The 57,671-nt window shown below is 64.6% G+C and carries 45 protein-coding genes and 2 pseudogenes (1 of these 47 running past the window's edge); 33 read left to right on the top strand and 14 right to left on the bottom strand.

Annotation, left to right across the window (positions count from 1 at the left end; translation table 11 throughout):
- The 5 genes from J2X01_RS17005 to J2X01_RS16985 form a co-directional block, all read left to right on the top strand.
- Positions 1-92 carry the final stretch of a VOC family protein gene (locus tag J2X01_RS17005; protein ID WP_310060071.1) on the top strand. The gene continues 616 nt to the left of window position 1, outside the view, so only the last 92 of its 708 coding nucleotides appear in the window; its start codon lies off the left edge, out of view; it ends in the stop codon at positions 90-92.
- Positions 93-357: 265 nt separating this feature from the next.
- Positions 358-1,881: a carotenoid oxygenase family protein gene (locus J2X01_RS17000; RefSeq protein ID WP_310060068.1), complete on the top strand. Its 1,524-nt coding sequence runs from the start codon at positions 358-360 to the stop codon at positions 1,879-1,881.
- Positions 1,882-1,964: 83 nt separating this feature from the next.
- A complete protein-coding gene (locus tag J2X01_RS16995; protein WP_310060065.1) occupies positions 1,965-2,438 on the top strand; it encodes a histidinol dehydrogenase in 474 nt (157 codons plus the stop codon).
- Positions 2,439-2,441: 3 nt separating this feature from the next.
- Positions 2,442-2,639, top strand: a complete 198-nt coding sequence (locus tag J2X01_RS16990) for an SDR family NAD(P)-dependent oxidoreductase (RefSeq protein WP_310060060.1) — start codon at positions 2,442-2,444, stop codon at positions 2,637-2,639.
- Complete coding sequence (locus tag J2X01_RS16985; RefSeq protein ID WP_310060056.1) at positions 2,554-3,192, top strand: SDR family NAD(P)-dependent oxidoreductase; 639 nt, start codon at positions 2,554-2,556, stop codon at positions 3,190-3,192. The genes J2X01_RS16990 and J2X01_RS16985 overlap by 86 nt, the downstream gene beginning before the upstream one ends.
- Positions 3,193-3,325: 133 nt before the next feature.
- On the opposite strand, the gene J2X01_RS16980 is transcribed toward J2X01_RS16985, so the two are convergent.
- Complete coding sequence (locus J2X01_RS16980; RefSeq protein ID WP_310060053.1) at positions 3,326-4,759, bottom strand: aldehyde dehydrogenase family protein; 1,434 nt, start codon at positions 4,757-4,759, stop codon at positions 3,326-3,328.
- Positions 4,759-5,556 (bottom strand): SDR family NAD(P)-dependent oxidoreductase, encoded by a 798-nt coding sequence (locus J2X01_RS16975; protein ID WP_310060051.1) that lies wholly within the window; start codon positions 5,554-5,556, stop codon positions 4,759-4,761. Before J2X01_RS16975 ends, J2X01_RS16980 begins: the two co-directional genes overlap by 1 nt.
- A gap of 312 nt (positions 5,557-5,868) precedes the next feature.
- Between J2X01_RS16975 and J2X01_RS16970 the strand changes: the two genes are divergently transcribed.
- The 7 genes from J2X01_RS16970 (at position 5,869) to J2X01_RS16940 (ending at position 13,770) form a co-directional block, all read left to right on the top strand.
- Positions 5,869-6,570, top strand: coding sequence for a FadR/GntR family transcriptional regulator (locus J2X01_RS16970; RefSeq protein WP_310060048.1), 702 nt, complete (start codon positions 5,869-5,871; stop codon positions 6,568-6,570).
- Positions 6,571-6,604: 34 nt separating this feature from the next.
- Entirely contained in the window at positions 6,605-7,318 is a 714-nt protein-coding gene (locus tag J2X01_RS16965; RefSeq protein ID WP_310060045.1) for an alpha/beta fold hydrolase, read from the top strand.
- 108 nt (positions 7,319-7,426) lie between these two features.
- Positions 7,427-8,218: an alpha/beta fold hydrolase gene (locus J2X01_RS16960; RefSeq protein WP_310060042.1), complete on the top strand. Its 792-nt coding sequence runs from the start codon at positions 7,427-7,429 to the stop codon at positions 8,216-8,218.
- A gap of 55 nt (positions 8,219-8,273) precedes the next feature.
- A complete protein-coding gene (locus tag J2X01_RS16955; protein WP_310060037.1) occupies positions 8,274-9,494 on the top strand; it encodes a cytochrome P450 in 1,221 nt (406 codons plus the stop codon).
- A gap of 40 nt (positions 9,495-9,534) precedes the next feature.
- Positions 9,535-9,729: a ferredoxin gene (locus J2X01_RS16950; RefSeq protein ID WP_310060034.1), complete on the top strand. Its 195-nt coding sequence runs from the start codon at positions 9,535-9,537 to the stop codon at positions 9,727-9,729.
- A 26-nt stretch (positions 9,730-9,755) separates the two neighbouring features.
- Positions 9,756-11,012 carry an NAD(P)/FAD-dependent oxidoreductase gene (locus J2X01_RS16945; RefSeq protein WP_310060031.1) on the top strand — a complete coding sequence of 419 codons (1,257 nt, stop codon included), beginning with the start codon at positions 9,756-9,758 and terminating at the stop codon, positions 11,010-11,012.
- Between the two features lie 2,173 nt (positions 11,013-13,185).
- Entirely contained in the window at positions 13,186-13,770 is a 585-nt protein-coding gene (locus tag J2X01_RS16940; protein ID WP_310060028.1) for a TetR/AcrR family transcriptional regulator, read from the top strand.
- A 60-nt stretch (positions 13,771-13,830) separates the two neighbouring features.
- Here J2X01_RS16940 and J2X01_RS16935 read toward each other — a convergent pair whose 3' ends face one another.
- The gene (locus tag J2X01_RS16935; protein WP_310060126.1) at positions 13,831-14,265 is read right to left on the bottom strand and encodes a transposase; all 435 of its coding nucleotides are present in this window, start codon (positions 14,263-14,265) and stop codon (positions 13,831-13,833) included.
- Positions 14,266-14,293: 28 nt separating this feature from the next.
- Between J2X01_RS16935 and J2X01_RS16930 the strand changes: the two are divergent.
- A pseudogene (locus tag J2X01_RS16930) lies at positions 14,294-14,416 on the top strand (IS1595 family transposase); the annotation flags it as partial.
- Between the two features lie 187 nt (positions 14,417-14,603).
- Here the strand turns inward: J2X01_RS16930 and J2X01_RS16925 are convergent.
- Positions 14,604-17,684, bottom strand: a complete 3,081-nt coding sequence (locus J2X01_RS16925) for an AAA family ATPase (protein ID WP_310060025.1) — start codon at positions 17,682-17,684, stop codon at positions 14,604-14,606.
- A gap of 1,774 nt (positions 17,685-19,458) precedes the next feature.
- Between J2X01_RS16925 and J2X01_RS16920 the strand changes: the two genes are divergently transcribed.
- Positions 19,459-19,809, top strand: a complete 351-nt coding sequence (locus J2X01_RS16920; RefSeq protein ID WP_310060022.1) for a hypothetical protein — start codon at positions 19,459-19,461, stop codon at positions 19,807-19,809.
- Positions 19,810-21,136: 1,327 nt separating this feature from the next.
- On the opposite strand, the gene J2X01_RS16915 is transcribed toward J2X01_RS16920, so the two are convergent.
- Entirely contained in the window at positions 21,137-21,829 is a 693-nt protein-coding gene (locus J2X01_RS16915) for a GntR family transcriptional regulator (protein ID WP_310060019.1), read from the bottom strand.
- Positions 21,830-21,936: 107 nt separating this feature from the next.
- Here J2X01_RS16915 and J2X01_RS16910 point away from each other — a divergent pair, with 107 nt between their 5' ends.
- The 4 genes from J2X01_RS16910 (at position 21,937) to J2X01_RS16895 (ending at position 27,611) form a co-directional block, all read left to right on the top strand.
- Positions 21,937-22,695 (top strand): LamB/YcsF family protein, encoded by a 759-nt coding sequence (locus tag J2X01_RS16910; RefSeq protein ID WP_310060016.1) that lies wholly within the window; start codon positions 21,937-21,939, stop codon positions 22,693-22,695.
- A 92-nt stretch (positions 22,696-22,787) separates the two neighbouring features.
- Complete coding sequence (locus J2X01_RS16905) at positions 22,788-24,128, top strand: MFS transporter (protein WP_310060012.1); 1,341 nt, start codon at positions 22,788-22,790, stop codon at positions 24,126-24,128.
- Positions 24,129-24,174: 46 nt separating this feature from the next.
- Positions 24,175-25,851, top strand: coding sequence for a 5-oxoprolinase subunit B/C family protein (locus J2X01_RS16900; protein WP_310060010.1), 1,677 nt, complete (start codon positions 24,175-24,177; stop codon positions 25,849-25,851).
- The gene (locus J2X01_RS16895; RefSeq protein ID WP_310060007.1) at positions 25,851-27,611 is read left to right on the top strand and encodes an acetyl/propionyl/methylcrotonyl-CoA carboxylase subunit alpha; all 1,761 of its coding nucleotides are present in this window, start codon (positions 25,851-25,853) and stop codon (positions 27,609-27,611) included. Before J2X01_RS16900 ends, J2X01_RS16895 begins: the two co-directional genes overlap by 1 nt.
- On the opposite strand, the gene J2X01_RS16890 is transcribed toward J2X01_RS16895, so the two are convergent.
- Positions 27,577-28,500: a helix-turn-helix transcriptional regulator gene (locus J2X01_RS16890; RefSeq protein ID WP_310060005.1), complete on the bottom strand. Its 924-nt coding sequence runs from the start codon at positions 28,498-28,500 to the stop codon at positions 27,577-27,579. The two genes, J2X01_RS16895 and J2X01_RS16890, sit on opposite strands and share 35 nt — an antisense overlap.
- Positions 28,501-28,696: 196 nt before the next feature.
- On the opposite strand from J2X01_RS16890, the gene J2X01_RS16885 reads away from it, so the two are divergent.
- The 4 genes from J2X01_RS16885 to J2X01_RS16870 all read left to right on the top strand — a co-directional run bounded on the left by J2X01_RS16885 (position 28,697) and on the right by J2X01_RS16870 (position 34,277).
- On the top strand, positions 28,697-29,740 hold the full coding sequence (locus tag J2X01_RS16885) for an NAD(P)-dependent alcohol dehydrogenase (RefSeq protein WP_310060003.1): 1,044 nt from the start codon (positions 28,697-28,699) through the stop codon (positions 29,738-29,740).
- A 597-nt stretch (positions 29,741-30,337) separates the two neighbouring features.
- Positions 30,338-31,231, top strand: coding sequence for a VOC family protein (locus J2X01_RS16880; RefSeq protein ID WP_310060001.1), 894 nt, complete (start codon positions 30,338-30,340; stop codon positions 31,229-31,231).
- Positions 31,232-31,466: 235 nt separating this feature from the next.
- The gene (locus tag J2X01_RS16875; protein ID WP_310059999.1) at positions 31,467-32,789 is read left to right on the top strand and encodes an MFS transporter; all 1,323 of its coding nucleotides are present in this window, start codon (positions 31,467-31,469) and stop codon (positions 32,787-32,789) included.
- Positions 32,790-32,969: 180 nt separating this feature from the next.
- The gene (locus J2X01_RS16870; protein WP_310059997.1) at positions 32,970-34,277 is read left to right on the top strand and encodes an LLM class flavin-dependent oxidoreductase; all 1,308 of its coding nucleotides are present in this window, start codon (positions 32,970-32,972) and stop codon (positions 34,275-34,277) included.
- Between the two features lie 6 nt (positions 34,278-34,283).
- Here J2X01_RS16870 and J2X01_RS16865 read toward each other — a convergent pair whose 3' ends face one another.
- On the bottom strand, positions 34,284-35,237 hold the full coding sequence (locus tag J2X01_RS16865) for a LysR family transcriptional regulator (protein ID WP_310059995.1): 954 nt from the start codon (positions 35,235-35,237) through the stop codon (positions 34,284-34,286).
- 150 nt (positions 35,238-35,387) lie between these two features.
- On the opposite strand from J2X01_RS16865, the gene J2X01_RS16860 reads away from it, so the two are divergent.
- Positions 35,388-36,980: an FAD-binding oxidoreductase gene (locus J2X01_RS16860; protein ID WP_310059991.1), complete on the top strand. Its 1,593-nt coding sequence runs from the start codon at positions 35,388-35,390 to the stop codon at positions 36,978-36,980.
- Positions 36,981-37,077: 97 nt separating this feature from the next.
- Here J2X01_RS16860 and J2X01_RS16855 read toward each other — a convergent pair whose 3' ends face one another.
- Complete coding sequence (locus J2X01_RS16855) at positions 37,078-38,583, bottom strand: aldehyde dehydrogenase family protein (protein WP_310059988.1); 1,506 nt, start codon at positions 38,581-38,583, stop codon at positions 37,078-37,080.
- Positions 38,584-38,720: 137 nt separating this feature from the next.
- Between J2X01_RS16855 and J2X01_RS16850 the strand changes: the two genes are divergently transcribed.
- The 4 genes from J2X01_RS16850 to J2X01_RS16835 are packed head-to-tail and all read left to right on the top strand — an operon-like array spanning position 38,721 to position 42,246.
- Positions 38,721-39,743, top strand: a complete 1,023-nt coding sequence (locus J2X01_RS16850; protein WP_310059985.1) for an ABC transporter substrate-binding protein — start codon at positions 38,721-38,723, stop codon at positions 39,741-39,743.
- A 37-nt stretch (positions 39,744-39,780) separates the two neighbouring features.
- Positions 39,781-40,560 carry an ABC transporter permease gene (locus tag J2X01_RS16845; protein ID WP_310059983.1) on the top strand — a complete coding sequence of 260 codons (780 nt, stop codon included), beginning with the start codon at positions 39,781-39,783 and terminating at the stop codon, positions 40,558-40,560.
- Positions 40,553-41,404: an ABC transporter permease gene (locus J2X01_RS16840; protein WP_310059981.1), complete on the top strand. Its 852-nt coding sequence runs from the start codon at positions 40,553-40,555 to the stop codon at positions 41,402-41,404. The genes J2X01_RS16845 and J2X01_RS16840 overlap by 8 nt, the downstream gene beginning before the upstream one ends.
- Positions 41,405-41,439: 35 nt before the next feature.
- The gene (locus J2X01_RS16835; protein ID WP_310059978.1) at positions 41,440-42,246 is read left to right on the top strand and encodes an ABC transporter ATP-binding protein; all 807 of its coding nucleotides are present in this window, start codon (positions 41,440-41,442) and stop codon (positions 42,244-42,246) included.
- Positions 42,247-42,340: 94 nt separating this feature from the next.
- On the opposite strand, the gene J2X01_RS16830 is transcribed toward J2X01_RS16835, so the two are convergent.
- Positions 42,341-43,054, bottom strand: coding sequence for a GntR family transcriptional regulator (locus tag J2X01_RS16830; protein ID WP_310059975.1), 714 nt, complete (start codon positions 43,052-43,054; stop codon positions 42,341-42,343).
- A 129-nt stretch (positions 43,055-43,183) separates the two neighbouring features.
- On the opposite strand from J2X01_RS16830, the gene J2X01_RS16825 reads away from it, so the two are divergent.
- Positions 43,184-45,175: a flavin-containing monooxygenase gene (locus J2X01_RS16825; RefSeq protein ID WP_310059973.1), complete on the top strand. Its 1,992-nt coding sequence runs from the start codon at positions 43,184-43,186 to the stop codon at positions 45,173-45,175.
- Positions 45,172-46,656, top strand: coding sequence for a carboxylesterase family protein (locus tag J2X01_RS16820; RefSeq protein ID WP_310059971.1), 1,485 nt, complete (start codon positions 45,172-45,174; stop codon positions 46,654-46,656). Before J2X01_RS16825 ends, J2X01_RS16820 begins: the two co-directional genes overlap by 4 nt.
- A gap of 95 nt (positions 46,657-46,751) precedes the next feature.
- Here the strand turns inward: J2X01_RS16820 and J2X01_RS16815 are convergent, their stop codons facing one another.
- Positions 46,752-47,843, bottom strand: coding sequence for a Zn-dependent alcohol dehydrogenase (locus J2X01_RS16815; RefSeq protein ID WP_310059969.1), 1,092 nt, complete (start codon positions 47,841-47,843; stop codon positions 46,752-46,754).
- Between the two features lie 158 nt (positions 47,844-48,001).
- On the opposite strand from J2X01_RS16815, the gene J2X01_RS16810 reads away from it, so the two are divergent.
- From J2X01_RS16810 to J2X01_RS16795, 4 genes are all read left to right on the top strand, one after another.
- The gene (locus J2X01_RS16810; RefSeq protein WP_310059967.1) at positions 48,002-49,087 is read left to right on the top strand and encodes a zinc-binding dehydrogenase; all 1,086 of its coding nucleotides are present in this window, start codon (positions 48,002-48,004) and stop codon (positions 49,085-49,087) included.
- Positions 49,088-49,227: 140 nt separating this feature from the next.
- On the top strand, positions 49,228-50,751 hold the full coding sequence (locus tag J2X01_RS16805; RefSeq protein WP_310059964.1) for a 4-hydroxyphenylacetate 3-hydroxylase N-terminal domain-containing protein: 1,524 nt from the start codon (positions 49,228-49,230) through the stop codon (positions 50,749-50,751).
- A gap of 8 nt (positions 50,752-50,759) precedes the next feature.
- Positions 50,760-52,193: an MmgE/PrpD family protein gene (locus J2X01_RS16800; RefSeq protein WP_310059962.1), complete on the top strand. Its 1,434-nt coding sequence runs from the start codon at positions 50,760-50,762 to the stop codon at positions 52,191-52,193.
- Between the two features lie 16 nt (positions 52,194-52,209).
- Complete coding sequence (locus J2X01_RS16795; RefSeq protein ID WP_310059960.1) at positions 52,210-53,361, top strand: flavin reductase; 1,152 nt, start codon at positions 52,210-52,212, stop codon at positions 53,359-53,361.
- Positions 53,362-53,526: 165 nt separating this feature from the next.
- Here the strand turns inward: J2X01_RS16795 and J2X01_RS16790 are convergent, their stop codons facing one another.
- The 4 genes and pseudogenes from J2X01_RS16790 to J2X01_RS16775 all read right to left on the bottom strand — a co-directional run bounded on the left by J2X01_RS16790 (position 53,527) and on the right by J2X01_RS16775 (position 57,506).
- Positions 53,527-55,137, bottom strand: coding sequence for an FAD-dependent monooxygenase (locus tag J2X01_RS16790; protein ID WP_310059957.1), 1,611 nt, complete (start codon positions 55,135-55,137; stop codon positions 53,527-53,529).
- 58 nt (positions 55,138-55,195) lie between these two features.
- Positions 55,196-56,047, bottom strand: a complete 852-nt coding sequence (locus tag J2X01_RS16785; RefSeq protein ID WP_310059953.1) for a fumarylacetoacetate hydrolase family protein — start codon at positions 56,045-56,047, stop codon at positions 55,196-55,198.
- 495 nt (positions 56,048-56,542) lie between these two features.
- Positions 56,543-56,821: a hypothetical protein gene (locus tag J2X01_RS16780; RefSeq protein WP_310059950.1), complete on the bottom strand. Its 279-nt coding sequence runs from the start codon at positions 56,819-56,821 to the stop codon at positions 56,543-56,545.
- A gap of 58 nt (positions 56,822-56,879) precedes the next feature.
- Positions 56,880-57,506 (bottom strand): annotated as a pseudogene (locus tag J2X01_RS16775) (transposase family protein).
- Between the last annotated feature and the right edge of the window lie 165 nt (positions 57,507-57,671).

Raw genomic sequence — 57,671 nt, 5'->3', positions numbered from 1 at the left:
GCGGCGTGTATGCGGTGGACTGCCGCGCGGCGGATCCCAACCGGGTGGGCGAAACCGTCCGACTTAGCGGAGTGGACTTCGTCTTCGTGTGACCGGTCGACCGAACAGACCAGGTCGGGGCAGGGATTTCCTCAACAGGTATTCCCGGCCCCGACCTGCTTTTAACCCTTCGATCCGTGCTCCACGGTCGCCGGCAATTCCCCTTGACCGAGATGCCCGCCACACGATAATCTAGAGTCATAAATTGGTTCAACCAATTTTCCGGCGGCCGCAGCAGGATGAGCCGCACTACTGCCAGGTTTGTAGCGAAAATCCACCGCTTCAGGACGACGCGGAGCGGTTCCCTTAGGAGGAAACATGTACGAGGTAGATGACACGCTGTTCATCAGCGTCCCGGCCGAAGACGAGACGGACAACCCTTGGCTCAAGGGCCCGTGGCGCCCGCAGGGCAAGGAATACGCCGTCAGCGGCGAACACCTGCAGATCATCGGCAAAGTCCCGGATGATCTGAACGGCATCTACATCCGCAACTCCCACAACAACGCAACCATGCCCACGGGTATCTACCACCCCTTCGACGGGGACGGCATGCTCCAGGCCGTGCGCTTCGACGACGGCAAGATCGAGTACCGCAACAAGTTCGTGCGGACCACCGGCTTTCTGGCCGAACAGGGCGCGAAAAAAGCCCTCTGGCCCGGCCTGCTGCAGCCCAATGACTACCAGCGCCGCGGCTGGGGTTCCATGGGCGTCATGAAAGACAATGCGGGCACCGACGTCATCGCCCACGCCGGCCACCTCATCGCCTCCATGTCCCAGGGCTCCGAACCCTGGTGCCTGAGCCCGACCACGCTGGAAACCTTCGGCGTGAACAGGAAGTGGGCCCAGCTGGTCCCCGACGGCGTCGCCTCCCACTACAAGGTCGATAACGAGACCGGCGACATGATTTTCTTCAACTACCCGGAAAAGGCCCCCTTCATGCACTACGGGGTGGTCAACCGGGAAGACAACCTCGTGCACTACGTGCCGATCGAGCTGCCCGGCGCCCGCTGGCCGCACGACCTGGGCATGACGAAGAACTACTCCATCCTGCATGACCTGCCGTACTTCTACGATCCGGAACTGCTCAAAACCGGTGCCCGCAAGCTCGAATTCCACCACGACATCCCCTCGCGCTTCGGGATCATCCCGCGCTTCGGCCGGTCCGAGGACGTCAAATGGTTTGAGTCCAAGCCCTGCTGGGTCATGCACCTGGCCAACTGCTACGAGGACGGCGACTGGGTCGTCCAGGACGGCTGCATCTGGGACAACCCCGTCAAGGCCCCGGTGGGCCAGACGGCCAATGTCTACGAGAAGATCGCCCGCGGCCTGGACAAGCAGTCCACCAATACCCACATGTACCGGTGGATGTTCAACATGGTCACCGGCGAGGTCAAGGAATTCGTCCTGGACGATGAGGTGACCGAGTTCCCGATCGTCAGCAACGACTACATCGGGCGCAGCTACCGCTACAGCTACAACTCGATCTTCAAGACCCGCGACTGGGTGATGGACGGGATCAAGCGCTACGACCTGCTGACGAACGAGGCGGTCCGCTACGAATACGGGCCCGGCCGCTACGGCAGCGAGGTCTGCGTGGCCATGAAGGACGGCTTCACCGGCGAGGACGACGCCTACGTCATCACCTTGGTCAATGACATGGTCCAGGACCGATCCGAATGCCTCATCTTCGAGGCCGCGGACCTGGCGGCCGGTCCGGTGTGCACCATCATCCTGCCTGAACGCATCTCCGCCGGCACGCACGCCTGCTGGGTGGAAGGTGACCGGATCGACGGCGAAAACCGCGTCCTGACCGGGGCGCCCTGGGAGATCGGCGTCAACTGACACGGTCCCGGCGCGGGCGGCCCCCGGGTTGCCCGCGCCGGCCATGTCCGCGACCCCTGACCACTGATGGAAGGCACTACTTCATGAGCGCCGCAGCAGCCGATAGCCCGTCCATCCCGAAACAGGCCGGGGTGGAGCGGATGGCAGCGTGCACCCCGTCCATCCAGGCCATCGCCGCCAGGGCCGTGGATATCGAATCCCAGCGGGCACCTCTGCTGGCCGGTCCCGCAGAGGTGCTCATCGGGAGGCGCCATGACGGCTCCCTGTTCCGCCGCGTAGGAACGTGCATCTCCTACGGGGACAAAGCCATCGGCGCCAGCCACGTCCTGCCGACCCGCGGCGCGGCCCGCTATACGCGGGGCCTGCGGGTGGGCGAATACCGGCGGACCGTCACCTGCCGGGCAGTCACGAGCAAGGAGTCCGGCGCCTTTCCCGGTGTACTCCGCGGCGCCGCCCGGGTGGAGCGCTTCGGGGGGCGCGCGCGTTCCGGAGACGTTCGCGCTGCCAAGTACCGGGGCGCCGGCGCGCTCTGGCTTGCCCACAACTGCGGGAACTGAGCAGTGCCCGGGGTCGATTTTCGCCTCGACGGACGCCGCGTGCTGGTGACCGGTGCCGGGCGCGGGCTGGGCAAGGCCATCGCCGACGGCCTTGCCGGGCAGGGGGCCACCGTCTATGGCACGAGCCGCGACGCCGACGTCACGGCGGATCGCGGAGCGCTACGGCACTCCTGCGCTGGCCGTCGAAATGACGGATCCTGACTCCATCAAGGAGTTCGTGGCCGAACTGACCGGGCTCAGCGGCGGGATCGACCTGCTGGTCAACAATGCCGGCGTCAATATTCCCAAACCCGCGATCGAGGTGACCGCGGCGGATTGGGACACAGTGTTCGACACCAATCTCAGGGGCAGTTTCTTCCTTTCCACCGCCCTGGCCAGGACATGGCTGGACATGGAGAGGGCCGGGAGCATCGTCAACGTTGCCTCCCAGGCGGGGATCGTCGCAATCGAAGAACGCTCCGCCTATGGCACCAGCAAGGCCGGACTCATCCACCTCACCAAGATCCTGGCGTTGGAATGGGCACCGCACCGGATCCGCGTCAACGCCGTCGCGCCGACCTTCGTACGCACGGAACTGACCGAGTCCACCCTGAGTCGGCCGGACTGGGCGGCCGAACTCCTGGACCGGATCCCGCTTGGTAGATTCGGTGAGCCGGAGGAGATCGTCGGCGCAGTCGCATTTCTGCTCAGCGACGCCGCGTCCCTCGTTACAGGCCACACCATAGCCATCGACGGCGGCTACACGATTCGCTGAACCGGCGCGGCACGGTCGCCGCGGGCGTGCATGGGCAGCTGGCGGACAATCGTGGCTCCGCGTGGAACTTGGTTGAGGCCCGGCTGCGCGGGGGAGCATCCCAACACCCTCGCCGGGCCTCAACCAGAGCGCGCTAGATCCGGGGCTGCCCCGGGATGAGGCCCGGATTCAGGGCAATCTGGACGCTCTTGGAACGGGTCAGGGAATTGAGCGTCTCCGTGCCTCCTTCAGCGCCGTAGCCGGAGTGGCCGTAGCCGCCGCCGGGCACCATGTCATTGATGACGCGGTAGGTGTTGACCCAGATACGCCCCGCATGAATGCCCTGGGCCATCCGGTGCGCGCGGGACAGGTCCGACGTCCAGACACCGGCCGCCAGGCCGAACTTGGTGTTGTTGGCGATCTCCAGGGCCTCGGCGTCGTCCTTGAACTTGAAGACCGTCATGACAGGACCGAAGATCTCCTCCTGGACAATTTTCATGTCCTGGGTGACGTCGGTGAAGATCGTCGGCGGGGCGAAGAAACCCTCTGCGAGGTCACCACCGGGCAGCGTGGACTGGGCGGCAATGGTGGCGCCCTCATCGATGCCGGACTGGATCATCTGCAGCGTCTTGTCCCGCTGGCGGCTCGTGACGTGCGGGCCGACCTGGGTGTCCTCTTCCTCCGGATCCCCTACCTTCAGGGCCTTGACCCGTTCCGCCAGCCGGGCAACGAACTCGTCGTGGATGGATTCCTGGACGAGCAGCCGGGAACCGGCGAAACACATCTGCCCGGTGGAGCTGAAGACGCTGATCATCGCCGCATCCAGGGCTTCGTCGATGTTGGCGTCCTCGAAGACGATGTTCGGTGACTTGCCGCCGAGTTCCTGAATGGTCGGGGTCAGGTTGTCCGCGGCGGAGCGGGCGATGATCTTCCCGGTTTCGTGGAATCCCGTGAAGAGCACCAGATCCGTTTCCGGGTGGCGGACCATGGCCGCGCCCACATCCCCGGCGCCGGTGACCACCTGGACGACGCCTTCGGGGATGCCGACCTCGCGGCAGACCTCGGCGAGCTGTAGCGCGGTCAGCGGTGTTTCCTCCGCGGGCTTGAGGACGACGACGTTGCCCATGGAGATGACGGGGGCGATCCTGCGGGCCGCAAAGGCATAGGGCACGTTCCAGGGGACGATGCCGGCGACCACGCCGTAGGGTTCGCGCACCGTATAGGTGTGGTAATCCGGGCCGACAGGGATGGAGGTGCCGATGAGCTTGTCGGCCCAGCCCGCCCAGTAGCGCACGGTTGCCGGCATGCGTCCGGCCTCGGAGCGGGTTTCACGGATCGCCTTGCCGGTGTTTCGTGCTTCGATCTGGGCGAATTCCTCGACCAGCTGCTCCAGCCGGTCCGCGAGCCGGAACAGGAGCTTGCCCTTCTCCGTGCCGGAGATTTTCTGCCACGCCTTGAACCCGGAGCGGGCCATGGCGAAGACTGCGTCCAGCTCCTCCAGCGAGGTAACGGGGACGGAGTCGTAGGCCTGGCCGGTGGACGGTCGGTAGATGGTCGAGGTTGCCGGAGCAACGGAGGTGATGGTCATTATGCTTCCTTTGCACCGACGGGGGCGGGGGTGAGGCTACCCAGGGAGCCGGCGGTCATGCCCCCGTCGACCACGATTTCTGCACCGTTGACATACGAGGCGTCATCGCTGAGGAGGAACAGGACGGCCTGGGAGATTTCGCCGGGCTGCGCAATCCTGCCCAGCGGAGTGCGGGAGATGGAGTTATCCAGCGCGGAGTTGCTCCGGTGATGGTCGATGAACGGGGTGTCCACCAGTCCCGGGAAGACCGCATTGACACGGATTCCCTGCACTCCCAACGAAAGGGCCGCGCTCTTGGTCATGGTGCGCACGGCGCCCTTAGTGGCCTGGTAGGCGTACGCGGCCGGGGACGCGTAGTAGCCCAAGGTCGATGAGGTGTTGACGATCGCGCCGCCTCCGGCATCGATGATCGCCGGGGCCACCGTCTTCATGCCGTAATAGACACCGGTCTGGTTCACGCCGATAACCCGGTGCCACACGTCTTCCTCGCAATCGAGCACGCTCCCGGCGGAGGTGATGCCCGCGTTGTTTACCAGCCCCGTCACCTTCCCGTAGGTGGCGACAGCCTCGGCAACAATATTCTTCCAGTCCGCCGCTTGGCTGACATCGAGTTTCACGAAATGCGCACGGCCTCCGGCCGCCCGGATCTCCTCGGCGACCTGACCGCCCCGCGCGGTGTCGATGTCGCCGAGGACGACCGACGCGCCGGCTTCGCTGAGGAGCCGGGCGTGGGATTCGCCCTGCCCCATAGCTGCGCCGCTAATGATGACCACTTTGTTATCCAACCGACTAGGCACAGAATCCTTCTCTCCGAAATACGACCACCCACGCAGGGGATCGCGGGACGTAAGTTCTCTCGGGTCCAGCCCGGAGGCGGTGCGGGCGACATGGCGCCCTGCGGTGGACCCTTACCAGTGCAGTAGATCACAAAGCAGGATGTGGTTCAACCAATTTCGCTCTTGAGTTCCGGTATGAACGCCGTCGGTGATGGGCCTTGACGTGAGCTGTGGCACTGTCTAACCTCGAAGGATCAAGAGGTTCAACCAATTAAGTGGCTTGGGCCGGCACCCGCACCCGGGCTGAAGGAAGAATCGGAGCACGCACTCACCATGAAAAAGTTCGTTGCCGGCAGCATCCCCATGCATGACCAGGTCCGGGACTACCTGCTGGACCAGATACAGGATGGCGTGCTGGAGCCGGGGCAAGCCCTTGCCCCGGAGCGCAGGCTCGCCGAGGAGATGGGCGTTTCCCGCCATACCGTGCGGCAGGCGCTGTCCTCCCTGGAGGGTTTCGGGCTGATCGAAATCCGGCACGGGTCAGGTATTTATGTCACGGAATCCGCCTCCGACGAGGCGATCATGCGCGTGGCGGAAACCATCATCGACAGGGAAGGGTCCATCCCCAAAATCGCCGAGGTCAGGCGGGGTATCGAACCTTATATTGCACGGCTCGCGGCCGAGCGCCGCACCGAGGAGAACCTGCGCATCCTGGAACCGCTCACCAAGTACATCCGGGATGAAGACGCCCAGGAAGCCGGCGTCGAGAGCACCTCATTTCACCGCGAAATAGCCAAGGCTTCGCAGAACCTGGTTTTTGATGGTGTCATGCGGACGCTGATCACCGGTCCGAGGCGTGCCGAGGGACTCCTTAAAGTGGTTCCGGCCGCCAGGGGGCAATGGGAATTGGAGCACCGGGATATCTTCCTTGCGATCAAAGATGGCGATGGAGACAGAGCGGAAGCGCTGATGGCGGCCCATATGGAATCCGTACTGGCAGCAGTCCAGGCCCTCGACAAAGCGCGGGCCCTCTAATGTCCGCATACCGACCCGAGCCATGGGGAGTCCGATGCTGAACGTTGTTTTCCTGCCCGGGGTGAATAATGTTGCCACCCTGTGGGAACCAGTCGTGCAGGCCATCACGATGCCGATCAACGCCGTGCTGCTCGACATACCCCCGCGCGAGAGCGTGGAGGACATCGCCCGGGAGTTGGCCGGTGTGCTGCCGCAGGAGTTTGTCCTGGTGGGGCACTCATTTGGCGGGATGGTAGGGCTGGCCCTGCTGGAGCTGTATCCGGACCGCGTCCAGGGCCTGGCACTGGTGGCCAGCCGCGCCGGGGCCGACGCGCCCGGGCTCCGGCAGGCAAAATTTGACCGGGCTGAGGCGGCCCGCCGGGACGGGCACGAGAAATTTGTGCTGGGCCGCGCGGACCGGGTCTTCCACCCGGATTATGCGCAGGATCCAGCTGTCCTGGCGCAGCGCGCGGTGGATGTGCGGGCCTACGGGACCCCGCGGTATGTGGCCCACCAGATAGCGATGGCAAACCGCCCGGACCGTGAGGACACCCTGCGGGCAGCAGCCATCCCGAAGCTCATCATCGCTCCGGGGGAGGACCTGGTGATCAGCACCGAGTACCAGATGGGCCTCGCGAAGAACGTCAATGCGGGCGTGGCGGTCATAGAGAAAACCGGTCATATGCTGCCGGCGGAAAATCCGCAGCGCCTTGGCGAGGAACTTGACAGCTGGCTTCATTCCACCGGGTTCGCCGGCTCCTGCAATTAGCACGCCTGGGGCCGCCGGTCTCCCCTCGGAGTCGCCGGCACCCGACTTTCACCTCCGAGCCACCCTAAACGCCGCTGGCAGCGGCACCGACCAAGAGAGACGTTTCCAATGACTGAAACTTTGCCCGAATACCGTGTGAGCGGCGCCGGGGACACGACGATTTTCATGCTGCATGGCGCATACGGGGACGGACGGTATTTCGCCAATACCGCGGCCTACCTCGCGGAGGCCGGGTACCGGGTAGTGGTGTGGAACTGCCCCGGGTATGGACAGGACGAGACACCGGCCGATTTTTCGATCGATTACGCGGGCAACGCCGCCCGGGCGCTGATCGAGGCCGAGGGGACGGGCACGAACATTCTCCTCGGCCATTCCATGGGTGCGCTGATCGCTCCCAACGCCGCCATGAAGTCCAACGGACGCGTGCACGGGATAATCCTTTCCGGCGCGTCCATCGGATTCCAGAACCGCACCCCGCAGGATCAGGCACGCTTCCTCAAGGAACGCATTGCCCCCATCACCGAGCAGGGGATGACGGTCCAGGAATACGCGCCCAGCCTGCTGAAGACGATGATGGCGCCGGATGCCAAGGGTCACCTGGTGGACCTGGTCTACAAGGTGATCTCCGAGATGAAGACGGATGCCTTCATGGCCTCGATGAAGGCCCTGACCGAATATAACAACACGCCGGCGACGAAGGCGATCAATGTTCCCACGCTGCTGCTGTCGGGGGAATTCGACACCGCATGTCCGCCGGCGGGGATGGAAAAGCTCGCCGCGATCATCCCGGATTCCGAATACCACATGATCCGTGACGCCGGCCACTATGCGTTCGCGGAGCAGGTCGACGCCTACCACGCACACCTCATCGACTTTTTGAACCGGCGCTTTTCTTCATAACCCGGTGTGCCGGGGCGGCCCCCGGCGCACGCAGCAACAGCTTAGGAGTAGTTCCATGACCGTCGAGTTTGAGACTCTGCAAAACCCACTGCCTGGCATTCCCATGGCCAGGGAATGCCCCTTCAGTCCACCCCCCGAGTACAAACAGCTGCGGAAATCCAAGGACTGGTTCAAGGTCACCGTGATGGACGGCCGCGAGGTGTGGTTGGTGTCGACTTACAAGGAAACCCGCGAAATCCTCTCCGACCCCCGCTTCAGTTCGGACCGTACCAAGGAAGGGTTTCCGTTCATCAATCAGTCCCAGAAGGAACTGGTCAAGTCCTCACCGGCGATGGTCACGGTGGATGAGCCGCTGCACAGCGAGATCCGTCGGCGTGCCACCTATGCCTTTACCGCCAAGAAGGTGGAGGCGCTGCGGTCCAGCGTCCAGCAGCTCGTGGACGGGCTCATCGATAACATGCTGGACAAGGGCGGCCCGGTGGACCTGGTGACAGATTTCGCCCTCGTCATCCCCTCCACCGTCATTTCCGGCATCCTCGGTGTTCCCCCTGAGGACCACACGCATTTCCACGAACTGACCAACAAGATCTTCACGCTGACCAACGGCGCCGAGGGCGTCGCGGCGGGCCGCCTGGGCCTCGAGGCGTACCTGCGCGAGCTGATCCTGAAAAAGGTGGACGCGCCGCAGGAAGACCTGATCAGCAAGTACGTTACCGAGTACCTGAACACCGGCCAGCTCACGGTGGAGGAAGTGGTGACGCAGGTTCGCACCTTGCTGATCGCAGGGCACGAGACGACCTCCAGCATGATCGCCCTGGGCTGCGCGTTCCTGATGGAACACCCGCAGTACCGCGAACAGCTTCGCCGCGGTGATGATAAGACGGCGGCAGGCGCCGTGGAGGAACTGCTGCGGTACCTGACAATCATGCACCGTGGCATGATCCGCCTGGCGTTGGAAGACGTGGAGATTGACGGGCACCTGATCAGGAAGGGGGAGGGCGTACTCTGTGCGCTGAACTCGGCCAACCGCGATGAAACGGTCTTCCCCGCCCCGGATGAGCTTGATTTCGAGAATCCGCACCGCAACCACGTCGCCTTTGGCTTTGGCATCCACCAGTGCATGGGCCAGGGCCTCGCCCGGATGGAGATGCAGGTGGCCTTCAAAACGCTCTTCACCCGGATGCCGGACCTGCGCATCGCCGTTCCCGTCTCCGACGTCCGCTTCAAGACGGACATAACCGTCTACGGCGTGCACTCGCTGCCAGTCACCTGGTGACACCAGCACAATCCCCGGCACTATTTTCGAAAGGTACATCATGAAAGTCATACTCGATCAGGACAAGTGCGTCAGTGGCGGACAATGCGTTTTCGCGGCCCCGGAGGTGTTTGACCAGCGGGACGAGGACGGCGTGGCCGTCCTGTTGATGGAGAATATTCCGGCGGAGCTGCAGGACGGCGTGCGGGAAGCCGCCGACATCTGCCCGGCGCTGGCGATCACGCTCACCGCCTAGTCGCCTGCAGCGGAGAGGAACATAACATGCTTCACGCATCATCAGTGGTGATAGTGGGCGCTGGCCACGGCGGCTATCAAACAGCGAAATCCCTGCGCGATTTGGGCTATGACAAGCCGATCACGGTCCTCAACGAGGACGGGGACATGCCCTATCAGCGCCCGCCCCTGTCCAAGGCCTACCTCACCGGAAAATCCTCCCTGGAGGACCTGAGTTTCGCTCCGGCTGACTACTATCAGGCGGCGGACATCACCCTCATGCGTAACGCGATGGTGAAGTCCATCGACCGGCAGGCCAGGACGGTCACCCTCTCGGACGGCTCGGTGCTGCCCTACGGGCACCTCGTCCTGGCAACAGGGACGCGTCCACGTGAACTCGACGTTCCGGGCAGCACCGCCGAGGGCGTCTTTTCGCTGCGCAAGCTGGCCGACGCCGATGCCCTCGCCGCCCGGCTCGCGGCGAGCCGTGACGTCGTCGTCGTGGGCGCCGGCTTCATCGGGCTGGAATTCGTTTCCGTGGCGCTGGCCCACGGCAAGGCGCCGGTGGTGCTCGAATTCGCGCCCAGGATCCTGGGCCGCGCCGCATCGGAACCGGTCAGTGAATACTTTGCCTCGTACTACCGCGAGCAGGGCGTCACCATTGTGCCGGGCACCGGGGTCGCGGAGATTGAGACCGCCGGCGGCGCGGTCAGCGCCGTCGTGGACAGCAATGGAGTGCGCCACGCTGCCGATATGGTGGTGGTCGGGATCGGCGTTCTGCCGGAAACCGGGCTGGCGCAGCGGGCCGGGCTGGCCGTGGAGAACGGGATAGTGGTCGACGAATCGCTGGGCACCAGCGACCCGCACATATCCGCCATTGGCGATTGCTGCAGCTATCCGTCCGTGACCGCCGGGCGCATGGTCCGGCTGGAATCGGTCCAGAATGCCACCGATCATGCCCGCTGCGTCGCAGCGAAGCTCGTGGGAAAGCCGAGGCGCTACGCAGAAATTCCGTGGTTCTGGAGTGACCAGGGGCCGAAGAAGCTCCAAATGGCGGGACTGAATTTCGGCAGCGACCGCCAGGTCGTCCGGGGCGACGTGCCCGCCGGGAAGTTTTCGGTGTTCCTGTACGATGGCGACGACCTCGTGGCCGTCGACTCCGTGGACCGGCCCATGGACCACATGTCCGCCCGCCGCCTGATGGCAGCCGGCATCAGGCTCCCGCCTGAGGACGCGGCCGATCCCGGCTTTGACCTGAAAGGGTTCGCACTGCGGGCCCAGGCCGCCGCGACAGCCCGCAGCTGACTCAACAGCGGCAGGCCCCGACCGGGGGTCTGCCCTGATCACAGCGAAACGAAGCGACGCGAAAGGACAGGTTGTCGAAGAGCCCAGGAACCAGCCTGCTGGTGGTACTGACCTCGGTCATGGTCGTCGGACCACTGATCAACACTGGGTTGAGCGCCACAAGTTCGCTGGGCACCCAGGATCTGAACATCACCGCAGGCCAGTTCGGATTGCTGACAGCGGCGCTTCGCCGTCTCGGCGCTGGGTTCCCTGGGGCTGGGCCGGGTCAGTGATCAGATTTCGGGAGGATGCAGCTGCTGATCATTTTGGCGGCGGAGCGCGGCTGCAGCCGCTCCCTTTGGCTCCGGTCGTGGTGGCCGAGGGCCATGGGGGAGTGGCCCGCAGTTCTCCTGGCGTGCCGCTGGCGTGTCCCTGCGGCTGGCAGGTGCGGATACCGTGGCGAACCCAGTCCCCCAAATAGTTGTCGTCACCGCACATCATTCACACCCCGGCGTTGATTCGACCAGCCTGCCCAGCTAGGGCTGTAACTCGAACCACCATCGCTGGCGTCACTAAACGCCGCCATTGTGGTCACGCTCAAAGATCGCACAATGACAAGGAATGGAATACATGGAAGGCACCCAGACCCATGCTGCAAGGGATGCCCGACCGGCTCGAACAAAATGGCGGCTCCGCCGCGGCGAGAGTACGGGTGAGGCGGGCAGGTCCACGACGACGCATGAACTGATAACTGACCTCGGCAAAGAGGCTTTCGCACACATAACGCGAGACGAGTAAGGATTCATGACCATCCAATTAGCGCCCGGTCATCTCCTCATAGCCATTCAAACTCTAAAGGAATTAGACGCGGCCCTTGATAAAGCGGTGGACCTCTTGAAGCCTCGGGCCATGACCCAACGAGTCGGCATTTTACTAACGCGGCTGGCCCCTGGCTGCTACAAGGCCTGTCTGGACCACAATCTTCCATCGGACACGACGTGGGAAAGCTGGGGCGCCTGCAATGATCCCCGGTAGCAGCGGTCTCCCGGGGATGCCGAGCGACGGAATGAGGAGCGCATGCTCCACCTCCGAGCGAGACACGTGCTCGTTGCGGAAAGCGGCCGTCGGCGCAGCGTCGTGGAGAAACGGGGCAAAGGACTCACTAACGAGATGCGAAGTCGAAGTCTTCCTGTCGCTGGCTCCTGGCCACGGCATCGCAGTGAGAGATAATGAAACTGGCGAGTTCTGGAACGGGTCAATTGACGTCACTTTCCCGGAACAGGGCTTTGTCTGGGCATTCACCGAATTGGGCGAGCGGAAGCTGCTGGACATTAGCGTTCACACGGTATGGCAACCGGCTACCCCTTTGGCCTGCGGTGACGGGGATGAGAAGCGTGCAATAGGTGTCCGGTCTCAGTAAATTTGGCAATGCCGACGGGGGTTTTGCCCTGCAAAGTGAGACAGCTCTTACGCCGGCTGTCTCACTTGAGTTGGCAATTCCATATGCATCTCGGCGGGAGCCAGGTGCGTCTGGTCAGGCAGCGCAAGGCGAGCCGCCAGTCGCGTTGCCAAGTGCGGCGAGACAGAGCCGGCGGTCCGTAGATTGTCCATCTCTATTGAAATTTTTGCCAAAAGGCTAAGACCGGACAATAGGTGATTTGAAACGCCGATAATGGCCCTACACCAATTTAAGTTGAAATAATACTTGCTATCAGTCGCGACCACGGAGCTGAGCAAAAAACAAATTACCTGAAAATCGGCAGTGGCAACACCGGGGAGCGAGTGAGCCAGTGGCAGCTCCTGAGAGCGCCCCGCATAATCGAGACACGAGAAGTTGGACCCATGAAAACCGCTAGTGACCTCGCGATCGCAGTCACCGCGCCCGCCCGTTTCTGTATGGAGAGGCGGCTCGATGAAGCCTTGGCCATCGCCAGGACATGGGCAATGCAGGAAGGGCGTCAGGGCATTCTGATCACGCGACATGACTTCGGCTGCTTCACAGTAGCACTCAGTGATGCTGTGCCCTTCGGACTGACCCGCGAACGCCAGAAAATCGCTGCCGCTACTGTTTCCGGCCGGTACATTGTGACCAGGATCCACGCTTTAACCCCCAGGCGATGGCCCGCAAGCTGGCCGTCGACCGCTCCATCACGACAGACGTTGAGCTGGACACCCGCGCGCTGATGGTGGAGGCGTGAGCGCCAGGGGCTCGGTAACCGCTGGCCGTGCACGAAGCTCCAGCCGTGACAGCATCCTTGACTCGGCAGGCAGGCTCTTCGGTGAGCGCGGCTACAGTTCCGTGACGGTGCGGGACATCGCCTCCGCTGCCGGAGTCTCTGCTGCGCTCGTCATGAAGCTCTATGGCAGTAAGGAGAAGCTGTTCGCCGTCGCCAAACCCACCGAGGCACTGCTGACCGATTTGGATGTACCTGTGTCCGAACTGGGCGCGGCATTGGTGTTCTGTGTGTTGATGCGGCGGGAACGCGGTCTGCGGGAACCGTGGGCGATGATGCCGTGCACAATCCAGGACACCCCCAGACCCGAAGCTACGCGCGCTAAAACTCGGGAACGCTACCTTGCCGGCACGGCGGGTTTGATGAAAGACACAACACCGGACCTTCGTTACGCTTCCACTGTTGTGGCGCTAATGACGGGATTCGGGGAAGCAGTGCGGACGCTCGGTTTGTTTGACGGTTGGGACTTCGACGAACTCGTGGCCCACTACGCGGCGATTGTCCAGGCCCAGATCGACGCCTGCCAGCTGGCAGGGCAGGACTAACCAGCCCTAACCCAACGCGGCTCTTCAAGGTTCGTGGGGAAATGGATTCCTGGATGAGTGTCATGCCGCCGTCCGGGCGGCACTTCTCATGAGAATAACTGATTTGTAGTTGCCGGCGTTTCGGTAGCCGCGTGCGGTGCGTTTGATGTGCTTGATGCCGGTGTTGTTGGCTTCGACCTTGCCGGTGGTGGCGCCGGTGACGATGAGGACTTCGATCTCGTTCCACCAGCGGCAGATCGTGCGGTAGAGCTTGTTTGTCTCGGGCCGTGCGGCCGCTTCCACGAGGACCTTGAGGTCCTCTTTCGCCGCTGCCGCGTCGGCCAGGGAATTGGTGCGCAGTAGCGCCCTGAGCTGTTCTTTGACTTTCCACACGGCTTGCAGCTTGCCTGTCGGGTCGTCGGCGGCGAAGACCTCAGCCAGCCGGTGTGCTGCCTTGTCGGAGAGCGTGTCACCGGCCCGAAGGAGCAGCATCCGGTGGGCCCATGCCTTGTCCACGCCTCGGCCGCGGCGGCCCTTGACCACCTTCCGCTTCAACCGCCGCACCTCGACCAGCCGCGGGCTGCTCTTCTACCGGCTGCTCCAGCAGTGCACGAACACTGATCCCGCACCGCTGAAGAGCCTGTTCAGTTCCGCATTTGCGGAGTGACTTTCAGCTAAGCAGATACCTAATTCTCACATTCACTTCTACTCCCGTGCGTTGATTGCCGATAACGGACCTTCCGTCAAGCTACGGCCATGTCGGCTATGGGATAACGACGGCGCCGGCAGGGGAGCGGTTCACTCCAGCTTGGCGTGGCGCAGGTACTAGGTATTGGGTCTGTGAGTAACCGGAATCAGTGGGGGTCATATTCCCCTCCACTACGATCCTCAAGCGGCGAAAGCGTCCCGGGTTGGGGGAATGGTGGTAGATGCGCCATGTCCAGATCGCAGAGTTCCACGTGGCGGGGCATGCCGAGTTTCGCGTAGGCAGCGCGCGCCTCCTGCAGATACGACTCTGCCCGCGCAGAGGATCCGTCTTGACCAGTCTGCAGCAGCATCTTCCCGTGAAATCTCAAGGTGTGGGCACGCTCCACGACGTGGGGCATGGTTTCGGCATCACGGCGTGCCTCCTGAAAATACTTTTCCGCGCGGGCCCAGTCACCGGCGGCCGCGGCGGCAATTGCCGCTGACCGCTTGACCAAGCGGCCGCCCCGGAATTCGATGCAGACGACCCCCGTCCGCTGAATGCATTGTTCGATAGCAGGGAGCAATGCCGCGGCCTGATCCAAATCTCCCAGAACGACTAAACCTTCTACTGCCGTAAGCGCAGCCACCCAGGAGCCACAGGTGTTGGCCTGATCCAAGTGCGGCAAAGTGTTTCGGTTCTTTTCAAACAAATCCATGGCAGCTTGGGAATCGCCCATGTATGCGAGCAACTCGAACAGGGAAGACCATCCCCAGCCGACCATTCCTGTGTCCGCCTCTGTTTCCAGCGCGGCTGCGTAGGCATCCTTCGCTTCCTCCCATTCCCCGGCGAGGAATTTGGCCAGCCCAAGCCACGCTAGCGAATGTTCAGGCGTTGCCAGCCCGACGGCCGTGCAGAATGCGAGGTCCTTCCGGGCGAATTTTTCCAGGGCGACGGGGCTTCCCTCCTGGAAGAACTCGACCATGGCGTTCATCCGCGTGTGCTGCTGCTGGGCGGCGTAGTTCCCTACACGAACCGCGAGTGGGGCAAGTTCAGCGCCTACCGCGCGGGCCTCCTCCAGGCGACCTAAACCAACGAGTGTGTAGTTCAAGAAGCCGAGCATGCTCGTCAAGGTCCAGACATCGTCGGAGTCGCGGAGTATCTCCAGCGCCTCGTATCCTGCCGAGGCTGCATCTTTATGCTCAAGGAACGCCGGAAGCTGCATCGCGCGTATGGCCAAAGCATGTCCTCGGAGCTCCGCATCCTCAAGCCGGGAAGCGATGTCCAACTCTTCATGGATATTTTCCACGCTTGAGTCGTAATCACCGCTCCAAGCCTGGGCAAAAGACAACGCGCCCAGCAGCCGTCCCCGCTCTGCGCCCTCGTGCCCGTCAAGCATCTTTAGTCCATAAGCTGCCAACTCGCGGGCCTCGGACATCCGGAAAAACCAAAACATGGTGTAGGTCGCCTCGCAGCTCGTTCGGGAGATGGCTTTAAGGTCACCCACTTCCGCATAGATGTTCAGGGCGCTACGCAGCGAGGCCACTGAATCCGGCCAGCGACCTACCATCCGCAACGCCAAACCGCGCTGGAACCACAATTCCGCCCGTTCAGAGGCGTCGGCGGTATCCATGATCACCATGGCCTGATTCAGATAGCGAAGTCCTTCTTCTGCTGCGGAACTGTTCAGGGCGGCCCTGCCAGCCATCGTGAGATACCGCAGAATATTCTGCCGATCTGAAATCGGACCCGCTTGAACAAGGTGCCGTGCGATCTCATCTGCCCGCTCTTCCAAGGTGTGAGAATACAAGTGCTCCAAAGCTGCGGCTGCTGCGGCGTGGATTCGACGCACGCGGGCTGGCGATACGCTCTCAATGATTGCCTTACGCACGATGGCGTGCACAAACTCATAGCGTTCCACAGCGTCCGGAGAAGCGGCTGTGACGTCATACAAAAGCTGCGCCTGCGTTGCTTCTTCTACTCCTTCCAGGAGTGACTGATCGTCTGCCTCAGCGAGTCGTTGCAGCACATTTAGTTCAAATGTCTGACCTAAGACGGCAGCCATCCCCAACAGCGTCTGCGTCTCTTGCTTAAGGCGCCGAACACGTGCCGCAACGATGTCCTTCACTCCATGAGGTACATCTGCACTACCTGCCGATCTCGGTCCGCTATCTTCCCCGAGGCTTCGGATCAGTTCTCGGGCATACAGTGGGTTTCCCCGTGTTTCCGAGTAGATGTCATAGGCCAGGCGTTCGGAGAAGACGTCGTCCGGAGACAAGGGCGACCCATCGTCTCTTCCCAAGAGTTGAGCTACCTCGAGCCGATGCAATCCACCCAGCTCAATTTGAACCGGCGTTGCCCCCCGGCGCAGCTCACCCAGGAAGTCGATTAAGGCGTCTGAAGAATATTTCGGGCGAAGAGTGCAGATTACTAGTGTCCGCTCAAGCATCTCTCTCTGCATAAGGTGCCTAAGCAATAGGAGGGTTGGCTCTGGGGCCCAGTGCAAATCATCAACTGCGAACAGCAACGGAGAAGACATCGAGGCTTGACGGAAAACCCGGGTGACGGCATCGAACAACCGCGAACGGATAAAGTGTGGATCTGCCCGCAATGCGTCAACGGGAACCCGTGGTAAACGAAGGCCGGAATTTGGAACGATTCTGCTCAAGTCTTCAGCCAGATCACCAAGTTCCGCCGCCAAGCGACCCGGATCACAAGCGCGGAGATAGGGTGCGAGGGCCTGGCCGACAGCCTCAAAAGGGCCTGCCACGTCTTCATCGCAACGTCCGTGCAGCACCAATGGGTGGTCAATGACCAACAATTGCCGCGCGAACTCAGCAACCAGCCTGCTTTTTCCAATACCTGCGTCGCCCGAGACCAGCACAAGACGCTGCGCGCCTCCCTGTACCGCCCTCCATTCGTTGTGCAGTTTCTGAAGCTCCGGACCCCGGCCCACGAACTCGCCTGCGTTGGCCATGCGAAGCAACGACGGGGGAGCCTCAATCCGCACCGGATCAGCGGATTGGTGAGCGCGTACAGCAGCCACCAAACCCGAGCGGTCAGGGACTTCGAACTTCGTCAGGAGATTCGAGACATGACTCTCGACCGTGCGCACGCTGATACCTAAGGCCGCAGCGATCTCGCCGTTCGTCAGATGGTCGAGAACGGCCTGGAGAACCTCCCACTCCCTGGAGGTAATGCCCCGATCACGGACCGCCCCGGATTTCGGTTCTGTATAGTCTGCCGGCATTGATGGGATTCCTCTCTGAACCCGAGTGGGGCAGGTCAACGCCACAATTAACCGGAAGCCCTCGCCCGGTAGCAAGCACAGTTCGATCTGATCGGAACAGCTAGGCACGCGCAGAACGACCGACGTGCGGCCGCCCACCAACACCGTTCCAGTCTCGGCGCGCACATCCGGCTCTGTTGAACTCCATCGCTAGCGAACCATACGCGCGCCTGGAGTAAAGCCGAATTGCTCTGCCGCTATGTTTTAGAATCTCTCCGCAGCTGGCAGATGTCGAGTCCCCGTTGTAGAGCCGCAAAGTTCTCTATCGGCGGCCGCCGGGATGCCGGCTGCCGTGGCTGCACAGCCCCCCGAAAATTTCCTCAGTAACAGTCCGCACTGATTCATCCGCGCGGGTGTGTAAACGGCCAAATTGAGGTGTCATCGAGAGGCTCTCAACGGTCATTACGTTCTGCCCGCGGGCAGCCTGTTGATGTACCTGCTGTCACTTTCGTGGCTGCTTAGGGGAAGTTTTTTGGGGCCGCTAGAAAAGGTGCTGGTCCCTGGACGACCAGCCCCGGACATCCTTCCGTACTGACTCCCACCCCTGTTCCCGTGGAGAAATCCGTGATGCTCACGGATGTGCGGTGCATATGACACATTCCACACTGATAGGGACAGGTTGTAGTCCCAGGGTCATGGCCAGCACCCCGCCGGCGGTACCTTCCCAACAGCGCACTATGTGGCGAGAAAGGCAGACTGAAATGACACGCGAAGAAGCTTATGCAGATTGCCCCTCAGATTCGTACGTGGAATTTTATGGCGGCCAGTGGCTCGTGGTCCCGTTTGCGCCCGTCCAGCAGCCCGCCTTTTTCACGTGTCTGCCCGGAAGCGGCCGGGCCAGCCGCACTAACCGCTTCAAATGACCGTCGACACCCCAACCGGTCACGACCTCCGCACAGACGCCATAAGCAATCCATCCCCCCTCGAAGGAGAACCATGCACTCCGCTATTGCACCCATTGATATTCATGTGACCGGTCGGGAAGCCCTTGATGAACGGCTCGAGGCCGCTGTCAAGCACCTTCAGGAAGCCGCGATGCGGACCGGTAGGCACGGGATCTTGGTCACGCGCAACAGGGCCGGAAGCTATACAGCTGCACTCTCAGACCAGGTTCCTTTTGGACTGACGCGCGAATTGGTTCGATGAGGCACCAGGACAACTGTGCGGAACCGGCGTGTTCCTGATTGAAGGATTTCGGGCCGGCCCCATAACTGAAGCCATTACGAAAGATGCCCTGGTAGCGGTCATTCATCCGTAGATAGTGGTGTTGCGTTGGCCGTTGCTCTGGACTGTTTGAACGTGGGATGGCCGCCTGCCGAATCCAAAACCCCCACGCAGCGGCAGCCGGGCCGGTGCCAGCGGAGTCAAGGACATAAGCAGACAAAAACGATGCCCGCCGTGACTTCGCATGTCCTGCTTTCGGCCGCTCCCAGCCAATTTTTCAACGCCGATCATAAGGACCGTGGCTGCTCCACAAAATGGGGGGCATGCGGAGATACCGCCACCACCATAGACATGCAACCGCTGCAGCAGCGAGTCGGGTCCCTTGCCCTTGGGGCGGACGCCCGTTGGTACGTTCGCAGGGACCCCGGGACGCACACGCGCAATCAAGGGGGCCGCGGTTCTCGGGCTAGCAAGCCCGCTGGCTCGGATGGGGAGCCAGCGGGGACGCCGGGACGAAAGGGGCCTGCCCGGGCTCTGTCCTCGTTCGCTGTCGTTCAGCTAGTCTTTTGCGATGGCTGACATGGAATTCAAGAAACGCTTGGATCAGGTCGATGAGCTGTACAATGACCTCTACGAGTTGCGGCAGCGCGGTGATGATGCCGGCAAGGAAGAAATCGTGTTGGCAGAGATGCAGTTCGACGGCCTTCGCGTTTGCACGGAGCGCCTCCAGGGCAGCACCGTGCGGTACCTCTGCAAGGAACTGTACTGCGGCCGCCCGCGCCTGGTCGCCGCCGGTGGCAGAGATTTCGCGCCAGGTCTCACCACGTTTGAAGTCTTCCCGCACTTTGAGCAACTCGTGGTATCACCGCTGCTGAGCGCTTGTTCGACCGACCTCGCATCACCATCCATGACGTCAAGCTAGCTGGCGGAGTCCAGGGCAGTGCCGATATCGCCGGATCTCTCCTCAGCTCCCCGGACACGCAACGTGAGGGGAAGGAGCAGGGAATCCCCGTCAAAGCGTCGGAGATCTTTTGCCGCAACTGAAGGGGGATGCAGCTAACGGAAAAAGAATTCCCCGTTGGCTTGCCCCTGCTTCCAGACCGTTGCCTGCTTCTCATCGTCAGACTGCCGACATGGTCCGGGATGTGCGTTGGGGACGTGCCGAAGGTCCATGTCGCGGGCTGAAACACTCGGGACCTGAGGCCGGTTCTCCGGCTGCTGGAGCCACTGGTTCTGCAACTGCAGGTGCCACGGGTGACCGGCATACATCGGTGATGTGGCCCATTCCGGCGTACTCGCGCATGTCCCGGATTCCTGCCACGGCAGACCCTTTGTCGGGGAAGGCACGTGAGGTGGCCATCACTGCACCGTCGGGACCTGTGATTCTGAACCTGAAGTTCGATTCCTCGTCGTTGAACAGTTCGAACATTCCTGCCATGGGTCTCCTCCCGGTACGGCCGCTGTCGCTGGCCTTCGCACTTGTCACCAAAACGACAGCACGACATTGGGCTGCCATCCAGACGGTCTAACCAATGCAAATGACTGAATCGCGGAAATGTGGGGGCCCTCACATGCCCCTTCGCCAAAGGTACGCGGCGCATCAGTTACTTGTCAGTAGAACTTTCTCCGACGCAAACCCAAAGCCCCTGTTCGGCGGTTTGGAATTCGGCCGAAACTCGGAACAGATGCCCGATTCTTTCGTCTGCTGGACGTCTTAGACCGAACGCCGATAACGGATCTTTCGTCAACTTAGGCTGACATATTCTGCATTATCGGCGCTGCCAGTCGAAAAACATCCGAAAGCGTGCTCGCAGGACGGCCGGCCCTCGGCTCGTCCGCGAGCCCGTCGAGCCGGCGCTCAAGGAGGCGGCGCCGCCACTTGGCCGCGGTGCGTGAATCCCCCGGCGCCGGGCTCCCACATCTCGACATTGCTCAGGCCTTCGGCGCAGCCGAGCACGATCCTCGAGCGTGGCCAGCGCCAGGGACGATTTCGCCCTGCGCGTCCACCGGGACAGTGTCTCCCTCTCATCATTCGACAGTTCCCCATCAGCTAACCTTCGCGCCCGTAATGTACTCCTGACGGCAGTGGCCCCTGACGCCGCTCCACTCGCGATCTCCGCAGATTCAAGCTGTTGTCTCAGTGCATCCCCGGGTGGCCGCCAGCCTAACCGGACCATGGCGCGGGAAGGGTTCCACGACTTGCGGATGTCCTGCTGACACCGGAATCCGGCCAGTGCTGTCCGACGCCGTCAGTCGCCGTGGACCGCGCTCTGCTTCTCTTCCGAGCGGTCCAGATAGGCCAGTAGGAGCCCGGCGGCCCGGTCCAGCTCGCCGGCCTCCAGGGCCGCGCAGATCTCCTCGTTGTCGTCCAGATAGCCGCGGTAGAAGTGCGCGTCCAGGGTGGCCTTGTGGAAGAACAGGCGCATTTCGGCGAGGACCTGGGACATGATCGTGTCCAGCCGGCGGCTCTCGGCCAGCGCCACGATCGCGCCGTGGAAATGCTGGTTTGCCGTGCCGAGGGCTTCCTCGTCGTCCGCCGCCGCCGCGGCCCGGCCTTCCTCGACCGCAGCGCGCACGGCCGCGACCCGCCCGGGACTGCCCCCGGCACGGATCGCGCTGACCTCGATGAACCGGCGCACAGTGTAGACATCGTGGATGTCGCCCGGGCCCAGGCTTGCCACGAACACACCGCGGTTGGGGAGGCGGACCACCAGCCGCTCCGCGGCGAGTTCGGCGAAGGCCTCCCGGACCGTATTGCGGGACACCCCGAGGTCGTCGGCGATGGCCGACTCGGTGAGCCGGGTGCCCGGCAGCAGCACCCCTTCGGCCAGCTGCAGGCGAAGCTCGGCGGCAACCCGGTCCGCCACCGAGGGAACTGTCACGCGCAGCCGGGCCGCGGACGCGCCGTGGGCCGTGCTGGCAACTGCATCGGAAGTCGTCATGATGCCGAATCTACACGATTGTTCTGATGTTAAATCGTCGGATTGTTGAACAATCGGCCAAAGTGTTGCATCCTTAGTAGGGGGCTATCATGAGACGAGGATCACAAATGGCAACCATTGACCTGAACAGCGACGTAGGCGAGTCTTTCGGACGCTGGACCCTGGGCGACGACACGGCGATGTTCCGTTCCGTGTCCAGTGCAAACCTAGCCTGCGGATTCCACGCGGGGGACCCCAGCGTCATCCGGCAGACCTGCCGCGAGGCGGTTGCCGCCGGCGTCGTGATCGGCGCGCATGTCGGCTACCACGACCTCGCCGGATTCGGCCGCCGCTTCCTGGACATCGATCCGATCGAACTGGCCGACGACGTCGTCTACCAGATCGGTGCGCTGCAGGCGCTGGCCGCCGTCGAGGGCGGCACGGTCCGGTACGTGAAGCCGCACGGCGGCCTCTACAACGCGATCGTGGCGCACACCCGCCAGGCGCAGGCCGTCGTCGACGCCGTGAGGTCCGTCGACCCGAACCTGCCGATCCTGGGCCTGCCGGGCTCGGAAGTCTTGCGACTTGCCGAGGCCGCCGGCCTCCGCGCCGTCACCGAAGCCTTTGCCGACCGCGCCTACAACCCGGACGGCACCCTCGTCTCCCGTACGCTCCCCGGGGCCGTGCTGAAGGACCCCGCTCTTGTCACCGAGCACGTCCTCCGGATGGCCACCGATTCCGCCGTCCGCACCATAGATGGCTCCATCCTGAAAATCAACGCCGAAAGCATCTGCGTCCATGGCGACTCCCCCGGGGCCGTCAGTATGGCCGCGGCCGTCCGCAAAGCGCTCACAGCCGCGGGCATTACAACTGCCGCGTTCGCATAAGCAGAACCGCCACTCGTCACACCCCGGTCCGCCGGGCCCATCCCGCACGGACACCGTGCAACAGGCAGCACACCGCACCCTGGAGGAAAACCATGACTGCAGCACCGCATCAGGCCACCCCGGCCGCCGGCAAGAGGAGGATCCCACCCGGTGCCCTCAAGGCCTACGTCGCAAGCCTCACCGGCACTTCGCTGGAGTACTACGACTTCGCGATCTACTCCGTGGCCTCGGCCTTGGTGTTCCCCAAGGTCTTCTTCCCGGGCAACGACGAATACGTCGGGCTGCTGCTGTCCTTCTCGACCTTTGCGGTGGGCTATCTCGCCCGTCCCATCGGCGGCGTGATTTTCGGCCGGCTCGGTGACAAGATCGGCCGCAAGCAGGTCCTCGTGACCACCCTGCTGCTGATCGGCATCGCAACCGTGGTGATCGGCGCGCTTCCGGGCTACGCCACCATCGGTATAGCCGCACCCATCATCCTCGTGTTGCTGCGTCTGGCGCAGGGCATCGGCGTCGGCGGCGAGTGGGGCGGTGCCGTCCTGCTCTCGAGCGAATTCGGCGACGCCAAGCGGCGCGGCTTCTGGTCTTCCGCCGCGCAGATCGGCCCGCCCGCCGGCAACCTGATGGCCAACGGCGTCCTGGCCGTGCTCGCCGCGACGCTCAGCACCGAAGACTTCCTCTCCTGGGGCTGGCGCGTGGCCTTCCTTGCCTCGGCCTTGTTGGTGGGCTTCGGCCTGCTGATCCGGCTGAAGCTCGAGGAAACCCCCGTCTTCAAGGCGATCCAGGCCCACGGCGAACAGCCCAAGGCCCCCATCAAGGAGGTTTTCACCAAGGAACCGCGCGCCCTCGTGTCCGCCGCCCTGTCCCGCATCAGCCCGGACGTGCTGTACTCCCTGCTCACCGTCTTCATGGCCGTCTACGCCACCAAGGAACTGGGCATGAGCACCAGCAACGTACTGACCGCCATCCTGATCGGCTCCGCCTTCCAGCTGGTCCTGATCCCCGCGGCGGGCGCCCTCACGGACCGCCTCAACCGCCGCCTCGTCTACGGCGTCGCCGCCCTCGGAACCGCCGTTTACATCCCGCTGTTCTTCGTCATGATCCAGGACAAGTCGGTGATCACACTGACCGTCGGCATCGTGATCGGGTTGGCCTTCCACGCCTTCATGTACGGCCCGCAGGCTGCTTACATCACCGAACAGTTCCCGGCCCGGCTGCGCTACGCCGGCAGCTCGCTGGCTTACACCCTGGCCGGCGTGGTCGGCGGCGCCATCGCACCGTTGGTCTTCACTGCCCTCTTCGCCGCCAGCGGCAACTGGTTCCTGATCGCCGGCTACCTCGCGGTCGCATCGATCGTGACGGTGTTCGGGCTCGCCATCGGGCGCAACCCGCATACGGACGAAGAAGAGCGGCTCCTGCAGGAAGCCCGCGCCTAGGCGGCGCGGATCCACCCCGAAGCATGGCAACGATGAAGGGCAGCTGATGATTGAGACAGCGGGGGAAACCCTGGCAGCACAGAAGGTCCGCTCCGTGCGGGCGGTGGGAACCCGCGCGGTCCTCGCCGAGCTCTCCGCAACCCGTGACGTGCTGGCCCTGCAGGCACTGCTCCTTGAGAACCCGCTGCCGGGCCAGATGGACGTCCTCGCCGCCGCCGAGACCGTGCTGGTCACGGCGGACTCACCGGCTGCAGCCCGTCGGATCGCCGCGCGGCTGCTCGAGCTTGACCTCACCGCGCCCGTGCAGCGGGACGGCGAACTGGTCGTCATCGACACCGTGTACGACGGCGAGGACCTCGCCGAAGTGGGGGAGCTCACCGGCCTCGGGACCGAGGGCGTGATCGCCGCCCACACCGGGCAGATCTGGACTGTGGCCTTCGCAGGGTTCGCCCCCGGCTTTGGCTACATGATCGGGGAAAACCAGGCCCTCGAGGTGCCGCGGCGCAGCTCTCCGCGCACTGCCGTCCCCGCCGGTTCGGTGGCGCTGGCCGGGAACTACTCGGCTGTCTACCCGCGCCGCTCGCCCGGGGGCTGGCAGCTGATCGGCCGCACCGGCGCCAGGATGTGGGATCTGGACCGCGAGCAGCCTGCGCTGGCCGCCCCCGGCCACCGGGTGCAGTTCCGCGCGGTCCGGGACGTCCTGGCGCTGGGGCGGGAACACCCGGCCCCGCAGCCTGCGTCGGCCGTGACGTCCGGCCTGCGGATCGTGTCGCCGGGGCTGCAGAGCCTGATCCAGGACCTGGGCCGCCACGGCCACTCCGGCCTGGGTGTCTCCGCCGCCGGAGCGCTGGACCGGGCCTCGCTGCGCCGGGCCAACCGCCTGGTCGGGAACGCGCCGTCGGCCGCCGCGGTGGAGACCGTTGCCGGCGGGCTCTCGGTGCAGGCCGTCGGGGACCAGGTCCTCGCCGTCACCGGGGCGCCTGCGGAGCTGACCATCGAGACGCCGTACGACGCAGACTCTGACGACGCCTTCTCCGGGGAGGCCTGGCAGCGGACCGTCCCGATGGCCACCCCCTTCGCGCTGCTGGACGGCGAAACCCTGACCGTCGGCGCGCCGGAGAGCGGCTTCCGCAGCTACCTCGCCGTCCGCGGCGGTGTGGACACCGCACCCGTGCTGGGCAGCCGCTCCACCGACACCATGTCCGGGATCGGGCCCGCACCGCTGGCCGCGGGCCAGCTCTTCGCCGCCGGCGGGGAGGCCGAATCCGGCGTCGTCGGGAACCCCGAACTGCAGCCGGACTTCCCGGGCACCGGCGTCACCGTCCTAGACGTCGTCCCCGGCCCCCGCGCCGACTGGTTCGACGCCGCGGCGCTGGCAACCTTCTGCGGCCAGGACTGGGAAGTGACGCCGCAGTCCAACCGGGTCGGTATGCGCCTGCAGGGAACAGCGCTGCAGCGCACCCGCCAGGGCGAACTCCCCAGCGAGGGCACCGTCGCCGGAGCCCTGCAGGTCCCGCCGGAAGGTCTCCCCGTGCTGTTCCTGGCCGACCACCCGATCACCGGCGGCTACCCGGTGATCGCCGTGGTGGTCGACTCCCAGCTGGACCGGGCCGCACAGGTCCCCATCGGCGGCAAGATCCGCTTCCGCTGGGCCCCGGCTGACACCGGCGCCGCCCCCGCCACCCCACAACATGCCACCACCGAAGAAGAAGCGAGTAACTGATGCGCAAGGTCCTGATCGCCAACCGCGGTGAAATCGCCGTCCGGATCGCCCGGGCCTGCGACGACGCGCAGCTGGCCTCCGTCGCGGTCTACGCCGACATCGACGCCGACGCCCTGCACGTCTGCGCCGCGGACGAGGCCTACGCCCTGGGCGGCAATTCGCCAGCGGACACGTACCTGAACATCCCCAAGCTGCTCGCCGCCGCGGCGGAATCCGGCGCCGATGCCCTCCACCCGGGCTACGGCTTCCTCTCCGAGAATGCCGAATTCGCCCAGGCCGTGCTGGACGCCGGCCTGACCTGGATCGGGCCCACACCGGACGCCATCCGGCTGCTCGGCAACAAGATCACCGCCCGCGAGACGGCCGTCCGGGCCGGCGCTCCGCTCGTCGCCGGCAGCGACGGCCCGGTGGAGTCCGCCGCCGAGGCCCGCGCCTTCGCCGAAAAGCACGGGCTGCCGATCGCCATCAAGGCGGCCTTCGGCGGCGGGGGCCGCGGCATGAAGGTGGTCCGCGCGCTGGACGAGGTTGAGGAAGCCTTCGACTCCGCGGTCCGGGAGGCCGTCGCCGCCTTCGGCCGGGGTGAATGCTTCGTGGAGCGCTACCTCGACCGGCCGCGGCACGTCGAGGCGCAGGTCCTCGCGGACCAGCACGGCAACGTCGTCGTCGTCGGAACCCGCGACTGCTCGCTCCAGCGCCGGCACCAGAAGCTGGTGGAGGAGGCGCCCGCGCCGTTCCTCAGCGATGAGCAGACCCAACAGATCTATGACGCCGCCAAAGCCGTTTGCCGCGAAGCCGGCTATTCCGGTGCCGGCACGGTCGAATTCCTGGTCGCCGCGGACGGCACCGTGGCGTTCCTCGAGGTGAACACCCGGCTGCAGGTGGAGCACCCCATCACCGAGGAAACCACCGGGATCGACCTCGTGCAGGAGCAGTTCCGCATCGCCGCGGGGGAGCCGCTGCGCGTCACCGAGGACCCGGCCCCGCGTGGGCACTCCTTCGAATTCCGGCTCAATGCCGAGGATGTGGGGCGCGGTTTCCTGCCCTCGCCCGGCACCGTCGACGAGTTTCACGGCCCCACCGGCCCGGGCGTCAGGCTCGACACCGGCGTCCGCCCCGGCTCTTTCGTCCCGCCGCAGTTCGACTCGCTGCTGGCCAAGCTGATCGTCACTGGTGCGGACCGGCAGCAGGCGCTGCGCCGCGCCCGCCGGGCCCTCGCCGAAATCCGCATCACCGGGGTCGCCACCGTGCTGCCGTTCCACCGGGCGGTGCTCGAATCCCCGGACTTCACTTCCGAAACCGGCCTGGGCATCCACACCCGCTGGATCGAAACGGACTTCGCGGATACTGTCTCCATCTCCGCCGATCCGGGCTACAGCACCACCGCGCCCGACGGCGAACGCCGCACCATCACGGTCGAGGTGGACGGCCGCCGGATGGCGGTCGGGCTGCCGGCTGACCTGCTGGACGGCTGGGCGCGTTCCGGTGGTCCCCTCCCCGTGGGAGTGTCCGTTGATGCAGCGCCCGACGGCGGCGCTGCCGCTGCTGACGACGGCGAGCTGCGGGCCGACATGGCCGGCACCGTGGTGAAGTGGCTCGTCGAACCGGGCGCCGAGGTCTCGGCGGGGGATCCCGTCGTCGTGCTGGAAGCGATGAAGATGGAAACTCAGATCTCCGCGCACCGCGCTGGGACTGTAACGGATGTCCGCGCGGAAGCCGGCGGCGTCGTTACTGCCGGCGCGGTGCTGGCCCTGATCGGGTAGCCGCTGCCGGCTGCTCCGTCTCGGCCCGTTGGGTCTCCGACCGCTGCGTCGCGGCCCAGCTGGCCAGCAGCCGCACGGCGTCCTCGGTGGTTGAACCGGGTTCGGCGGTGTAGACGAGCAGTGAGAGCCCGGCGTCGGCCGCTAGATCCAGGGCCTCAAACATCAGGTGGAGGTCCCCGACCACGGGATGCCGGAGGTGTTTGCGGCCGGTGTAGTGCTGGCGGACGTTGTGGGCCGCCCACCGGGTCCGGAACTCCTCGCTGCGGGTGGACAGTTCCCCGATGAGGTCGGTCAGGCCGCGGTCGTAGGGATCGCGGCCGGCCTCGGTGCGCAGGATCGCCACCGTGTCATTCGCGGCGCGCTCCCAGTCGGGGTAAAACCCGTGGGCACGGTCGTCGAGGAAGATGAACCGGGCGTGGTTGGCCGGCCGGACCGGGCTGACGTACATCTCGGAGTACAGGGCGTAGCCGAGCTGGTTGGCCGCGACGATGTCCATCCGGCCGTTGCGCACGAACGCGGGCGCAGCGGTGATGGCGTCAAGGGTGAACTGGACGCTCGCGCGGACGGGCTGTGCGGCCGGGCGGCGGCGCGTCGGCTTGCGGCTGGTGCTGGCCGCCCGGGCCAGATCGAACAGGTGGGCCTGCTCCGCCTCATCCAGCTGCAGCGCCCTCGCCAGGGCTTCCAGCACGCCTTCGGACACGCCGGAGAGGTTTCCGCGCTCCAGCCGGGTGTAATACTCGACGCTGACCCCGGCCAGCATCGCCACCTCCCCGCGGCGCAGTCCGGGGACGCGGCGGTTGCCGCCGTACACCGGCAGACCCGCCTGCTCGGGGGTGATTTTCGCCCGCCGGGTGGCAAGGAAGTCCCGGGTCTCGCTCTGGTTGTCCATGCCTTCAACGTTAGAGGGTGCGGCCCCGGGAGGGAGTCCCTGCCAGTACCCCTTTCAGCAGGGCCTCCCTCACCCGCAGCCGGTCGTGTTTGATGGATAGTGCCCCCGATGACGTCCGGGCCGAAAGGCCGCACCTGACCGGTGCGACGCCGGGGCACCACCCCCCCCCAAAAAAACCATCCCAAGCAGGAGATCCATGCTTACCGTTAACGCTTACGCCGCCACCTCCGCGACGGAACCCCTCGTTCCCACCACCATCGAGCGCCGGGACGTTGGCCCGCACGACGTCCTGATCGACATCAAGTTCGCCGGCATCTGCCACTCTGACATCCACACTGCCCGCGGCGACTGGGGACCGGCCAGTTACCCGCTGGTCCCGGGCCACGAAATCGCCGGCATCGTCTCCGAGATCGGCTCGGCCGTCACCAAACACGCCGTCGGCGACCGGGTCGGCGTCGGCTGCATGGTCAACTCGTGCCGTGAGTGCGTCAACTGCCTGCAGGGCGAAGAGCAGTTCTGCGTTGCCGGGAACACGGGCACCTACGGCGCTATGGACCGCGACGGGACCGTCACCCAGGGCGGCTACTCCACGCATGTTGTGGTCACCGAGGACTTCGTGGTGCGGATCCCGGACGCCCTGGCGCTCGACGTCGCGGCGCCGCTGCTATGCGCCGGCATCACCACCTACTCCCCGCTGAACCACTGGGGCGCCGGCCCCGGGAAGAAGGTCGCAATCGTCGGCCTCGGCGGGTTGGGCCACGTCGCCGTCAAGATCGCCCACGCGATGGGCGCCGAGGTCACCGTGCTGTCGCAGTCGCTGAAGAAGCAGGAGGACGGGCTGCGGCTGGGCGCGGACCACTACTACGCCACCAACGATCCGTCCACGTTCGATCAGCTCGCCGGCTCCTTCGACCTGATCCTGAATACGGTCAGCGCGAAGAGCGACCTCGACGCCTACTTGTCGCTGCTGGCCGTCGGCGGGGCCATGGTCAACGTCGGCGCCCCGGCGGAGCCGCTGTCCCTCAACGTCTTCTCGCTGATTTTCGGCCGCCGGTCCTATGCCGGCTCGCTGATCGGCGGCATCAGGGAGACCCAGGAAATGCTCGACTTCTGCGCTGAACACGAGCTCGGCGCCGAGATTGAGGTCATCCCGGCCGAGAAGATAAACGACGCCTACGAGCGCGTGCTGGCCTCCGACGTGCGGTACCGCTTCGTGATTGACACCGCCACGCTGGGGTAGTCCAGCGTGGCGGCAAGAAGTCAGGCGAGGGGCCCGGCCGGTTGGACCGGCCGGGCCGCTTCGGTTTCTCCGGCAGGTCCCCACTGAGCGGACGATCGTCCGAGGCTGGAAGGCCAGCTGAATGTCGGCCATCGATTTGGATGCATAGCCGCCCATTGACTAACGACGTACCCACCAATGAGGCCCGCTCCGATGGCGATTTCGTCTTTGACGCCCGGAATGAGCAGGATGGCGCACAACGGGCAGAGCCCACTGGCGTCGGATTGATTGATCGGGTCGTTGTTTGAACGTGTAGGGGAGTGTCCGCCGGTGGAGGCCCAGCTGTCGATTGGGTCCGGGCGGTGAAGATGCCGAGGATGGGGTCGTGGTCGCGGGCTCCGAGGTGTGTCAGGGTGGTTCCGGCGTAGGCAGTGCCGAAGCTCGTCCGGGATTTCGCCCAGGCAGAGCGCGCATACGCGATTCGGCAGGGATTAACGATGCGGACAACTGTTTTTTATTTTTTCCCTAGATTATCGATTCTCACTAGGATAGTGTTTTCTTTGTCAGGAGCGGTCATAACGCTATCTGTAAGAGCCGTGCAACGAGTAGGAGACAAGGATGTCTTGGGGATTGATAAGCGCCATGGGCCACGTAAGCATTCAGACGACGGACCTCGCCAGCTCGGTATTTGACGCGACCCAGATCCTTGGACTCCGCGAAACGGAACGGACCTCCGATGCCGTGTACCTTGCTGCCGGCAATGTCCACCACGAACTGGTCTATGTCGAGTCCGATGTCAACGGCGTTGATGGCTTTGGCCTTGTTGCGGCCAACGGCGATGCCCTGCGCGAGATCCGCCGGCGCGTGGAGGACGAGAATTTCACCATCCTCAGCAACAAGCCCCGCGGCGTTGGCGTCGAGGACGGCTTCTCCTTCATCGGGCCCGAGGGCTTCGTGTTCGAAATCTACGCCGGCATGCAAGAAAACATTGCCCTGCAGCAGTCCTTCGGGCCTGACCGCTACGGCCACTTCAACTTCCACCCCCGGGACGTGGGCGGCATGATGCGCTTCCTGCGCCGGGTCCTGGATTTCCGCCTCTCGGACGTCATTGGCGACGACTTCGCCTATTTCATGCGCTGCAACCCTGACCACCACGGCATCGCCCTGGTCCGCGGCGAAGGAACCCTGCACCACCACGCCTGGCAGACGCAAAGCATCGCTGACCTCGGCAAGCTCGGCGACAGGCTGAACAAACTGGGCAGGGACCTGATCTGGGGCCCGGTCCGTCACGGAGCCGGCCACAACATCGCCGCGTACTACGTGGAAAACTCGGGGGCCGTCGTCGAGCTTTACACGGATCTGGAGCAAATCTACGACGACGCCCGTCCGCCCGTGGTGTGGGGCGAGGACGAGAACTGGTACAACATGTGGGGCCAATACAGGCCGTTGGACTTCCGCAATTTCGGACTGGCGCCGGTTGACCGCCAGTCCCTCAGTAGCCTCCACCGCTGACCGTTCCGCGGCCTCCTCGCCCATTGGACTCTCCGCTGGGCGCAAAATAAAACACTTTCACCGAAGTTATGCGTAATCGATTCGCCTTCTCCTGTGACCTGCGTCATGCTTGAAAGCGCGGATAAGGGGCTTGCTTCGGGACGTGGCCAAACATTGCCCGTCGGCCACCGAACTCTTACAGCTTTGAAAAGAGACCATGTTGAACCCAAAATCAGCCCAGAGAAATCAGGGGACGGTGAACCTGCCCACGAGCAGGAAGCTGGCAACAGCTGACTCGCTGAACACCAAGGACATGCGCCGGATCCTCGGCTCCAGCCTCATCGGCAGCATCATCGAGTACTACGACTTCATCCTCTACGCCACCGCTGCATCCTTGGTGTTCGACCGAGTCTTCTTCGCCAATTTGGGCCCTGGCCTTTCCCTGTTTGCCTCCTTCGCCACACTCGCGGCCGGATACGTCGCCCGGCCGCTGGGCGGCATCATCTTCGGCCACTTCGGCGACCGACTGGGCCGGAAGCAGATGCTGGTACTGTCCATGCTGCTGATGGGCGGCGCCACTGTCCTGATCGGCTTCCTGCCCACTACCGACCAAATAGGTGCCGCGGCGCCGATTGTGCTGGTGCTCCTGCGGATCATCCAGGGCATTGCCGTCGGCGGGGAGTGGGGTGGCGCCACGTTGATGGCCCTGGAACACGCGCCCGCCAAGAAGCGCGGCTTCGCGGCAGCGTTCGCCAATGCGGGCGGACCGGCTGGCGGTTTGCTGGCCACCCTTGTGGTTTCCGCCGTGTCCGCCCTCACCGGCGACCAGTTCCTGGTGTGGGGCTGGCGGATACCGTTCGTGCTCAGTGCCCTGCTGATCCTGATTGGCATGGTCATCCGCCTGAAGGTGGCAGAGACTCCCGTCTTCCAGAAGCTCGACGCCGAAGCCGCCAAAGTCAAGCACCCGCCGCTGATGGAGGTGCTTCGCAGCCATCCCCGCGTCGTCGTGGTCACCCTGGTGGCGACACTGGGGTTCTACGCCTGCCAGGGACTGCTGACCGTGTGGGGTGTCTCCATGGCGGTGGCAAGCGGGGTGGATCGATCCGGCGTCCTGAACTGGAAGGGAGTTGCCGCCGTGGTAACGGTGGCGGTGTGCTTCTATTCAGCACGGCTCAGTGACCGGATCGGCCGGCGCGCTGTCCTCACCGGCGCGGGCGTGGCGGCCGTCCTCCTGGCCTATCCCCTGATCGTTCTGTTGACCAACGGGACCCTCTGGGGCTTCGCAGTGGCAGTGGTCATCGGTAACGGACTGGTTCAAGGGGCACTCGCGGGACCCATTGGCGCATTCATCTCCGAGCAGTTCCCCACCGGCGTCCGCTATACCGGCGCGTCCCTGTCCTATCAGGGCGCCTCGATGATCGGTGCCGGTTTTACCCCGATGATCGCCACGGGCCTGGTGCTTGCAGCCGGCGGTGGCGTTTGGATGGTTGCCGTGTTCTGGATCGTCATCCTGGTGGCGGGCCTCGTGGCCGTGCGCCTGACGCGTGAGGGCTCGAGCCTTAAGCTCGACGCCGTCTAGGCACCGCACGGCCAACCCCCGGCTGGCGTACACCGCAGCCGGGGGTTCGCTTTGGACTGGATTGTCAGTTTTATTGAACTTATTGAACTGAAACTTCTCCATTTACGGCAGAAGCAACGACTGCCATGCTGGAAGCAGCGAGGCGCCCGGAACGGCGCACATCACGAAAGGAACCAGGCAATGAAGCCTCAGAAACACATGGTGCTCACCACCTTCATGCTGCCCGCGGGCTACCACAAGGACAGCTGGCGGATGGAAGGAAGCCGGGCGGAGGAACTGGGCAATCTGGACTTCGTGGCAGACCTGACCGCCATGGCCGAGGCCGCAAAACTCGACGCCGTCTTCTTTGGCGACATCGTCCATGCAAACACGGTGATGCGCGGCGACATCAAGATGAACGGCTTCTACGAACCGATGACCGTCCTTGCAGCACTGGCCGCCAGGACAAAGAACATCGGCCTGATCGGAACCATGTCCACCTCATTCTCCGAGCCGTACAACCTTGCCCGGCAGCTGTGCGGACTGGACCACATGTCCAACGGCAGGGCCGGCTGGAACATCGTCACGTCGTCGGACGGCTTCAGCAACTACGGTGTGGAAGACGTTCCGGACCCCGCCGTGCGTTACCGGCGGGCCACCGAGTTCGTTGACGTTGTGCAGCGCCTTTGGGACAGCTGGTCCGATGACGCCATCATCGTGGACCGGGCCTCCGGCGAGTACGTGGACCGGAGCAAGCTCAAGGCCATCAGGCACAAGGGCGAATTCTTTGAAGTCGAGGGCCCCATCAACATGCCGCGGTCGCCGCAGGGACGCCCCGTGCTGGTCCAGGCCGGATCCTCGGGCCCCGGCATGGACCTGGGTTCCTCCGTGGCGGACGGGATCTACACCGCCCAGCCGTTCAAGGAACCGTCCATTGAGTTCTACACCAAGTTCAAGAACATGGTGGCGGAGAAGGGAAGGAACCCCGACGACGTCAAAATCATCCCGGGCATCCTGCCGATCCTGGGCGACACGGAGAAGGAAGCGCAGGACCTGGCCAATGAACTGGCCAGCTACGTGCACCTCGGCAACGGCCGCAAGCAGGTGGGCGCAGACCTCAAGATGGACCTGTCCGAGCTGGAGTTCGATGAAGCCATCCCGGTGGCGTGGTTCTCCGACGACCCCCGGATGGGCAGCCGCTACCAGATCTACCGCAAGAAGAGCGTGGACATGGGCATGACCCTGCGCGAGCTAATCGTGGACCTGGCCCGTTCCACCGGACACCAATGGATGGCCGGCACCCCCTCGCAGGTTGCCGACCGCATGGTGGATTGGTTCGAGTCCAAGGCCTGCGACGGCTTCAACCTCAACGCCCCCTTCAACCCCGGCGGCTTCAAGCTCATCTGCGACAAGCTGGTGCCGGAGCTCCAGGACCGCGGCTACTTCCGGTCGGAGTATGAGGGCACCACGCTGCGTGACAACCTCGGTCTCTCGCGCCCGACAGCCTAGCGCCTGTCAGCCTAGGGGCCCGGTGTAAGAGCCGGCAGGACCAAACCGTTCGACCGCGACATCTACCCACGCCTGGGCGCGGGCATTCAACCGCATGCTCCGCGTCCAGGCCAGCGAAACGGTGGCCGGCGCGCGGGTGTGGACACGGGGCTGCGCCACCGGTTTGAGGACGACTTTCAGTTCCCCGTACGGCGCGTCCAGCATGGGCTGTTGGAAGAGCACGGCAACGCCGCGGCCGCTCGCTACGAGGGACCGGACCGTGGCGTAGCTGCGTGAGCGGTGCCGGATGTCCGGGGTGAGCCCGGCGTCGCGGTACATGTCCAGGATGCGGGTGGAAATGGGCGGGGCGTCGAAAAAAATGAGCGGGCTGGACGCCACGTCCTTGAGCGAGACCACCTCTGCCTCGCGCAGGGGATGGTCCCCCGGAAGCAGGATGTAGGGCTCCACGGACAGCAGCGGCGCCGTCTTCAGGGCAGGCGAAATGTCCATGTCATAGACGAAGGCGGCGTCAATGGAGCCGTTGAGCAGGCGATCCTGAAGATCCTCGTGATAGCCCTCGATGAAGTCCACCTCAACATGAGGGCATTGGTCAGCGAAGTCGGCCAGCATCGGGGGAATGATGGTTGGCCCCAGCGGCATGAAACACCCCACGGTCAACGGGCCGCGGATTTCTGTCCTGTCCCTTTTGGAAAGCGACGCGATCTCATCCGCGAGATCCAGCAGTTGGCGCGCCTGCCGGAACACCACGATGCCTGTGGACGTCAGGGTGAGCCCCTTTGACTTGCGTTTGATACACAGTTGCGCGCCGACGATCCGCTCGAGTTCCGCGATGGACATGGAAATGGCCGACGGCGCCATGTGCAGCCGGCGCGCAGCCTCGCTCATGGTTCCGGTTTCGGCCGCCACCACAAAGTGCAGGACCTGGCGCAGGGTGATCGATGGATTCAAGCTGATATTCACATTGTCAATTCTACTGATAACGATGAGCGGAAAGAGGTCATTTACTTGATCAATCCCTGTTGTCATGATGAAAGAAACGGCGCCGACGACGGCGCCACAGTTACCGCCGCACCGGCGGCACCGTCCCCGAAAGTGAAGTGAAGTGAAGTAATGGACGCCCAAGCCATATTCCTCGACAAGGCAGAAGCCATTGTCGGTGCGGACAATGTTGTCCGCGCCACGCCGAAAGAGGGCTACATCGATCCCTATCCGCTGAACCCCGGACGGGCTAAGTGGCCGGGTGTGCGTCCCGGCAGCGTGGAGGAGGTCCAGGCGATCGTCCGGCTCGCTAACGACACCGGTGTCCCGCTATGGTCCTTCTCGAAGGGCAAGAACCTGGGCTACGGGGGGCCGGAACCGCGCACGCGGGACATGGTGGCGCTGGACCTGAGCCGCCTCAACCAGATCATCGAAGTGAACGACCAGCTCAACTACGCCGTCATCGAGCCCGGCGTCACCTTCTTCGACCTCTTCGAACACATCCAGGATCAGGGCCTGAAGCTGTGGATGTCCGTTCCCGCACTCGGGTGGGGCTCCATCCTTGGCAATGCGCTGGACCGCGGCTACGGCATGACGCCCATGGGGGACCATGTGCAATCCATCTGCGGCATGGAGGTGGTCCTTCCGGACGGCGAACTGGTGCGCACCGGTATGTGGGCCATGGAGGGAACGGAACTCGGGCCCATCTTTAAGGGCGGCTTTGGCCCCACCCTGGACGGTATCTTCACCCAGTCCAATCTGGGCATCGTCACCAAGATCGGCCTCTGGCTGATGCCTTGGCCGGATGTGTACATCAACGGCGATGTTGTGGTGGAGCGCGAGGAGGACATGCCCAAGCTGGTGGACATCCTCACCCAGCTCCGGCGCGAGGACGTCATCCAGAACAATGCCCTCTGCGGCAACGTGGTGCGGGCGGCCACCATGAACGGGCCGCGGTCGCGCTGGTTTGAGGGGGAGGGGTCCATCCCCGACGAGCGCCTGGAAGAAATGCGCCAGGAGATGGGCATCGGCCAGTGGAACGCCAAGTTCGGGATCTACGGCGACAAGGGCCTTGCCGAACGCAGGCTGGAAATCATCCGGGAGCGCTTCGCCGGGCTTGATGGCTTCACCGTCAAGGCCCGCCTTTATGAAGGTGCTGAAGGCGTGCAGGTGGCTTATGCGGACATTGCGGACATTGACCGCACCCAGATGGCCGGCGTGCCTACGCTCAAGCCGCTGTCCACGGTGGCCTGGGCGGCGGAGAACGGTGGCCACATTGACGCGGCCCCCATCATTCCTGCCCGCGGGGAGGAAGTGTGGGCGTTCTACCGGGAAGCCAAGGAACTGTACCGCCGGTTCGGCTTCGACCTATACATCGGCTACCACCTGTACCCGCGCCACATGGTGCACGTGACCATGATCTTCTTCGAAAACGACAACCAGGAGCAGCTGGGGCGTGCACGGGCACTCTACTCGGCACTGCTGGCGGCCGCCCGCAGCCATGGCTACGCGCCTTACCGCAGCCATGTGGACTACATGGACGTCATTGCCGACGGTTTCGACTACAACAACAACGCCATCCGCCGGCTCCAGGAGACGCTGAAGGACGCCCTGGATCCCAATGGCATCCTGTCACCCGGAAAGCAGGGCGTCTGGCCCCGGCGGTACCGGGAGATCGGTGCCGAGGCGCCCGGGGGTGCAGCGGAATCGGTCCTCCCGCTATAGGGCGACAATCCTTAACGGCGGAAGGGGCCGGATGCTGGCTCACCAGCATCCGGCTCCTTTGGCCTGCTCTTTTCCCTTATTGCCTTCTACCTACCGACTAAACGCCGCTGATATTGATCGCGACGGACTTGACTTCGGTGTAGGCCTCCACGCCCTCTCGGCCGTTCTCCTTGCCCCAGCCGGACTGCTTGAACCCGCCGAACGGCATATTGGCATCCATGCCGCCGGCGGCGTTGACCCGCACGTTGCCGGCCTTGATCCGGCGTGCGAACTGGTGGGCCCTGGAGATGTCCTTGGTCCAAATGGTGGAGGAGAGCCCGTAATCCGTGTCATTGGCACGCGCCACGATGTCCGCAACGCTGTCCGAGTCGCGGAAGGTTGCCGCAGCGAGAACGGGCCCGAAGATCTCCTCGCGGACCACCTTCATCTCGTGCGTGGTGTTGCGCAGGATGGTCGGCTGGATGAAGAAGCCCTCCCCGGGTATTGCAGCGCCACCGGTGACCACCTCGGCGCCTTCCTCACGGCCGCTCTGGATGTAGCCGAGGATCCTTTCGCGCTGCTGGGCGGAAATCACCGGACCGATCTGGGCCTGCGGATCGGTCCCGGCGCCGACGCGCAACGCTGTGGCCCGCTGCGAGATCCCTGCGATTACTTCATCCGCCACGGCCTCGTGGACGTAGAGGCGGGAACCCGCAGCACACACCTGTCCGGTGTTTCCGAAGATGCTCATTGCCGCCCCGTCCATTGCCCGCTCGAGGTCCGCATCCGGGTAGATGACCACCGGGGACTTGCCGCCGAGTTCCAGCGAGACGCGCTTGAGGTTACCGGCGCAGGAGGCCAGCAAGTGCTTGCCCACGGCCGTCGAGCCGGTGAAGGAGATCTTGTCCACGAGCGGGTGGTCCGCGATCCGCTGCCCCGCGGCGGCGCCGAGGCCCTGGACAATGTTCAGCACGCCCGGCGGGAAGCCCACGTCAAGGGCCAGTTCACCCAGCCGGACCGCCGTCAGGGGCGTCAGTTCCGCGGGCTTGAGCACCACGGTGCAGCCTGCCGCGAGGGCGGGAGCCAGTTTGGCAGCGGTAATGGCCAGCGGGCTGTTCCAGGGAACGATCAGACCCACAACGCCGATGGCCTCCCGGAGCGTGTAGGCGTGCCACTCACCGGGCAGGGAGACGTTCCGGGTTTCGCCGTTGAGCTTCGTGGCCCATCCGGCGTTGTAGCGGAAGGATTCCGCTGCCCCGCTGATTTCGAACGCCCTTGCAATGCCCAGGGGCTTGCCAGTATTGAGCGTTTCGAGCAGGGCCAGCTCGTCCGCGGCGGCGTCGATGGCTTCTCCGAGCTTCCAGATCAATCGGCTCCGCTGGGCCGGCGACATTGCCGGCCACGGACCCGAGTCGAAGGCCCGGCGGGCGGCCTCGACCGCACGGTCCACGTCATCGGCGCTGGCGGACGCGGAGTCCACCAGATGCTCGCCGGTGGAGGGGTTGGTGACGGGAAGCGGTTCCGCTCCGCCTTCCACCCATGCTCCGTCGATCAGCAGGCGCAGGGGCCCGGCCAGCAGGTCCGGCCGCGCAGTGGTGGGGAGGGTCTGGGTAAGAGGCGTCATTGGCTTCCTTCCGGGAGGCTGCATGTCGGGCTGATTGTTTATGCAATCTGTGATGGTTGCCACATCACGTAGTCCAAGATACATTGTTTTAGGAATTATGCATTTATTTACGTCTGTACTCAATGAGGAGCTTCTGGATGGAAAAGCACAACCGTCACTCACTGTTGGCCAAGGTTCTGACGCCGGCTGTCGCCGGCCTTACCCTCCTGTCTCTGGCGGCCTGCGGGACATCAAGCACGCCCAGCGCCGCCGGAGATGCCGCCAGCGGCTCGGAGGGCAAGACGTCCATCAAGGTGGTCGTGGCGCCCATCCAGTTCGAAACGGCCTACGTCGCCAAGGAGAAGGGTTTCTTCGACGAAGCAGGCCTGACCGTGGAAATCGTCCCGGGCGCCGATCCTTCGGCCAACCTTGCCCAGACCGTGAGCGGCCAGGCGGACATCACCACTGCGTCCTGGGGCGTGATGACCACCGCCACGGCGAAGGGCATGCCCGTGAAGGTGATCTCCGGAAACGGTGTTGTTGATCCCACCGTGGACAACTCCGGAATCCTGATCCCCAAGAACAGCAGCATCAACAATGTCGCTGACCTAAAGGGCAAGAATGTAGCCGTCGTCGGTGTGAACACCGGCGGCGATATCCCCATGCTCCAGGCTGCGGCCGCGGCGGGAATCGATCCCAAGTCGATTACGGAGATTGCCGTTCCATACGCCGGCATGCAGGCCGCCCTGGAGCAGGGAACAGTTGATGCTGCGTTCGCGGCGGACACCTACTACCACCAGCTCGTTGACGCCGGCTTCAAGAGCATCGCCAGCCCGGTCCGCGAATTCCAGGGCAACATGCCCGTGACCGTCTGGGCCGCCACCGACACCTGGCTCAAGAGCAACCCCGGAACGGCCAAGAAGTTCAATGACGCGATGACCAAAGCCGCGACGTTCTACACGGACCCGGCAAACGTCCAGGCAGTGGTGGACATCACCGCACGGATCAAGCAAGTGGACGCCTCCAAGGTCAATCCCAAGTCGTACGTTCCGGTGAACACTTCCATCAACCTGGCCACCGGCCAGGCCGGCATCGACGCCATGAAGGAACTGGGATTCGTCACGAAGCCGTTGACTGCCGAGGCCATGCTCTGGGCTGACGCCCCGCGCTTCACCAAGTAGGGCTGCCGGGCATCAGGAATACAACGGAAAGACCGATATGAAGACAAGCACAAAATCGCTGGACTGGGGGTTGACCACCCAGCGGCTGTTGGCGGTGGCTGCACTCCTGGCCATCTGGCAGGTGGTCATCTGGAGCGGCACCCTGCCTTCCATGACACCCGGGGTGGCCGCCCTGGCATCCTCCATCGGCGCGGCGCTGACCTCGGCAACATTCTGGGCAGCGCTGGCGCAGACCATGACGGCGGCCGTCAGCGGCTGGCTGATCGCCGTTGTAGCCGGAACGGTCCTCGGCCTGCTGATCGGATCCATCCGCGCGCTGGACCACTCGACGTCGATCTTGATCGACTTCGGACGTTCCTTCCCGGTGCTGGCGTTGATGCCGGTTGTCATCATGCTCCTGGGTGCCACCGCCCAGATGGAAACCGTCGTCGTTGCCCTGTCCTGCCTCTGGCCGGTACTGGTGCAGACAATCTACGGCGCCCGGCGCATGGAATCGGCGGTGGTGGATACGGTGCGGATCTTCCAGATTCCCGCGCTCCTCCGGTTCCGCCGGGTCCTGCTCCCCAGCGCCACCCCCTTCATCGCCACCGGAATCCGGATTTCGGCCTCCATCGCCATCCTGGTCGCCGTGGGCGTTGAAGTGCTCAGCCAGACGCCGGGAATCGGCCGGCAGATCACTCTGGCACAGCAGGCGCAGCGGTGGGATTCGGCGTTCGCATACCTCTTCTTCGCCGGGCTGGTGGGCTGGGGCATCGCCAGCCTGCTCAACTACGCCGAGGGCCGGATCCTCACATGGAACAGGCAGACCAATGACTGAGACAGCCCTTCGTACGGCACCAAAGCTGGAAACCACGTCCCGGGCAAGGCCGCCGCAGGCGCAGCGCGTGCGCAGCCGTCCCGTCCAGGTTGCGCTCAACGTACTGCAGCGGACCTGGCTGATCGTGGTGGTGTTCGCCCTATGGTGGATCGCTACCGCGAACAGCACCAACGTGTTCATCCCCTCCCTCGAGTCGATCCTGGTCAGCCTGGGCCGGGACCTCTCCAACGGCGTGATCGCCTCGGGAGCGGCCTACAGCCTGGGGAACCTGGCTGCGGGCCTCCTGATCGCCGTGGCCGTCGGCATCATCGGGGGACTGATCCTCGGTGAGACGAAACGGTTGCGGGAAATTGTGGATCCGGTCATCCACTTCTTCCGGTCCGTGCCCCAGGCGGCGCTGGTTCCGCTGATCATCGGCGCATTCGGAATCGGACAGGGGCCCAAGATCTACACCATCGCCTTTGCCTGCATGTGGCCGGTGCTGCTGAACACCATCGACGGCGTCCTGGGCGTGGAACCGACTATCCGCAAGTTCTCCAAGGTCTACCGGATTCCCCGCGGGCTTCATTTCCGCAAGGTGGTCCTCCCGGCTGCGCTGCCGCAGATCGTGGCCGGCGTCCGGGTCGCCCTTCCGATCGGAATCACGGTGATGGTGGTGAGCGAACTTTTCGCCGCCAACAAGGGCCTGGGTTTCTACATCCTCAACTCCTCCGCCACCTTCATGGTGCCGGAGACGTGGGCAGGTGCCCTGCTCGTCGGCGTCATCGGCTACATCCTCTCCCTCCTGTTTGTCGTCCTTGAACGCAGGATCCTGAGCTGGTACTTCAAGTCAGGCGCAAAATGACCACCCCGATCCAACAGAAAAATGAAGGAGCTCCCATGGCCATTCAGGCAGCGCCCGAGGAAGTGCAGGTGGCAACGAAGCCGCTGCTCCAGGTCCAAGGGCTGACGATGAGCTACGGTGTCGGTGACTCGGAGAACAAGATCCTGAACGATCTGAACCTCGAGGTAGACGACGGCGAATTCGTCTCCATCGTCGGTCCGTCCGGCGTCGGCAAGACCACGCTCCTGCGGTGCCTCTCGGGCCTTATCCAACCCCGGAGCGGCACCGTGAGCGTCGGCGGGGAGGTCATCAACGGCCCCCACCGGGACCTCGCCGTGGTCTTCCAGGACTACAGCCGTTCGCTCATGCCTTGGATGACCACCCTGGAAAATGTGGCCTTCCCGCTGCAGGGCCGCGGCGTAGGGAAAAAAGAGCGGAATGAAACCGCGGAGAAGAACCTCGCGGCGGTGGGTCTGGCGGGCCAGGGCCACAAGTACCCGTGGGAAATGTCCGGCGGCATGCAGCAGCGCGTGGCAATCGCCCGTGCGCTGGCCTACAACGCCAAGGTCCTGTTGATGGACGAACCGTTCGCTTCGGTGGATGCCCAGACCAGGTTCGACCTCGAGGACCTGGTGATCGATCTTCAGTCGACCCTTGGTGTCACCATCATCCTCGTGACTCACGACATTGATGAGGCGCTGTACCTCGCTGACAAGGTGATTGTCCTGGCGGAGAAGCCCGCCACCGTGGTGGACGTGATCGAGACCGGATTCGGCGACCACCGCGACCAGGTCGAAACCAAGGCCGATCCCCGCTTTGTGGAGGCGCGGGCCCGCATCCTGCACCGCTTGCGGGACCACTAGTCCCGGCGCGTCACAGCCGACAAAGCCCTCCGGGTTCCCCTACTGGGATCCCGGAGGGCTTTCCACGTTTTCGGCCTGGACTCCCGGCCCGCGGCTAGGCTTTAGCTTTCTCGAGCCCGCGCTCGGCTGTTTCCTTCTCGACGCCGGATTTCAGGATTGCCTGAAGCGTGGTCTCATAGTGGGTCCGGAGAAGCCCGGACGCGACGTCGGCGTTCCGGTCCAACGCGGCGGCCAGGATGTCGCGGTGCTCCTGGGCGATGTCGCGGTCCATGAAGCGCGTGGCGCGGCCGGCCCAGCGGCCGTAAAGCTGCGCCAGGTCGGACAGGGTGGAGGCGAGGTCGATCAGCACCGGCACGCCGCAGGCCTCGAGCAGTTTGGCATGGAAGGCCTGGTGGGCGCGGTCCCACGCCTCCGTCAACTCGCCGTTATCGCTCTCATTGCGGTAGGGGGTCCGCTCCAGCGTGTGGTGGGCCGCGATGAGCTCGGATTCCCAGGCCAGGTCCCCGCGTTTGACCGCCAGCCCGATCCCGAACTCTTCCGAGACGCAGCGCAGCTCCGTGATGTCCTTGATCTCGTCCAGCGAAAGCGTTGGCACGAAAAACCCGCGGTTCGGCTTAAGCACCACCAGGCGGTCTCCCACCAGCCGCGTCAGCGCCTCACGGATTACGGTGCTACTGGTCTTGTAGTGCTTGGTGAGTGCCACTAGCTGCAGCTTGTCTCCGGCGGCCCAGCGGCCGGCCAGGATGTCATCCCGGAGCGAGTCCCGGATCTGCGTGCTGAGGGTCTCAGACTCGATACTTTTCGACATGTGCATTATTTTACCCTGAAGCAGATTATGTTTTCTTAGTTGACTTATGCAATTTCCACCTTAGAATTGGATAAGCCGTACGGAGAGACCTGAATCACAACAGATCCGTCATTACCAAGGAGAACCGCCGTGACCAACTCCACCACCGAAGCACTCCAGACCCGCGAGGAGCACGTCGTCGACGACCTCTACTGGCGGGACCGGTACGAGCCCATTGCGGAAGACGACGAGTTCCTGCAGAAGATCGTGGATACCTCGGACCTTCCGGCGCTAATGGTGGCGCTGGCTGCAGTAACGAAAGACTTCTCCCTGCTGCGCGAGGATCTGCGGCCGCCGCAGCCGCCCGCGGAAATCGTGGGCATGCCGCACGGCGGCATGAGCCCCGAGCAGCAGGCGCAGGCGCGCGGGCTGGCCCTCGCGGCCCTGAAGCGGGTGCGGGACGAGCAGCTCACCAGCGTCGGCCCCCTGACTGAGGCCCAGGCCGATGACATCCTCACTTGGATCACCAACGCAGCCAACCCCGAGTACCACCCCATGCTGATGCATGACATGGCCCTGGTTGAGGGCAAGAGCGGCAAGCCGACGTGGGACTTCAAGGACATCGCCCTGGGCCGGGACTTCAGCGTGGCCGTCATCGGGTCCGGAGTTTCCGGAATGGCGGCCGCCTACCGGCTGAAGCAGGCCGGCATTCCCTACACCGTGTTTGAAAAGGGCCACACCGTCGGCGGCACGTGGTGGAAGAACACCTACCCCGGCGTACGCCTCGACACCCCCAACTACGCCTACAGCTTCTCCTTTGCCCAGCGTGACGACTGGCCCCAGCAGTTCTCGCAGGGGTCGGAGATTTTCGAGTACACCCGGCAAGTGGCCGAGCGCGGCGGCATCCTCGGTGAGATCGAATTAAACACCGAGGTTACGTCCGCCACCTATGACCAGGCCACGGGCCTGTGGAACGTGGACATGATCGATGCCTCCGGCCGGCCGGTCAGCCGCCAGTTCAATGCCGTGCTCTCCGCCGTCGGCCAGTTGGACCGGCCCAAGTACCCGGACGTTCCGGGACGCATGGACTTTGCCGGCATCCAGATGCACTCCGCTGAGTGGGACAACAGCGTCGATGTCACCGGCAAGCGGGTGGCGGTCATCGGCACCGGCGCCAGTGCCTACCAGATCGTCCCCGCAATCGTTGACCAGGTCTCCTCGCTGACCGTCTTCCAGCGCAGCTCACCCTGGATGCTGCCCACCCAGGGCTACTACGCGGACATGCCGGACTCTGTCCAGTGGCTGGTCCGCAAGCTCCCGCACTACGGGCAGTGGCTGCGGTTCTGGCAGCACTGGCTCGGCGTCGAGGGCCGCCAGCACACCACCGTGGCGGAACCGGGCTGGGACGAGCCCGGCAGTGTGTCCGCCGTCAACGCGCAGTGGCGCCAGGGCCTTACCGACATCCTGGCCAAGCAGTACCAGGACCGCCCGGACCTGCTCGCCAAGGTCACCCCGGATTACATCGTGGGCGGCAAGCGCATGCTCCGGGACAACGGCGTCTGGGCCGAGTCGCTGAAGAAGCCCCAGTCCACGCTGGTCACCGAGGGCATTGAGCGCATGACCCCCGAGGGCATTGTCACGAAGGACGGCGTGCTCCACGAGGTGGACATCATCGTCTACGCCACCGGTTTCCAGGCCTCGGAGTTCCTGGAGCCGTTGAAGATCACGGGCCTGAACGGCACGGACCTGCACGAGTACTGGGGCGGCGATGCCAAGGCTTTCGCCGGCCTGACCGTTCCGAACTTCCCCAACCTGTTCATCATCACCGGCCCCAACACCGGCCACGTGGTCAACGGCAGCCTCTACTCGATGATCGAATATGGCGTGGAATACATCCTGGAGTCGCTGCGCCTCATCATCGAAAAAGACCTCAAGGCCCTGGACCTGAAGCAGGAAGTCCTCGACGAGTTCGTCGCGGGCCTGGACGCCGCCAACGCCACCAAGGCGTGGGGGCATCCCAGCGTGCACACCTGGTACAAGAACAAGTTCGGCCGTGTGTCCCAGATCTGGCCCCACCCGGTGTTGGACTTCTGGAAGATCACCCGCACCGTGAACCTCGACGACTACAACCAGCTGGCATGAGCGCCGCCGCAACCGAACCGCTGGCGGGCGTCCTTGTCGGGGAGGCGCTGTACAAGGCGGAAATGCACGACGGCGTGATCAGCGTCCGGGGCGTCCGCTATGGTGAGCGGCTGGATCCTGAGGACCGTTTCTCCGCGCTGGGTGATCCGTCACCGGAGCGGCCGCAGGCTCCCGCGACGGTGTTCCCGCAGGCGCCCGGATCGCTGGACTGGCTGCTCGGCCCCGGACTGTCCCGCATGCCGCAGGACGAGGATTCCTTCCTTCTGGACATCTGGGCGCCCGAGGGCGCGAAGGACCTCCCGGTCCTGGTCTTCCTGCCCGGGGGAGCCTTCATCAGCGGCGCCGGGAACGTCCGCTGGTACGACGGCGCCCGGCTCGCCCGGGAGGGCGGTGCTGTGGTGGTTACTGTTAACTACCGGCTGGGTGCGCTCGGTCTGCTCAACGGCGCCGGAGGGGCCGGCGACGGCGCGCACCCTGGTCCGCGGAACCTTGCGGTCGGCGACATCCTGCAGGCGTTGACCTGGATTCACCGGAACATCGGCGCGTTCGGCGGCAATCCCGAGGCCACCACCCTGGCGGGCCACTCCGCCGGGGCGTGGTACGCGTACGTGCTGAGCTTTGCCGGGCCGGCGCGCGGACTGTTCAACCGGACCGCCCTGTTCAGCCTGCCCTGGCAGCCTCCCTTGAACGAGACGGAGTTCGCCGAGCGGTCCAGGCTGTTTGCCACGGCCCTGGGCGATGGCGACAGTACCGGCCACAGCACCGGGGAGGTCCTGGCCGCCCAGGCCGCGGTGTCCAAGGCCTATGCCGGCAGGGGACTGGGCCTGATGCCGGCAGCGGACGGGGAACTGGTTCCTTCCTGGGCCATGGACTTCGAGGCCGCGGCGGCCGCCATGCACGTGGACGCGCTGCTGCTGAGCAGCACCGACGATGAAGCCGCCGCGTTCCTGCATGCCCTTCCCGTCCAGGCCGTCGGCCCGCAACAGCTTGCCGGCTTTGTCGGTGCGCACTTCGAAGCTCCCGCCGACGCGACATCCTTCATCGAGGAACGGCATCCCTCGGCGACGGACCACGCGAAGCTGGTGGAGGCCATGAGCCTGCACCAGTTCCGGCTGGCCGCCACCGAGCTGGCAGGCCGGGCCGACCAGGCCGGAATTCCGGCCACTCTGCTGCGGTTCTCCGTGCGCAGCAGGGTGGTCGGCGCCGGCAGCCCGCACTGCTTTGAACTGCCTTTCCTATTCGGAAACGGCGCAGACTGGGAGGATGCCCCGATGCTCGACGGGTTCCCCGCAGAGGTCTTCGACGACGTGTCGGACCGGCTCCGGCCGCTCCTGCTCGGCTTTGTTGCGGACGGCGTAGCGCGGACGCCCGAAGGCAGGCCCGTGCCCCGCTTCGATTCGAAGAGCCCGGCACTGTACATGGTGGGCGAAACCGGAAGCGGCACCGCCGTCGTCGAGCCTGAACTGCGTCCGCGACGCTAGGTCCGCCGCAAGCGGGAGAAACTATTCAACCGAAAACGCCAGTGGAGCCGTCCGAAAAGGCGGCTCCACTGGCGTTAGGCGGATGTTGGCGGATCTCAGAAGCTGGTGATCACCGAGCGGGCAACCGATCCGCCGCGCAGCAGGTCGTAGCCTTCATTGATCTGATCCAGCGAGATGCGTTTGGAAACCAATTCATCCAGCTTAAAGCGGCCTTGCAGGTACAGCTCCGCGTACATCGGGATGTCGATCTTCAGGTTGGTGGAGCCCATGGCCACGCCGCGGATGCCTTTCTGCTTGCCCATCAGGTCGCCGAACGGCGTCACTTCCAGGCGGGTTTCGGGTTTCTGGACACCGATCAGGAACGCGGTGCCGCCGATGTCCAGCATCGCGACGGCGTCCATCGCCATCTGCTTCAGGCCGATCACTTCGAAGGCGCAGGTGACGCCACCGCCGGTGAGGTCCTTGACCGCCTGCACGGAATCCCCGTCCCCGGCATTGATGATGTCCGTGGCGCCGAACACCTTGGCGAGTTCAAGCTTGGCCGGCTGCAGATCGATGGCGATGATCCTGCGCGCCCCGGCCAGGGCGGCGCCCTGGATGACGTTGAGGCCCACCCCGCCGCAACCGATGACGGCAACAGTATCTCCGGGGCGGATGCGGGCCGAGTTGATGGCAGCCCCGGCCCCCGTCACCACACCGCAGCCCAGGAGCGCGGCTCGGTCGAAGGGGATGTCCCTGCTGACGGAGACAACAGTGTTCTCGTGGACGATCACCTGTTCGGCGAATCCGCCAACGCCGATGAACTGCGTCAGTGCCTCGCCGTTGCGGCTCAGCCGCGGGCCCTGGCCCGGGGTCCTCTGCGTTTCCTGCGGATGGCGGCACTGGTAGGGCCGGCCCGTCAGACACCCCCGGCAGTGGCCGCAGCTGTGGATCGGCGATGACACCACGTGATCGCCCACGCGGAACTCCGTGACGTCCGGACCAACTTCGGCCACCACCCCGGCGATCTCGTGGCCGAGCAGGGCAGGCATGGGGAAGCCCACGTTGGTTTCGGCCACGTGCATATCGCTGTGGCACAAGCCGCTGGCGCGGACATCGATGAGCACCTCACGGCCGATCGGATTTGCGATGTCAATGTCCTGGACCTGGAACGGCTGACCCACGCCGTCGAGTACTGCTGCTTTCATTCCTGTTGGTTTCCCCTCAAAGAGTGAACCGGACTTGCCGGCTTGGACGTGACGCGCCCCACAAATCTAAATATAGTGTGTAGTGAAGTGCAAAATCTATGAATAATCGATTATTTTGCCCTGGGCGTTCCGCTCACCGACAGACAAGGGAGTCCAGCATGAAAGCTGCAGTCATCAACGAAATCAACGGCCGTTTCGATGTGGAAGAGGTCAGCATCGGTGATCCCGTGGGCCGCGAGGTCCTGGTGGAGGTCAAGGCTGCGGGCCTGTGCCACTCGGATCTGCTGGTCGCCTCGATCGACCGCGGGCGCCCGCTTCCCATGGTTGTTGGACATGAAATGGCCGGGGTTGTGGCCGCCGTCGGACCTGATGTCCGGGACCTTGCCGTCGGGGACCATGTGGTTGGCTCCGAAGTGAAGTTCTGCGGGCACTGCGAGGAATGCCTGGCCGGCCACAGCTACCGTTGTGTCAATCCCGGCGAAGTGTCCCGGCCGCGCGCTGCAGGGTCCAAGCTGCGCCGAAACAGCGGGGATGTGCACGCGTTTGGCGTCGCCGCCTTTGCCGAATACACCATCTGCCACGCCAACTCGCTGGTGCGGATCCCCAGGGAGCTGCCCTTCCCACAGGCGGCAGTGCTCAGCTGCGCGGCCATCACCGGCGTGGGGGCGGCACTCAATACGGCCAAGGTCCAGCCCGGCGACACGGTGGCCGTCATCGGCCTGGGCGGCATTGGCCTTAACGTCCTGTCCGGGGCCCGGATCGCCGGGGCCACCACCATTATTGGTGTCGACGTGCATCCGGCCAAGCTCGAACTGGCGTCCCGCTTCGGCGCCACCCACGTAGTGAACTCCGGCGAGGAGGACGCTGTGGCCAAGGTGCGCGAGATCAGCGGGCGCGGGGTGCACCACTCCTTCGAGGCCATCGGGCTCGGAGCAACCCAGACCCAGGCCATCGAGATGACCCGCGTTGGCGGCGGCGCGTACTTCATCGGAATACCGCAGGGCGCGCCCCTGGAAGTGGACGTACTGCGCTCCCTCATTGCCTCCCAGCGACGCATCCAGGGCGTGTATATGGGTTCGAGCAACATCCGCCGGGATATTCCGATGTACGCCGAGCTCTACCTGCAGGGCCGCCTGAACCTCGATGACCTGGTGGCGCAGGAAATCCCGCTCGAGGGGATCAATGACGCCTACCGGCTCCAGGAGTCCGGGGCGATCGCGCGCAGCGTCATCACGTCGTTCTGACGGAAAGGGGCGCTGCCAAGACAGCCATTGCCAAGTGTAGCCTTTTTATATAAAATCATCCAAAGAATGCATTTTCATCTCACAATGTTGTGAAGGTTCCACGGGTGCCACCCCTGGTGCCAGCCAAGAAGGAGTTCAAAGTGACTGCACGCACCGGAGCAGAGTACAAGCGGGGCCTGGATGACGGCCGCGAAGTCTGGCTGGGGTCGGAGCGCATCTCCGTCCTCGAACACCCGGCCTTCAAGGGTTCCGTCGAAGGCATGGCGGGCTACTTCGATTACCAGCACAAGTACGCGGCGGACTGCCTGACCACCCACCCGGAAACGGGTGAGCCGATGAACGTGAGCCTCTCGCTGCCGAAGAATGCCGAGGACATTGCCCTCAGGCACCGCGCCTTCGACCGGCTGGCCCGCTACTCCAACGGCATGCTGGGCCGCACGCCGGACTACGTCAACGTGGTCCTGGCAGGTCACGTCTCCCGCCGGGACATCTTCGACCGCTCCGGGGACCCGGTGTACCACCAGCGGCTGGCGGCCTACCACCGCGAAGTGATCGAAAAGGACCTCGCGCTGACCCACACCATTGTGCACGCGGCCATCGACAAGAGCGTCGGCGAGCTGCAGGGCATGAACGAGGAACTCACCCTCCGCGTGGTGGAGCGGACCGAGCAGGGACTCGTCGTCAAGGGCGCCAAGATGCTGGCCACCCTCGGCCCTATCGCGGACGAACTCTACGTCTACCCGGCAGTGCCCATCCAGAAGGGCTTCGAGGAATTCGCCATTTCCTTCGCCATCCCGGTGGCCACTCCCGGCGTCGTGGCCGTCTGCCGCGACCACTACGGCGTGGACGCCGATGTTGCGGACAAGCCGTTCTCGTCGCGCTTTGACGAGCAGGACGCCGTCATTATTTTCGACGACGTGCTGGTTCCCTGGGACCGCGTGTTCATCGACGGCAACCTGGACGTCTACAACGCCATCAATGCCGGCACCGCATCCGGCAACACCCAGCAGCAGACGGCCATCCGTGCCGCCGTGAAGCTTGAGTTCGCCTACGATCTCTGCACGCAGATCGCCAAGGTGACCGGCACCGAGAACAAGCCCGACGTCGGCGCGATGCTCGGCGAAATCTACACGTACCTGCGCCTCACCCGCGCGGCCATCCACTCCGCGGAGATGCGGGCCTCGGACTGGGGCGACGGCGCGTTCTTCTGCCACGACGACATCAGCGCCCTGCGGGCCATCATGCCCGGCTGGATGATCCGGATCAACGAAATCATCAAGTCCATGGGCTCGCACAACCTGCTGGCAACCCCCACCGGCGGCGCCTTCAACGATCCGCGCCTGGGCCCGCTGCTGAAGAAGTACCTCCCCGGCGCCAACGGCATCAGCGCCCAGGAACGCGCCCGCATCATGCGCACCGCCTGGGACTTCGCCGGCTCGGCACTGGGCAGCCGGATCGAGCTCTACGAGCGCTTCTACCTCGGGAGCATCGGCCGCGCCCGCGCCCTGGACCACCGCAAGGCCCAGGCCGCCGGGGAGACCGGCGCCTACAAGGCGATGTTCGAGGAAATCGACGGGCTGCCCGCCGCACCACAAGGCTCCATGGCAGAGAGCGAAATTGCCGCGCCCGCGACTGACCGGGTCGCCGTCGGGGCGCGGGGCTAGGTTCCGTCATGACGGCGCAGACAGCGGAGGCCGCCGGCCTTGAGAACAGCGTGGAGAACATAACGGGCACCGTGGCCCGGCATGTCGCGGACACCGGCTTCGAGGCCTTCGATGCCGGCACGGTGGACCGGGCCAAGATCCGCATCATCGACTCGCTGGGCAACATCGCCGCAGGCCACCGCGCCCAGGGCAACGACGCCGTCCTGGACCTCGCCAGGCGCTGGGGCGGTGCGCCGGAATCCAGCGTGCTGGTCCACGGCGTCCGCGTCCCGGCGCACAACGCGGCCATGGTCAACGCGGTGATGATGCGGTCCTACGACTTCGAGCCGATCGGCGCGGAATATGAGGACCACACACAGTCCGCCGCCCACATCAGCGGGACCACGGTTCCGGTGGCCCTGGCCGTCGCGGAGCAGCAGCGCTCCTCGGGCCGCGACCTTCTCACCGCACTGATCCTGGGGGACGACCTCACCTCGCGGCTCGCCGCGGCATCGGGCTTTGACGTCTACAGCGGCCAGGACAACACCGGCACCGTCAACGGCCTTGGCGGCACCGCCGTCGCCGCCAAACTCATGGGGCTCGACGCGGACCAGATCCGGAACGCGCTGGGAATCGCGGTGAACCAGCTGTCCGGCACCGTGGCCAACATCTTCGACCAGACGCTCGCGTTCAAACTCCCCATCGCTTTCGCCGCCCGCAACTCGATCATGTCCGCGGAGCTGGCGCAGGCCGGGTTCACCGGGCCGGTGGATGCCATCGCGGGCCGGCACGGGTTCCTGGACATGTACTGTTCCTCGCCGGTGCCGGAGAAAGTAACCCGCGGGCTCGGCCAGGCCTTCTATGCGGACTGCGTGATCAAGCCCTGGGCCTCGTGCCGGGCCAGCCACCCCTCACTGGACGCGTGTGTGCGGCTGGCCACGGAGAACCGGTTGAACGAGGACCAGATCGAGGAGATCCTCATCCACGTGACCCCGCGGACCCTGCAGGGTTTCGTGGGCCAGCCGTTCGTGATCGGGGAGTGCCCGGAGGTTTCGGGCGCCTTCAGCATCCGTTTCACGGCCGCCACCGCCCTGATGTACAGGACGGTGCGGCCGGAACACCTCACGCTGGAGCACATGCAGGATCCGCGCCTGCAACGGCTGCTGGAGAAGATCCGGCTGGTTGATTCGCTGCCGCCGGCGGAATCGCTCACAGCCGAAGTGGAGCTGCGGCTCCGGGACGGTTCCGTGCTCAGAACCCGGACAGACGTGCCCAAGGGGGACATCCACGCCAGCCCGATGAGCGAGGCGGAGATCCTGGACAAGTACTACGCCAACGCTGCGTTCGGCGGCAGGACCTCACGCAGGAATGCCGAGGAAGCGGTACGGCTCATCCAGCGCCTTGAGGAGCTGGACAGCCTGGCCCCCCTCATCAAACTCTTCACACCCGACCTTCAGCACTAAATCCCAGGAGGATGAAATGAACACAGAACAGGTTGTACCCACTGCGGAGATCACCGTCGATCCCGCTGCCTTCCGTCACGTCGTGGGCCACTTCGCCAGCGGCGTCACGGTGATCACCACGGTTGTGGACGGCGAGCTGTACGGCACGACGGCGTCTGCCGTGTCCTCGCTGTCCATGGAACCTCCCATGATGCTCGCCTGCCTCAACCGCTCCAGCTCCACGCACGACGCCGTGCTGAAGGCCGGAGTGTTCGGCATCAACATCCTGGCCGAGGACCAGAGCGACCTCGCGATGAAGTTCGGACGCAAGGGCGGAGACAAGTTCGACGGCGTTGCGGTCACCATGTCCGCGGAGGGCGTTCCTATGCTGGACGGCGCCCTGGCCGCCATCGTCTGCCGGGTTGCCGAAACCCCCACCGGCGGCACGCACACCGTGTTCCTGGGCCAGGTCACGGATGCCAAGGCCACCGCAGGGGAGCCGCTGGCATACTTCCGCGGCGCCTTCGGCCGGCTGGAACGGGTCAAGGAGCTCGCGGCCTACGATGCCGTGCGCGACTGGGTACTGGGCCGCCGTACGCCGCTGCACCAGGCGCTGGACCCCGTGGAGATCGCCGAACAGGCCAAGTCCGATCCCCACAACGTCCACAATGCCCTGGTCAAGCTGACGGCCGAATCCCTCGTGACCCGCGGGGACCGGGGCGAATTCCTGCCTGCGCCCATCACTCGCCAGCTCACGGACAGTGTCTACGACGGCCGCCTCACCATCGAGCTCGGCGTGCTCGCCAGCCACTTCGAGAAGTTCACGGACGAGGACATCGCGGAGCTGAGCCGCCTCACTGACGAGCTGGCGCTGCTGCGCCAGGGCGGCCAGGAAGCGCTGGACAAGTTCCTTAAGACAAACGCGATGTACCACAACCGCCTGGTCAGCGTGGCTGGCTCCGCCCAGCTCACCGACGCCTTTCGCCGCCTCGGAATCGGCACGGTGTGGCGCGAGGCCCTCAACAGCGAAGAATGGGCCCGGAAGATGGACCACAGCCACATCGTGGAACTCACGGCGGCGCTGAAGGACCGCGACCACGCGCGGGCCGCGGAGGCCCTCCGCCTGCACACGTCCTTCGGCAAGCAGCTGGCCAGCGACGTCATTGAGCGCCACGGCGGCGAAGTCTAAGCAGCAGCTCCAAAGAACGACGGCGGGGCCGCACCCAGGGATTCCCATCCCGGCGGGTGCGGCCCCGCCGTCGTTCCCTGGCCGTTCTCTGTGGGGCCAGCCGGGGGACAGCAAAGGGGCGGGGAGACCGGTGTGGCCTCCCCGCCCCTTTGTTCCGGTGGTTCGTCAGCGCGTGGCCGGCAACCCTGTTTCCGTCTGTTGGAGGCAGGCCAGTTCCGGCACATAGGCGGCAAGCGCTTCGAACGCCGCCCGCTCGGCGTCCGGGGTGGTGGCTGCTGCCACATAGCGGTCGGGCCGCACCATGAGAGTCATGCCGCTGCCTGCGACAGCTGCGAAGGCGCCGCTGGTGTCGGTGACCGCGGTGACGCCGGTCAGCGCGAGGTGCGGGCCGCCGTCGTGATTCCCCTCAGTGCCAACCCGCCGGACCTCAAGGGGGGCGCGGCGGTCGTGAGGGAAGTACAGCAGTGCCCAGCCCGTACCGAGGACGGAGTCCAGCGGGACGGCGTCGCCGGTGGTCAGCGTGACCTGCGGCTGGGACAAGGAGCGCCCCACCAGGGCGGCTGCCCGCTTCGGAACAGACGTGCCCGGGGCCACCACGCAGCCGTCGGTGAAGTGCGGCTGCTTGAGGAACTTCATGCCGGCGAGCCATGCCTTGGCGGTGGGAACGATGCCGGAGGCGGTGATGGCGGCGTCGCGGATGGCGGTGAGCGCCGGGTTGACGTTCATCACCACCGTGCCGATCCGGTGGGAAAGGCGCACCATGTCCACCGCGTGGGGGCGCCGCTCCGCCTGGTAGGTGTTCACCAGGGCATCGGTGCCGGTGCCACGGACGTTCGCGGCGATCTTCCAAGCCAGGTTGGCGACGTCGCGGATGCCCGCGTTCAGGGCCTGGCCGGCGAACGGGGGCATCATGTGGGCTGCGTCCCCGGCGAGGAGCGCGTGCCCGACGCGGTAGTTCAGGGCCACGCGCTGGTGGGCCACGTAGACGGCAGCGCGGCGGATGTCCGCCGCGGCAATCGTCTGGAACGGCGCGATGAGCCTGGTGATGGCCTCCGGTGACGTCATCGCAGCCGCTTCCTCGCCGGGGAGGAGCATGAACTCGTAGCGGCGGCGGCCGTTGACTCCGGGGACCACGACGACGGGACGCGTCCCGTTGCAGTGGAACTCGGAGAACCGCTCCGGATCGCCCGGCGTGTTGATGATGTCCACCACAATCCATTTCTGGACCTGGGTGGAACCTTCCATCGGGATGCCGAGCTGGGAGCGGACCGGGCTGCGGCCGCCGTCGCACGCGAGCACCCATTTGGAGCGGACGGTGTGCTTGCCGTCGTCGTCGATCAGCACCGTGTCCACATGCTCGGGTCCGTCCGTGATGCGGAACGCTTCGGTGGTGAAACGGACATCGATCAGCGGACGGGCCCGGGCGGCTTCCAGGAGCAGTGATTCCATCACGGGCTGGTCGAACTGCGACTTACCGGGCTGGCCCAGCCGCGGGCTGGCCGGGTAGACCTCCGCCAGCAGCTGTTCCTTCCGGCCGAAGTAGCGGGCGCCGGTGTCCATGAGCATCTCCGGGGCCAGCCGGTCCAGAATACCGATCTGCTGCATGACCCGCAGCGTCTCGTCGGTGACGCTGATGGCCCGCGGTTCGTCGCTGGTACCGGCATGGCGCTCAACGAGGATCACGTTGACGCCCTGATCCGCCAGCAGGTTCGCCGCGGCCAGGCCGATGGGGCCAGCCCCGATGACCAGTACGTCGGTTTCGATGATTTTGTCCATGCCGATCAAAGTTCCGTTCCTATAAGAGTGCAGTCGGTGGCGTAAGGGGCACGGTGAATTAGGAGACGAGCTCCACGGTGTTCTTCAGAGTGCCCAGGCCGGTGATTTCCACCTCGACGACGTCCCCTTCCGAGAGCAGGCCGGAGGGTTCCATGAACAGACCCACGCCGCCGGGGGTGCCGGTGACGATCACATCGCCGGGGGAGAGCTTGGTGAAGCCGGTGACGTAGGCGATCAGCTGAGGGATGGTGAAGTACAGGTCCGACACGGAGGCCTTCTGGCGGATGTCGCCGTTGACCCGGGTTTCCAGGGTGAGCGCGTTGACGTCGCCCAGGTCCGCGGCCGGGACGAGGTAGGGGCCGAAGCCACCGGTGCCGGGAAAGTTCTTGCCGGGGATCCACTGGGAGGCCGCAAGCTGCCAGTCGCGGACGCTGAGGTCGTTGTAGGCGGCGTAACCTGCCACATAGTCAAAGGCGTCCTCTTCGGCTACGTGGAATGCTTCTTTGCTGATGACCAGGGCCACTTCGCCTTCGTAGTCGAACTTGGTGGTGGTGGCAGGCATTTGAGCCGGCTGCAGGTGGCCCATCTGGGAGTCGGCGAAGCGGGTGAAGACGGTGGGTGCCTTCTGCTCCGTCTTGCCGGATTCCTCCTGGTGGCTGCGGTAGTTCACGCCGATGCAGATGACCTTGCCGGGATCCGTGACGGCGGGAAGGAACTCGATGACCGCTTCCGCGCGGGACGGGGCGTTGCGGTACTCTTCGCCGACGGTGCCGAAGATGCCCTGTTCGACGGCGGCGCGGAGCGTGTGGGCAAGGTTGGCTCCGCTGGGGCCGAGATCGTAGGCCTGTCCGTCGGCGATGATGCCCCAGGTGGGGGAGCCGTCTGCGGATACAAAGCTTGCGTAGTTCATGATGATGTTTCCTTTCGCGGCGGCGGCGCGCCGGGGAGGTGACGCAGTCCCTTCCCTGTCGGCGGTTTTGCCGGGCAGAAAGAATGTGCATCTTTTGACAAGAAATACATTATCTTGTTTTTACGCATTCTGACTAGTGTGTTCCTGGACGGGTCGAGGGAGCCGCGTTCAGCCAGATCGCGCACTTTTGGCGCCCAGCGTCCGCCCATCAATAGCAGTGGCCAGGGTGTGCGTCGGCAGCATCGGTTCCCGCGTGCAGGCGGGCCGGAGTTACGTCATGGGAAGGTCGCGGGTATAGGATCTCGGCCGACCGCCGGCGCCCAGCCGCGCTGAACGGAAGGCCCCGGGTTTCGCTGCGCTCAATCCGTCTCAGGTCCGGTGCAGAAGTAGCACTCCCCGGCCTCGAGGCTTGAGTCGCAAATCAATTCTATGAGGTTGATTCCTCGGCGTTGGTTCGGGGCCGCGCTGAGAGTTCGGGTTTTCATGTCGGCGGACTTACTTGCTGGAGGGCGCATCAGTTGCCAGCGCCCACCTGGACCCATTCCCCGGAAAGAGGCTGGACAGAAAGCGCTCCATCTCCGGATTCGGAGCGGGTGCTTCCACAACGCGCTCGGACTCCACGATTTCGAGATACAGGCCTTCCCAGGGGGACCAGGTCATGCCTGCCAAGGAGGGCGCGGCCGGCGCTACCGCTGCATGGTGATTTTGCTCGCCGACCGGGCGGCGGACCTTGCGGCCGAAGGAAACTGACGGGACGCTGTGGGCGATGGTCATGATGCTTCCTCTCTGAAGCTTTCCCTCTGCGTGTCTAGATGATTAATTTCCATTGGATTTAATGGTCGTAGGCGATGAGTGAGCGTTTGCGGGGTGCACCGGTGTGCCATTTGTGCCAGATCCCGGCGGCGAGGGCCAGAAGGCGTGCCGCGACGCGGGCATAGATTCCCGGGAGCGACCGGCCCCCGTGGTGTTCAAGGGAGAGTTGGCCTTTGAGGGTGTCAAAGACGGATTCGATCCATTGCCGGATCCGACCGATCCTGCCGAACCGGGGTTTCTCGTCTTTCCGGTCCGGGCGGACCAGGGGTGGCGGCGAGGTCCCGGGTGATGGATGCCTCGAACTCCCGGTCGGCGAAGCCTTTGTCCCCGAGGATGATCTGTCGGCCAGTGCGGTGATGACCGCAGCGATCAACGGGCCGGTGGCCCTGACCCGTTTGTTGTAGCCCGACTGGCCCGGAATGCCGGGGAACATCGGGCGCAGGTGGGTGTATGCGTACCGGATCCACCGTGTCTCTGAGTGCATGGCGAGCAGTTGCTGTGCAACGACGAGGCAGAGCAGTTCCGCGTCCGTCAGGACGGGTTTCCGTCCCGCCCGCCGAACGCGGGACACGCCCAAATCCGGCAGGATCTGGTCGGTGAGAAAGACGTAAAGTGTGGTCAGGAGAGTGCTTAGTTGAGTGTTCACAACCCGGCTTAACACTCTCCGACCTACTTTAAAAGCCTCCACGCCACAGGAGGTATCAGGACTTCCTCATCTAGTGGGTGTCGACTGCCTCGATTTCGGACTTGTCCTCGCCCCAGAGGGTGTGGAAGGTTCCTTCGGCGTCGACGCGGCCGTAGGTGTGCGCGC

Source organism: Arthrobacter ginsengisoli, assembly GCF_031456935.1.
Lineage (GTDB): Bacteria > Actinomycetota > Actinomycetes > Actinomycetales > Micrococcaceae > Arthrobacter > Arthrobacter ginsengisoli.
The sequence above is the reverse complement of the archived record's forward strand: the minus strand, read 5'-3'. Positions and strand labels throughout refer to the sequence as shown.

Bases quoted from the DNA above. Each gene is read 5' to 3' on its own strand.
- J2X01_RS16860 (WP_310059991.1), top strand. From the start codon at position 35,388: ATGGACGCCCAAGCCATATTCCTCGACAAGGCAGAAGCCATTGTCGGT.
- J2X01_RS16820 (WP_310059971.1), top strand. From the start codon at position 45,172: ATGAGCGCCGCCGCAACCGAACCGCTGGCGGGCGTCCTTGTCGGGGAG.
- J2X01_RS16915 (WP_310060019.1), bottom strand. From the start codon at position 21,829: ATGACGACTTCCGATGCAGTTGCCAGCACGGCCCACGGCGCGTCCGCG.
- J2X01_RS16890 (WP_310060005.1), bottom strand. From the start codon at position 28,500: ATGGACAACCAGAGCGAGACCCGGGACTTCCTTGCCACCCGGCGGGCG.
- J2X01_RS16945 (WP_310060031.1), top strand. From the start codon at position 9,756: ATGCTTCACGCATCATCAGTGGTGATAGTGGGCGCTGGCCACGGCGGC.
- J2X01_RS16900 (WP_310060010.1), top strand. From the start codon at position 24,175: ATGATTGAGACAGCGGGGGAAACCCTGGCAGCACAGAAGGTCCGCTCC.
- J2X01_RS16870 (WP_310059997.1), top strand. From the start codon at position 32,970: ATGAAGCCTCAGAAACACATGGTGCTCACCACCTTCATGCTGCCCGCG.
- J2X01_RS16880 (WP_310060001.1), top strand. From the start codon at position 30,338: ATGTCTTGGGGATTGATAAGCGCCATGGGCCACGTAAGCATTCAGACG.
- J2X01_RS16795 (WP_310059960.1), top strand. From the start codon at position 52,210: ATGAACACAGAACAGGTTGTACCCACTGCGGAGATCACCGTCGATCCC.
- J2X01_RS16980 (WP_310060053.1), bottom strand. From the start codon at position 4,759: ATGACCATCACCTCCGTTGCTCCGGCAACCTCGACCATCTACCGACCG.
- J2X01_RS16815 (WP_310059969.1), bottom strand. From the start codon at position 47,843: ATGAAAGCAGCAGTACTCGACGGCGTGGGTCAGCCGTTCCAGGTCCAG.
- J2X01_RS16845 (WP_310059983.1), top strand. From the start codon at position 39,781: ATGAAGACAAGCACAAAATCGCTGGACTGGGGGTTGACCACCCAGCGG.
- J2X01_RS16830 (WP_310059975.1), bottom strand. From the start codon at position 43,054: ATGTCGAAAAGTATCGAGTCTGAGACCCTCAGCACGCAGATCCGGGAC.
- J2X01_RS16905 (WP_310060012.1), top strand. From the start codon at position 22,788: ATGACTGCAGCACCGCATCAGGCCACCCCGGCCGCCGGCAAGAGGAGG.
- J2X01_RS16925 (WP_310060025.1), bottom strand. From the start codon at position 17,684: ATGCCGGCAGACTATACAGAACCGAAATCCGGGGCGGTCCGTGATCGG.
- J2X01_RS16835 (WP_310059978.1), top strand. From the start codon at position 41,440: ATGGCCATTCAGGCAGCGCCCGAGGAAGTGCAGGTGGCAACGAAGCCG.
- J2X01_RS16840 (WP_310059981.1), top strand. From the start codon at position 40,553: ATGACTGAGACAGCCCTTCGTACGGCACCAAAGCTGGAAACCACGTCC.
- J2X01_RS16995 (WP_310060065.1), top strand. From the start codon at position 1,965: ATGAGCGCCGCAGCAGCCGATAGCCCGTCCATCCCGAAACAGGCCGGG.
- J2X01_RS16780 (WP_310059950.1), bottom strand. From the start codon at position 56,821: ATGACCATCGCCCACAGCGTCCCGTCAGTTTCCTTCGGCCGCAAGGTC.
- J2X01_RS16960 (WP_310060042.1), top strand. From the start codon at position 7,427: ATGACTGAAACTTTGCCCGAATACCGTGTGAGCGGCGCCGGGGACACG.
- J2X01_RS16850 (WP_310059985.1), top strand. From the start codon at position 38,721: ATGGAAAAGCACAACCGTCACTCACTGTTGGCCAAGGTTCTGACGCCG.
- J2X01_RS16895 (WP_310060007.1), top strand. From the start codon at position 25,851: ATGCGCAAGGTCCTGATCGCCAACCGCGGTGAAATCGCCGTCCGGATC.
- J2X01_RS16855 (WP_310059988.1), bottom strand. From the start codon at position 38,583: ATGACGCCTCTTACCCAGACCCTCCCCACCACTGCGCGGCCGGACCTG.
- J2X01_RS16950 (WP_310060034.1), top strand. From the start codon at position 9,535: ATGAAAGTCATACTCGATCAGGACAAGTGCGTCAGTGGCGGACAATGC.
- J2X01_RS16985 (WP_310060056.1), top strand. From the start codon at position 2,554: ATGGCACGAGCCGCGACGCCGACGTCACGGCGGATCGCGGAGCGCTAC.
- J2X01_RS16790 (WP_310059957.1), bottom strand. From the start codon at position 55,137: ATGGACAAAATCATCGAAACCGACGTACTGGTCATCGGGGCTGGCCCC.
- J2X01_RS16965 (WP_310060045.1), top strand. From the start codon at position 6,605: ATGCTGAACGTTGTTTTCCTGCCCGGGGTGAATAATGTTGCCACCCTG.
- J2X01_RS16810 (WP_310059967.1), top strand. From the start codon at position 48,002: ATGAAAGCTGCAGTCATCAACGAAATCAACGGCCGTTTCGATGTGGAA.
- J2X01_RS16885 (WP_310060003.1), top strand. From the start codon at position 28,697: ATGCTTACCGTTAACGCTTACGCCGCCACCTCCGCGACGGAACCCCTC.
- J2X01_RS16910 (WP_310060016.1), top strand. From the start codon at position 21,937: ATGGCAACCATTGACCTGAACAGCGACGTAGGCGAGTCTTTCGGACGC.
- J2X01_RS16920 (WP_310060022.1), top strand. From the start codon at position 19,459: ATGGCTGACATGGAATTCAAGAAACGCTTGGATCAGGTCGATGAGCTG.
- J2X01_RS17000 (WP_310060068.1), top strand. From the start codon at position 358: ATGTACGAGGTAGATGACACGCTGTTCATCAGCGTCCCGGCCGAAGAC.
- J2X01_RS16955 (WP_310060037.1), top strand. From the start codon at position 8,274: ATGACCGTCGAGTTTGAGACTCTGCAAAACCCACTGCCTGGCATTCCC.
- J2X01_RS16970 (WP_310060048.1), top strand. From the start codon at position 5,869: ATGAAAAAGTTCGTTGCCGGCAGCATCCCCATGCATGACCAGGTCCGG.
- J2X01_RS16800 (WP_310059962.1), top strand. From the start codon at position 50,760: ATGACGGCGCAGACAGCGGAGGCCGCCGGCCTTGAGAACAGCGTGGAG.
- J2X01_RS16785 (WP_310059953.1), bottom strand. From the start codon at position 56,047: ATGAACTACGCAAGCTTTGTATCCGCAGACGGCTCCCCCACCTGGGGC.